The following is a 57671-nucleotide window of genomic DNA, read 5'->3' on the forward strand; positions in this document are numbered from 1 at the left end:
ACTTAAAGAAGAAGTACAGATGTATGATGAATTTATAGACATCCCTTTTGTTCCCATTGGTCACGAAAAAGAGATTGTAATTAGAATGTACCCTCTTTTCAAGCCTGAAAAGGTGCGTGATTGTGTTGCTGACTATTTTAGCTTTATTGCACAATGCAAAAAGGAGCAGATTGTTATTCAGGAAGTCGAAGTAGACGATATACTAGGGTATTTTATCATCAAGCATTTTACTAATGCTAAGCTTACGAAGGGTAAGAAAGCAAAAACAGTATATGATGAGTTTAAAATTCTCATTAATTCACATTTTTACAAAGAATTGATTAGTTATTTCCCAGAAGAATCAATCAAATCTGTACATAATCGCCGTTTTGAATTGATTGAGACTGTAGGAAAAATGGAAAAGCAATTCAATCAAATAAATGAGGAACTGGCAAAACTTCCCCTAGAGAACAGAGAAGCTATTGAAAAGGCATTTGGAAAAATTGGGATAGATCAAAGTGCAGATGAGGTTGTAAATAATAAACCTATTCAATAAGGTCAATAATTGGATATTGCTGCAGTATGTAAAGTTTCACATTTTTCTTATGTTCCTACTCCCTATTCAAAAGAAAAATAAAAACTAATTAAAAGAACGCTTTTATCGGATGTGTGAAGATGGCAAAGAAAAATGTTACAAATTTAAATGAGTTATTCGCTTATTTAAATAATCAGTTAAAGAACACTGTTCAAAATCGTGATGGTGAAGTTATTAAAGAAACAATTGATACAGCTAAAAACAGAGTTGATGAAGATGTATATGCCGTTTATGATCCTCGAATTTATCAACGTACTGGTCAATTGCGTGAAGAATGGGAAGTCATTAACACTGCAAATGGCGTAGCTATTTTTAATAGTCGTCGAGATGGAAATACTTATGTTGCTGAAGTTGTTGAGACTGGTCAAGGCTATTCATACAGTTTCCCCTATGATGGTGTCCCTCGCCCATTTACGGCTAATACAAGAGAAGAGCTAATAAAGTCAGGAAAATTAAATGAAGCTCTAAAAAAAGATTTAAGAAAGCTTAGGTTTAAAGTTATCTAATACGATAATTGAAATTATTAAAATTATGCATAGTTTTGATTGATGTTGAGTGGGAATTGCGTTTATAACGTGGTTCCTACTTTTTTGTTAAGGTAGGTGAATTTATTGGGAAAGATCAAACGAATAAAATATTTTACTCCTGAAAAGAAATCCCTCATTTCAGAAGAAAATAGGAAGTTATATGAGAAATATTTAAAAAGCTCGATTATCAAAAATAAAGATGTGAAAGAAACTACCTATAAGGTTTATCAAAATTACATGGATCACTTTCTAGTTTATTTAGCTGAAGAATGGGATAATATCGGCTTATATAGCGAAGAATTCATGGAAGAAGCAGTAGATATTATGGAAGGATTTATTGGTTTTTGCCAAGAAACTCTATTTAATAATAAGAAAGTAATAAACACTAAACTTAGTACTGTTTCAAGTTTTTATTTATGGAGTCTTAAAAGAGGATTGATTGATAGACACCCATTTGATAAGAAGCTTGAAAGAATGAAGGGTGCAAACGACGAAAAAATCAGAGATTCATATTATCTAACAGAAGAGCAAGTTCTACAAATCCAAGATGGCTTATTGAATGATAAACGATATGATTTTCAGGATAGGCTTATTTGGAATATAGCTCTAGACTCCGCTAATCGGGTTGGCGCTCTATCTCGCTTAACTATCTCTTCCTTAGATCTAGAGAATATGGTATTTGAAAATATAAGAGAAAAACGAGGCAAAATCGTAGAAGTTGCATTTGAAGAGGAAACTAAGCTATTAATTGAAGAATGGCTTGAAATGAGAAAAGAGATGGATAATTTAGAAATTGATTCATTCTTTTTAACTAAATATAAGGGCAATTATAAACCAATGGATTATGGAACTATTCAAAATCGAGTTAAAAAGATAGGTACTATTATTGGAATTGAAGATTTTTATGTTCATACTATTCGCAAAACAAAGTTGAACTTGCTATATGAACAGACTGGGAATATCGACATGGTTGCTGAATGGGCAAACCATGAATCTATTGAAACTAGTAAGAAACATTACATAAAACCAAAATCTAAGGCTCAGCTTAGACGTGAGATGAGAGAATTAATTAAGAAAAATAGAGATGAAAAGAAGAAATAAATTTTATTTAGATCTACTCCCCCTCTTCTGAGAGGGGTTTACATGTGAGTAAAAATAGTTCTTGACAAATGACATTATTACAATTGTGTAATTTAAATAAAAATGGTATAATTTCCTTAAAAATAAGAGTTTAGTAATAGTTAAGAGGAGGAGATAGTGACTTCAAGCATCTGTAAAATACCAGTTTATTTTTAAACCCAAGAAAAATGAAGAATTTATGAGGATTAGAAAAATAATAATTAAAAAGGCATCTGAATGTTAACAATCAATATTAAGAAACCTTTTAAGTTGATTAATAAAAATTAAATCCTGATGATATTTGTTATTTAATTTATCCACATAATAAAAACTAGTAACAATTGCTAGTTAAAACATTTTTATTTTTTCATCTAAATTGAGGAGCGATGAAAATGACAAAAAAACTTGAAAAACTTAAAGAGGTAAAACCACTTCGTTCTCTTGAATTTAAACCTGAATTCGAACACTTGAAAGAATTCCCAATTATTACAGGTAAGCAAAACAGAGAAAAAAGACTCAAGCGAGCAAAAAAGAATGCATTATTAATTCAGAGAGGTTAAATAGTTCCAAGATGAGTAAAGTCAATGTTGAAGATATAACAGTTAAAAGATATAGGTACGGAGACAGTCTACCTGCTCTAAATACCGGAAGAGAGCAGGTAGACCATATTTATAAACATTACATATCAATATTAGAACAGCAACAAAGAGCAATTTCTAATATGTTTTATTTAAATTCTGAATGTGTGGGATTTTGTATTTTATTAACAGATAGAATATCCAAATCAGCAACCAAAGTTTTTCTTGGAGGCTCTTATCCAACTTTCTTCCCTGCTATACAATTATATTGTATAGGTGTAAAAAAAGAATATCAATCTTCGGGAATTGGCTCGTCTATCATGGATTGGATTTTGTATACTGTGAATGAAATGAGAAATAATGTAGGGATTAGTTTTTTAGTTCTTGAATCCTACAATGATGAAAAATTATTGGAATTTTATCGTTCGAATGAGTTTGTTAAGTGGAAATATGTCATTGATCCACCTGAAGATTTGATACCACTTGTGTATGACTTTCGCGGTTTAGAAGGTGACATATAGAGGGAATGATATTCATAGGTATCAATAAGGAGATGATGCTTATGAAAATTAGAAAGTCTCTTCACCTCATAGAAACGGAAAAGAAAAACAAGAAAATTAGACAGAATAGATTAGACAAGGCTTTAAAAAATGCCAAAAAAATTACCAAAGAAAAAAATTAATGTGTTGAATGTTTTTACTCCCCTCCCCCACTCCATTTCCATAATAAAAAGACATGAACAGTAAAAATTAATTCATGTCTTTTTATTATGGGAAAAATGCGTTATTCGGTAATTAATTTCTCATTCGCTTCATCTACTTCAAAAATATAGAATAAATCTTCTATCTTTACATCTAATGCACTAGCAATAGTCACAAGATGCACATCTTTATGTTGTTTATTTTTATCAAATCGAGAAATTGTTCCTTGTCCTATTCCTGTAATTTTTGATAAATCTACTTGTGTCATTCCTCTTTCCTTAAGTAGTTCATTAAGTTTTGGAGTCACTATATATCGCATATTCAACCTCCTATACTCCTTTATTATGACTAATTTGTTTTAAAAAATCAACAAGGAAAAAACTTAAATTCATATTGACTATTCGTTATCGAATATTATATAATAATGGCAAGAAAGTCATATTGAAGGAGCTGTTCAAAATGAAAAGCTGTGTATTTGGGACGATTAGTTATGATGTGTCATTGGAGCTTGAATGCGATAAGGATAAGGCTTTGATGGAGGCTTATAGGAGGATAAGTGACTTGAATTTTGGAGACAAACTAGTATTATATGACATAAGTGGCAGGAAAATTGGTGCAATGGATATACATAGTGGAGATGTCGAGTGGAAATTGGCGATTGCGGATAATGAGGTTTTGTAGATAAAATGAAGATGAGGAGTTGTGAAGAGGTGAAAAAGAATCAAACAAAGATTAAATTTTACCGTAACGGTACTTCTACTGAGATTGAGTTAGATAAGGATGAGAAAGTAGAAGGATTCGTAATTACAGAAGCTCACTTAGACCTGAATAACAGGATTAGCAATACTGAATTTGATATTCTGGGAGTGGAAGCTACAGAAGCAAATAGTTTTCAAGACGCTGTTGATATTTATAATGATAAATTTAATGAGTATGAAAAGAAATCTTTTGATTGGAAAGGTTATTCTGCTGGATGTTTGAAGTTTTATTGGAGTAATGAAGAAACAGATGTTCTCACCTATCTAAAATTAAACTATAATGGAGAAGAAGTCATGGATTTTGATTTTGAAGAGCTTGGTTTTTTATAATTTCATTAATTGTTTGCCCCATTCCACCCTTTTACATATAATGTAGGTAATACATACCAATAATAAGGTATTAGCTTACTAACTATAGAAAGGGTGGTTTTATTTTGATTAAAAGGCTGATTTTATTTAGTGGAATTATTTTATTAATATTAGGTGGGTGTGGTACGAAGGCGTCTACAAGTCATGAGATCAGAGATGTATTTATTCACCATGCCAATTTGACTATGAAAGAAATAGAGGAATGTTACTCTTCATTTGACAAATGTGAATATGAAAATGTACTTTCGGAAATGAAGTCATATGTAGATTTTTCATCCACAGTTCTTGAAATGAGTCCCGACGAAGAAAAATTATTTAATGATGTTTGGAATGCACAGCAAACCCTTTCAGATATTTACTTAAAGAGGCAGATAGATAAACTTGATGATCTAGACGAACAGATAGGAATAGTAAGAGATATTATAGGTATTATTGAATAAGGTTGTATAGAATGTTAGCTATATTAATTCAGAGATGAGTAGACTAGAAAAATTTGTTTAACGACTAGAAAATTTTCTAGTCGTTTTTATTTTGTTTTATATTTTTCATCGCTTCCACTATCTCAGAATATTCATCATTTAAATATCTCTCAACAGCACGATCTAAAAGTCTCGTTTTTGGCATCCCTGTCTCTCGATGTACTTGATCTAGATATTCAAACAAATCATTTCGCAATGTGCTACTTAAAGGTCTCCTATGCTTAAGGTCTCTAATTCCCAATATATGACTCCCTTTCAACAACTTAATTCTATAACGTTCTATAACTTTCTTTATATTACTTTAACATCAAAAAGCCATACTTTCAATAAAATAACCAATAAAAACAAAATAATCTTGAACGTTAATTAACGTTGTGGTATATTGTACTCAAGCAAGAAAAACATTCCAATATACTAGGAGTTGATCAAATGTCGTACACATTGTATGTGAGTGCAGAACAAGTAATTTCTCTTGATATTGATTGTGAAAGCGAAGAATCGGCACTGGAGAAAGCTAACGAAATTCTCTCCGCTATCAAAAATCATATTGAGAAGAAATTAACAGACGAAGGTGCATATGTACATAGCAGCGAGATGGTTGTTGAGTTGGTAACAGTGAAGGATGAAGTTCTGTAAGCTAGGTTCTAAAATAATGAGATTAAAAGGAGATGTTAGAAATGGGTGCTAAAGTGAATGAGTTGCAATTAATTGAGGGTGGAAAAGATGTCAGAGATAAGTTCATTGGCAAAGTTGAGATTTTAGAGCGTATGAAAGAATTAAGCTTATTACCAGATGGAGAAAATGCAAACACTGAAATGGTTGCAGAGTTTTACGGGGTTTCAAAATCAACAATAGAAAGTGTCGTAGAAGACAATCGAAACGAAGTAATTGAAGATGGATACAATGTCTTAAAAGGCGCTGAGCTAAAGATTTTTAAAGGTAACACCCTACAAGGGTGCAACCTTAACAATAAGCTAAAATATGCCAGACAGATCGCCCTCTTCCCCCGTAGAGCAATCCTTCGTGTCGGTATGTTGCTTCGTGATTCAGAAGTAGCTAAGCAAGTGAGAACATACTTGCTAAATGTAGAAGAGATTGCCTCCCCTACTCAAAAAGAAACGGCTAGAAAGCCAGCATGGACAACCGAAGAAGACCTAATTGTTTTGAACTCTGTCTTAATGAGCGTTAATAACGATGGGACGTTAACCGAGGGTTTAAAAGAAGCAAGTCAAAAATTGAACAGAAAATTCTCTACTGTAAATAGTCGTTGGCAATATAGTATAAGACATGTTGCTGACAAAGAAGTATTAGATAAGATCAAGAGCAACGTGGATAGACACATGAAGAAAGATAGATCTGATGAAAATGAAGCAAATGAACTTCGCTTAGAAATTGGCTATCAGATAGACTCAGTATATCGTGAGAATTGTGAACTAAAGAAAGAAAATGAAATACTAAAGTCTGATAATGAGAAATTAAAAAGAATGTACAAGAAGCTAAAATCAGAACACACAACCGTTATAGCTTATCCGAACGGAAAAACCCATCGCCTTTAGGCATGGGATGATAGTGAGGTCGGTCAGGGATGGCTTTTGCCATCTTAATTGACCGAAAAATCACTACACAAATTGTTTTTCATGCAAAAAATTGTTATATAATAGACATATAGCAAAAAAGGAAGTGACGAACAATGGTCATGTATTTAACTCAAAGCAATCAAATCAGAGGTCTTTCTAAGGAGCAATTTAAACAACTGAAAGAAATGTGTCACTATGCAAAAAACCTTTACAATGTAGGCTTGTATAATGTGCGACAACATTACTTTACAGAAAAAAGCTTTTTAAGCTATGAATCCAACTATCACGTTTCAAAAACCAATGAAAATTATGGCATGCTTCAAGCGGGTGTTTCACAGCAAATTTTAAAAGTAGTAGATCGCTCTTTTAAAAGCTTTTTTAATCTAATTAAGAAAGCGAAAAAAGATGAATACCGCTTTCAAGATGTGAAATTACCGAGATATTTAAAGAAAGATGGTCTGTTTCCACTCATTTTTTCTACAAATGCAATTAGTATTAAAGATGGTTTTTTCCGTGTAGCTGTTTCAAATGCGTACAAAAAGTTGAATCCAAATTTCCAACAAATCCTGATACCTTTCCCTTCAAGACTAGAGGGTAAAAAGATAAAAGAAGTACGAATCGTCCCAAGAAACAACGGACAATTCTTTTCTATTCAATACGTCTATGAGCAACCGTATGAAGTGACAGAGCTAGATCGTAGCAAAGCACTAGCTATTGACATCGGATTAGACAATCTGGCTTCTTGCGTTGATACAGATGGGGCATCCTTTTTAATGGATGGAAAGAAAATCAAATCAATTAACCGTCTATACAACAAAGAGAAAGCACGTTTACAATCCATTGCCATGAAACAGGGTATGAAATACACGAAGCAGATTGACGCTATAACATTGAAGCGCAATCGTCAAATCAGTGATTCCATAAAAAAAAGCGCCAGACACATCATTAACTATTGCATAGAAAACAAAATCGGCAATCTAGTTGTGGGCTACAATAAAGATTTTAAGAGAAATATCAATATTGGCAAAAAGAATAATCAGCAGTTTGTACAAATTCCATTTGGAAATTTGAGAGAGCAACTTTTTAATCTTTGTGAGCGATATGGCATTGAATACAAAGAGCAAGAAGAAGCCTATACAAGCAAAGCGTCTTTTTTTGACAATGACCTCATTCCGAATTGGAATCCAGAAGAAAAAGAAAAGCACATTTTTAGCGGAAAACGTATAAAACGTGGTCTTTACCGCACGAAAACCGGATATGAGCTAAATGCTGATATTAATGGAGCTTTAAATATTTTACGCAAAAGTAACTTGGTGGATTGTGAAATCCTACAAGCTAGAGGGCGTTTGGCTCGCCCATTAAGAATAAGAGTCATTTGACCAAACTTCTTTTAAAGAATCCCACTCGTTTCACCGCAAGGTGTAGAGCTTGCCCCTTTAGGGGTGGGAGAAGTCAAGAATGTTGTTGGTGCTGCTATGAAGGCTCATACTCGTGAAGTATTGAGGATGAAATAGAGCGTATAATATACTAGTAAAAACCTCCCATTTTGTCGTATAATGGTAGAATGACGGATGGGAGGTGAAGAAATGAATATATTAAGTATCTTACATACTTTTGAGAACTTAACTAATAAAGAAAAAGAGCGACTTTTAAAAGAATTTAAGGTGAAGTCGTTTGTTGAACTCCACTTGAAAATTAATGAATCATTGAAAAAAACTCTAAATGTAATTGAAAATCAAGATTTAATTAATGCATCAAAATTCGTTAGGTGGAATGATGATTGGAATGAATATGGAATTTACGGAAGTAAAAGAGAAGTCTTGAAAGAAGTAGCTTCCAAAACCTATAGTAGAGGTAGAATTTTATTCATTGACTTCGGTCATCACAACATAGGTAGAGAGTTTTCGCATAATCATGCAGGAGTCGTACTAAAAGACTTTGGTTCAGTTATAGAAGTATTGCCTATAACATCGGACAAAGGTAAGAAATTTTCCAGCGATATTGAAAAAGCGATTATTCGAGTAAAGAAAGCCGATTATAATCAGTTTGATAATAATTCAATTTTGTTAACACATCAAATTCAATCAATCTCTAAGAATAGAATTATCAAAGACTTACACAAAACAATAGCTAAGACAGAATTAATGGTTCAGATTGAAGAAAGACTATCCTTCACTTATGCTCCTTACTATTCCAAAAAACAAAATGATGAAATAAACTCATTATCAGAAAAAGTTTTGCAATTAGAAGAAGAAATTCGTATTATGAGTGAATTAACTAAGGGAATAACTGAAGTAACTACTAGTGAAAAGTTAATCGCTTCTCATAAAGAAATAGTTGACTAAACACAACAAAACGTGTATGATGTAAGTATCAAAAGTTATATTAACCCTTTCCGTAAGGAATGAGGCTGTGCAATTAACCTATTAACCCTTGCAATATTGCAAGAGGCTTAAGACCTCCCTCCATTGTGAGCGAGGTCTTTTTCGTGGTTTCGATATTTGTTTATACATATGCCCCATGTCTCCCCTACTCTACTGGAGTCAGGGGATTTTTGTGTTTTAATTGCTTTGAAAGGAGTTGATGAAATGAATGAAGATTTGAAGTTGCTGATTACAGCAGGGATTAATACTGGTACATCTGTAAGGGAAATCAATAATTCAATTAAACAACTGCAGAAAGTTGTTAATCAAAAGAAATTAAATTTAAATATTAAAGTTAATCAAGATACTTTAAAGCAAATTGAAATGTTTAATACACGGATGAAGGCGCTGGGAGATCAAGCTTTAAATACACGGAAAGTTATAGAAGAAGTCACCTCCCCCACTGGCGCAAAAGTAACAAGAACTCACTGGGAAGGTGTAGGTGGGGCATTTTCTGAGATCGAATCAAAAGCCAAGCAGACTCAGAAATCAATGGCTCAAACATCGGAAGTAGCAAAAGAGACTAAAAAAGAATTTGATTCAATAGCAACATCTACTCAAAAAAATGAGAAATCAGCTCAAAAATTTAACTCTGAAATTCAAAAAACAGAGAATTTAGTAAAGCGTACATCACGTTTGAATTCTGAAGGTAAAAAGGTTTGGGATGAGACATATCAAAGCGCTTCAAAGGCACGGCAGGAAGTTGTTAAATATAATGAACATGGTGAACAAACCAATAAAGTTTACACTGAAAATTATAATAATTTAAGAAAACTTTCTCAGGAACGAGCTAAGTTGAGACGTGAATTGGTTGCAATGCAATCAGATGGTCGTATTTCTCAATCTCAGTTTAATGATTTATCTAGTAGATTAAATACAAGCACTAGCCAAGTTGCTTTGAATAAATATAAAGAACAGATGAAGTCATTAACTACAGTTACAAGCCAAGCAACAGCTAATCAAGCTAAATTAAATCAAGAGCAAGGTAAATTTAGAATTAATTTAAATCAATTACATAATCAAGGAAAAATTACTGAAGATCAATTAAGACAATTCAGTAATGCGGTTAATACTACAAAGTCAGTCGGACAAGTTAAAAGGCTATCGCAAGAAATAGATAAGCTAAGAGTGAAGGCTTCCAGTGTGTCTTCTACTCCACTAACTCAATTTGATCTAGATTTAGCAAGAAGGCAATTTGATAATAAAGCAAGTGAGGCAATTAGACAATACCCATCTATTGATAAACGGGCAATAGCTGACCTGCAAAATCAGTTTAAATCACTAGAAGTAGGAACAGATAACGTAAGAAATAAAATAAGAGATTATAACATGTCTCTAACGGAAACTGTCAGTCAGACTAAACGTGTGACTGCTAATACTAATACAATGGCTGGGGCATTCCAGAATGCAATGGTGGAATATCGCCGTCTAGCTTAGTAATAGGCTAGATTATGACAGGGGAAAATCGGTGAAGGCTAAGTCGTAAGATATGCTAATACCGAGGTAAATATTAAATGTAAAAGTTTAATATCACCGTAACGCATAGGTCTTGAACCTGTGTTTTTATCCACAGAATATAATAGACCCACGAGTCTCCTGTACCCTATCGATTATTCGAGGGTAAAAATGTATGCTATCTCATCATGAATCAACATGATTCAAAGGAGGAAACTCCGAGGGAGTAAAGATAAAAAGCTTTACTGTGAAAAATGGAAGTTCCCTATCTGGATGGCAGCCAGTACCGCTTTCTTTGGTACGATCAGAAGTTTCCAAAATATGTTAACACAAATTATCGAGATCGACAGTCAAATGACCTCATTAATGAGGGTATCCAATGGAGAAATCGATAGAAATCATATTCTTCAGCAAAGTGTTGATTTGGCAACGCGATTGGGTAATACAATAAGCCAAATTAACGCTGGGCTTGAAACGTTCGCCAGACAAGGCTTTAGAGATGATGGGCTAATTGCCATGACGGAAGCATCTACCTTATTTTCCAATATTTCGGAAATGGATGTTGACCAAGCGGCAAGTGGTCTAACTGCTATAGCTATGGGCATGAAGGAAATTAGCGATACAGATATCATGGTTGCGGTTGATGCCATAAATGAAGTCGATAATAATTTTGCGATTTGAAGAAGTCGCCTATATTGGTAACAATATAGTGATAACTCAGTGAACCCTATTGCTCAGGGGTGTACATTATTGTGCTAACGGTGGAAGTCTAAGTTATTTTAATACTTAATAAAATAATATGATAATACCGTGCCAAGCTTGAAAGGTAACTTTCTTGAAGGTGTAACGACTAATTCTTAGGAGGGAAAGATGAGCTGCCCTTCGAAGCGCTGAGAATCCTTTTTAAAGGATTATGATATAGTCTAACCCCTATTAAATATGTCGAAAGACAGGGTATTATATGTTCTTCTCAAAATATTGTTCAATCTATCCAAAAGTCAGTAGGTGCTGCAGAGACATTTGGTGTTTCACTGCATGAGCTAATTGGTTATACCACTGCTATTGGAGAAACTACGAGGGAATCTGGAAATATCATCGGTGAAAAGTTGCTGATGTAAAATTCTCACTTATTGACTTGGACGCCCTAACGTTTAGACGAGGGTAACAGGGGCGAAGTTTAAATACACGCTGAACGACTGAGTGTGAGAACGCTATTAAGCATAGCGAAGCGACAGTCTGAACTTCTATGGAGACATAGAGAGTAAGGTTGAAGCGCCTTACCGCCAAATATAGTATTTGGTCAGTAACCTTTAAACTAGGTGAAAGTAACAGCTTGAACAGTCTTAAAACAATATTTTCCAGAATCACCACAATGGATGGTTCAATTGATGCATTAAACTCAGTTGGTATAGCTGTACATAATATGGAGGGCGATGTTCGTCCAGTAGCAAATATATTAGATGAATTAGGCAGTAAATGGAGTTCCTTGAACTCTCAACAACAGCAATCTATTGCGCTTCAAATTGCCGGCAGATATCAGCTCTCGCGCTTCTTGGTTTTGATGAATAACCATTCTAGAGCCATCGAAGCTACTAACACAGCCATGAATTCCGCAGGATCTGGAATGAGGGAGAATGAACAATACTTACAATCATTAGAAGCCCGCATAAACAGATTTAAAAATTCGTGGACTGAAATGGCTATTACTGTCGGAGACGCTTTTCTGTCTGATGGTATTGTAGCATTTTCAGAAACTATGGCTACAATTTTATCTTCTAGTTCAGATATCATTAGTGTAATTGGTTTTCTGCCTCCAGCTCTTGGTGCGGCAACAGTGGCAACTGTAGCACTTAATTCTTCAATGAGAACCAATATAACGACCGCCGCAGCTCAAGCGGGAACGCTAACTACACTTAGAGGTATAATTTCAGGTGTAGGTGCAAGTGCAACAGCAACTGGTGCAGCTTTAGCAACTATGGGACGTTTCATGATTGGAGCCTTACCGCCTGTTGCTCTGATAATGCTTGGTAGCTTTGCATTAGAAAAGCTCTTCTCAGCTTACATGAAGAATAGAGAAGAAGTAAGGCAGCTAGAGCAAGAAATGAATAAGTCCACCGAGGCAATTAGAAGTCAAGGTGACACAGTTGATGAACTTGCAAATAGGTTCCAAGAACTTGAAAAATTAAAGCAAACAACTGGTTTAACAAATGAACAGGAAGAGGAATTTGTAAGTCTACAGAATCAATTAGCAGAAATACTACCTACTGTAGCTAGTGGATTAGATGAAAAAGGGAACAAGCTGATTGAAAGCTCTGATTTACTACAACAGGAAATTGACCTATTAAAAGAAAAAATTGAACTGGAGAAAGAGCAGAATAGACTGAATTTAGATTCAAACATTAATAGTCTGCAATTAGATATCGATAAAGAAATTAATAATATTGATAAATTGAAAAAGCATGTAATTTTTTACGAAGAAGAAATTTCTAGATTGCAAAATGACAATACTGCCTCTGCTTTCGACATTGAATGGAATCAACTGCAATTATTTGCTACAAAACAAAAAATCATTGAAGCAGAGCAGAAAATTCTAAATCTTAATAAGCAAATAGGTCAAACAGTTGCCGATACTGTTGAAGATGCTTCTAACTTAAGTAATCTGGATTTTGACTGGATATCTGAGATCAAAAAGAATGGATTCGATGGCATTGATTTAAATAATGATGAATTAATTAAATTCACTAAAACCCTCTCCTCTATTCGCAAATCTTTCGGTGAAGCATTTTCAACCGATCAACTAAAAACTTTTTCTCAAGAGCAGTTGCAAATCCTCTCCCACATGTCAGTTAATCTTCAAAATGGGACAAAAGATTTTAGTGATTGGACAGATGCTTTAAAAAATGCAGGGTTCTCATCTGATGATGCAGAATCAGCTATTAGTGCGTTAAATAGAGCTGTTGAGGAAACTGCTCATGTACAAGAAATGGTTGATCTTGGTGTATTTCGTGATTTAGAAGGAACAATTCCTGTAAAAACTACGAAAGAATACAATGAAGTTATAGAAGAAGGTATTCCTCTTTATATTGAAGTCGATGGGGTTATGCAGGAATTAACTGACACTTTAGACTCCCAATCCGAATCCATCGATCTCACTGAAAAATCCTTCGAAGAACTCACTCAATACATAGCCGAAAAAACTAACCCTACCCTATCCGATTACATGGCACTGGCATCAGCCACATCAGATGAACTCGACATCCTCTCCTCTGCTCACAAGGAATTAATCACCGACGGTAAGCTTTCTCAATCAAGTCTAGATAAGCTAATCGAAGCTTACCCAGACTTCATCAAAGTAACTGGCTTATCGACAGATAAGATGCTTGAATTTATAACAGCTTCTAAGCAGCAACGTATGCAAGCAATTCGTGATCAAAAAGAAATGACTAGAGCAACCATCGAAGAAACTGAGAAGCGAATTGCAGAGATGCAAAAAGAAATCGACGCAATGGGAGCGCGGACTCTAGCTCAAATCAGAAGTTATAACGCTCAAATTACTAGTCTAAGAAATGCATTGTCTAACACGACTGACCGAAGCGAACAAGAAAGACTCTCTAATGAAATCACTCGCATTAGTGGAGTCATTTACGATTTAAATACTGCCTTCCAAGAGCAGCACACTATTCTAAGTGACTTAAAAAAAGAAAATGAGGAAGCAACTAATTCATACACTTACCTCGACTATGCAGTAAATGATTTAGCTGAATCTTATCATAAGAATACTGAAGCAAACGACAAAAATAATAAATCTCAAAAAGACTCAATTTATTTAGCTAATAAGCGAGAAGAAGCAATCAAGGCTCTTAATCGTGAACTAACCAGACAGCAAAACGCTCAAAATAACTTACTAAAGGGATCTCAAAGATGGTTAAAAGCTAAGCAGGAAGAAATCAACCTCACTCAAAAACTAAGAGAAGAATTAGCTAATCAGAGGGCGGAATTAGAAAAACTACAAAATGCAGGAATCGTTCAACAATCAGGAGTAGTAAATTCTTCTTCGATGAATGGTGGATCGTCTTCATCGTCTTATAGCGGTCAATACGCTACTTATATTAATAAAGCCGCTGCACAATACGGAATTGATCCAAATCTAATTGCGGCTGTCATTCAAACAGAATCTAATTTCAATTCAAATGCCCGTTCCTCTGCCGGAGCACAGGGATTAATGCAATTAATGCCTGCTACCGCTAGAGAACTTGGAGTTACCAACATAAATGATCCTGAACAAAACATTATGGCAGGAACTAAATACCTCGCACAGCAACTTGAAAGATTTAGCGGAGATATCGAAAAAGCATTAGCTGCTTACAATGCGGGTCCCGGCAATGTTCAGAAATGGGTTAATAATGGTCAATGGGGTAATATACCGTTTAAGGAAACTCGAAATTACATTCCAAAAGTCTTAAATGAATACGGTAAATTTAATAATAATTCATCCTCTACAAGCGGAGTCTCTAATGATGTAGCCTCATATTATCTTAATAATTTCCGTCAAACTTCTCAGTTTGGTATGCGTAATGGACGTATGCACAATGGAATTGATCTCGCCCCAATGGAAAGAGGTAAACAAGGCGATCCAATTAAGGCTCTTATGGGTGGAGTTGTCAAATCAGTTGGTTATCAAAAAGATGGAGCTGGCTATTATATTACGTTAGAGCATATGGATGGTTCAGTAACTAAATATTTCCACCTTATGGAAATGCCTAGTTTAAAAGTTGGTCAACAAGTACAAGGTGGTCAGCAAATAGGTAAATTAGGAAACACTGGACGCTCTTCAGGTGCTCATCTTCATCTTGAATATTTGCAAAATGGTAAAGCCGTCAACCCTTTACCCGTTCTTCAGCAAATAGCACAAGGCGGAGGCGATTTTGCCCAATATCAACAAGGTCTTGCTAATCAAGCCCAAACAATTGAAGATTTAAAAGTTCAAGAACATCAGCTATATTTGCAGCAGCAAAAAATTCAAGAAGATTATTTAAATGGTTTAATTGAAAATCACAATCGTTCAATAGAAAGATTAGAGCGTTCAATTCAAGAACAGCAGAACATTATCGACCAAAATCCAGAAGGCTCAGCAGCCCGCAACCAAGCATTAAATCAAATTAACTACCTTCAAAGCTTAATTGATAAGGAATTAAATGAAATCCAGTATAAGGCTGGACAATACTCAAACAGAACAGATATTTCTGAACAAGGTAGATATGATTTTGCCGTACTTCGTGATGAAACTCGACTACGCAGACAAGGTATAACCATAGAGCAAGCTGAACGTAATGCCACACGCACTGAAGAAAAAGTTACTCAGCTACAAGGATTAATTGAACAGCAAAACCGATCCCTTCAACACGTTGAAAATGAATTAAACAAATTAGATCCCTACTCTCCTGAATATCGTGAAATGTTAGATGATCGACTTAAACACGAAAATGAAGCTCTTCGTCTTATGAATCGAATTAAAGAAGAATATACTAAAGCGATTGAATCAGGAAAATTAACTGAAGCTTCAATTAATCAATTTAAACAAGCGTTGTCGGATACGAACTTAGAAATCGAAGAACAATCTCGTTTAATCAAAGAAATAGATGAACTTTTTGCAGAGAGTGTCATTGGTGAATATAATCGAGAATTAGATAAACTCTCTTACCAATATGACTTATCAACAAAGACAATGGCTTTATACAAAGAAGGCTCAAAAGATTACATGCTTGAACTGAGCAAGCAAGCGAGTATAACAACGGAGCAAATCAATAAAGAAAAAGAATTACAACAAACCCTTCTTGAACTTTTAAGAACTAAAGATTTATCTATACAGAAGCAAGAAGAATATAATGAAATGATAAGAACTTCAGTTATTAGACAAAAAGAATTTCAACTCACTCTTCTAAACACAAGAGAATATATTCAAAATCAAATTGCAGATCAATTAACTAAACAGCAAACTCAATATTTAGATACTTTGAAAAATAAGTATGATGAACTAAATAAAACTCTAGAATCATTAATTAAACCAGAGGATATATTTAATGCTAATGAATTTAAGCACAGCATCAATGAGATTATTTACGAACTAGAGCGAATTGATGGTCAATTTAAGAAAAACGCCATGTTTGTAGAATCTGCATCTGGAGTATATAAAAATCTCGATCAAACGAGAAAATCAATTCTTGATATGGCAAACGCCATTGAAAAAATGGCTAATTCCACATCTAATAATCAGTCTGAATTAGAGAAAATGATTCGCTCGCAATCTCAATATGCCAATCAAATTAAAGATGAAATTGAACTTATCGATCAGAGAATTCGTCAAAGAGAGCTTGAACAGAAGAAAATTGAAGATTCTCTTCAAAATCAAATAGATCTCAGACAAAAAGAAATAGAGCAATTAGATGAACAATATCAAAAAGAAGATAGACTCAAACGATTACGTGATCTAGAAGAAGAAATGGATAAAGTGTATAACGATAGACGTTTTGAGTATATTGACGCAGAAGGAAATGTCATCCTTACCTATGACAGAGGTCGCTACAATGAATTAGTCAAACAACGTGACGAGATGCTTGAGCAATACGAGCGTGAAGATATTAAAAAAGCCCGTCAAGATGAAATTAATGAACTCCAAGAAAAGCTAAACAAAACGAGAGAAATTCACAGGGCAGAAATAAATGACATCAATCTTCAACGCAATGCTTTAAACACTTTATACAATGCTTTAGTTGCAAACACTAGAGATAAAATGGCTCAGCTTAAATCATTACAAGACCAACATCTCGAAGACACAAGAAAGAATTGGGATGACATTATTGAATCCGTCAGAGAAGGAACAATGACCTATTCTGAATTAATGAATAGCTGGTATGGATCTGCATTAGAAGAGATGAAGGACTTTGGGTTGGAAGTGGCTGAAGAAGTCAATAAAATAAAGGATTTATACAATCAATTATTTGAAGTTCAAGTTCCGGAGCCTCCAAAACAAAAGAGTGGTAGTAGCGGAAGTAGCAGTTCTAAAACTGGAAGTACCATCGGAAGAGTTATAGGTGGTTTTGTAGGAGGAGGAGCAGGTGGCGCTGTTGGTGGAGCAATCGGCGGCGCTATTGGCTCAATCAGAGATAAAATCACTAAAAAACATGATGGCGGCATTGTCGAGGGTGGAAAGCCAAATAAAGTCACACAATTGATGAATACCCTCATGAATGCTAATGCAGATGAGCAAGCAATTTTAGCATTGAAAAATGAATTATTCTCTCCTGAAGAAAATCTTACCAAATACGCTCTTCCTAACATGAGAAATCTAATGAGTAAGGTTACACCTAATTTAAGTTTACAACCACAAACAACTGAAACTCATTACCATATTCATAAAGACATCTTAGTAAAAGCGGATAATCCATACGATATGCTTCAAGGTATTCGTACTTTTGTAAATACAAATAAAGGTTAAGTTCAGGGGTGGTTAACACCCCTTTTCTCTTTTTGAAAGAGGTGAAAGAATGAATATTAATAAACCTTTTAATATTAACTTAAAAGGTGGAAATTTTGATTTTAACGAATCTCGACGGATTACTTGGCAAGTGTCAGGAGCAATTCAAACAAGTTTTGCCATTAACATCTATAGAAATGATACAGACAATTTAGTATGGTCACTCCCCCAAACAAATAGTTACAATCAGAACTATACTTTAGCTGCCGGATCAATAGCGAACGGTTATGAATATAAAATCCAAATTCAAGTGTGGGCTGAAAATGGTTCTACTGCTTCATCATATGCGGAAGTATTCAGAGCATCCACAAAGCCAACGGTTAATATTACTACAACTGGTATTATCAATAATGCATCTGCTCTTTTCGAAGCTGAATATTCTCAAATTGAAGGAGTGTCAATGCGCTCCTATCAGGCTTTTCTCTATAATTCAGCAGAGGTATTGATTAACTCCTCCCCTATCTTAACCGGACTACCTTTGCAACACTTGTTCACTGGTTTACAAAGTGATAGTACATATTATATTGAATTTCAGGCAACCAGCAATTACGGATTAATTGGCGCAAGTGGGAAAATACAGTTTAATGTTTTATATGGTCAACCGACCATTAACATATTACCTGTAGCAGAGAATATACCCGAATTAGCTGCTGTTCGCTTAAGTTGGAATGTTCTACAGATTATAGCTAAGCCCATATGCGAAGATGAAGAAATGATATTTCTGGATGATCCTAATGATATAAATAATAAAATGTTAGATTTGCGTGATAGCTGTGGAATTTATTTTGATGAGGGATTTCGATTAGACAAAAATGGAACAGTTAGCTTATGGCTAGAGAAGCCTACACATAAGCAAAATTTATTAATTTTACGTGGGCAAACTGGAGAATTCAGATTGCAATATAATGATATTTATGAGTGCTTTTTCCTATATAAAATCAAGTTTTTATCTGGACTTCGCACCTTCTGGGCAAGTAATAAAGTAGAAAGAAATAAGCGATATTACGTTGAGTTTAGACAAATAAATAATGATGTTGATTTTAAGGCATTAGCCTTAGATTGAAAGGAGATGAAAAATGGTTCCTTATAATTTTAGAGGTAACTATAATTCCTCTTATGACTATGAAAGATATGATGTAGTTTTATATAGACCAGACGAAGATTCTTCACGGAGAATCTTTTTTTGTTTGAATCAGAACAGCTCAAGTGATCCTCAAACTCCAAATATCAATGCAGATACAGACTATTGGGCAATACTCAACGATGGCTCTCAATTCCCTAATAGTGTAGATACATTTAATTTACAGTCAACAATAACGAATAGTGATAAACCAAAAGTTCAGAGGTATTTTGAATTATCTGCTATGACAAGTAGGACTCCTGAACTAGATGATGAACTAGATCAGTTAACAGGAGAAATTAGAAATAAGCTACTTTTACCACAGGATATCAATAAAATTCAAGAAGCTGTTCAAAACTTGCAGATGTTTTTATTGAGTGAAATTGTGGGTTATTTGAAGGAAAAACAAGATGAATGGAATGCAACACTTAATGAATTTAGGGATCGTGGAGCTTATGTAAATTCTACTCAATATTACAAATGGAATACTGTTCAATATATGGATCAAACATATATGGCTAAACAAGATACACTTGGAAATTTACCAACAAACTCTACTTATTGGCAATTGATTGCTAAAAAGGGGTTACAAGGTGATTCGGGTGAAAAAGGCGATGATGGTATTGATTTGGTATTTAAAGGGGCTTATGACCCTTCCTATATTTATGAAACTAATCATGCCGTTGAGTATTTGGGTTCTGTTTATAAATGTACCTCACAATCAATTGGCAATGTTCCTACAGATGAGAACTTTTGGGAATTATTCGTATCTAAAGGAGCAAGTCATCGTCTAATTGTGCGTACTAATTCGGTCACTCTTGATCAGACGGAATCAGTCGTCTACATACAAATTCCTGAATTTAACGCTTCAACAGATACTTTACTTGTTTCTCAAAATACAACCGTATTAACCAGAGGCGTACATTACACTCTAAATGGCAACGTATATATTCAAAAAACAAATGGTACATGGGATGAAGGTACAAGATTTACATTTTGGGTATTTAAAAATGCTTATGAAACAGTTATCTACTCCGATGGAACTTTAATTGAACATGGCTCGATTGGTAATGAACAGTTGAATAGCGATATAAAAATTGGTTCATTACAAGAATTAGAAACCGAATATAAAGATGACATAGTCGGCGCAATTAATGAAGTAAAAGTAAATCTAGATGAAACTAATGATAATGTCTCTAGTTTGAACCAAGATTTAGAAGATCATATTAATACATTTGCTTCAACTACTCAGCGAGGTCATGTTTTACTAAGTGACTCGACTACTAGTGATTCATCTGAAACAGGTGCAACATCTAAAGCAGTAAAATCCGCTATGGATCGTGCCGATGCAGCTTTTACGTCAGCCAGTAATGGGAAAAATCAAATTGCTACCGCCATTACTGGAAAAGGTGTACCAGCGAGTGGTAGCGATACATTTACTCAACTAGCAAATAAAATTGAACAAATAGCCACAGAATATGCCAAGAGTAGAGTCCTATTAGATAATGTAAATCAACTTCCTATAGTTAATGAATACTGGGAAATGGGACTATATCACAGAGTAGGCTCGATATCAATGAGTGATACAAGTTTTTCCATAGCTATTCACAATGATTACGTTCCAGTTAGTACTGTTGTTAGTAAAGAAAGAATAGATTTAAATGGAATAAATTCAATCTTTATCTACATGAATACAGATAGCACTATAATGGGTAGAGCTGGAATGATTTCTATTTCGGATAACAAGTCTACTGGAGTAAATGACTTTATCAGGCAATGGAGCGTTGAAGAATATACTGGAAGTATGCAACTTATGATATTGGATGTTTCAGATATAAATGGTAGTCATTATATTAAATTCGGCTATGAAGATCCACCTAGCAGTAGTGGATCTTATTGGAGAATGCGTATTAATGGAGTTTATCTAGTTTGAATTAAAAAAATTCAATAAATCTAAAGATGTTAATAAGGAGGTGATTCATATTCCAGTATTAGGTTTTTCTGCATACGGATATAACACAGAATATGAATCCCCTACTTCACCAGTAAGGGATTTTTATTATGGAGAAATGAACCATGCTATTTTTGATGAGATTCACATTAGAGAGCGTGTAGATGTACCATTCACTTCTCAAAAAAACACATGGCAATTAGACACACGGCTACTTGGAACTTTTAAAGATACTCTAGAAATGGGTAATATTTTTGCAAGCGGCTTAGAAATAGTTGACATCATCATTAAGCGTAGGGAAATAACAGAAACAGTTGATACTGTATTAGATGTAATTCCATTTAAAAATGATGAGCGCATGGTGTGGACAGATCATACACAAGGCAATAGAACTTATATTTATTCTATCGTACCTAGAGCTGAGAATGGTTTGGAAGCTAAACCTAATTCAGTTGAAATTACTAGCGATTTTGTTGGTTATTATCTTATTGATCATGATGGAATAGGAAATCCAAATGAAAATCATGTAGTAGCCTTTAATCAATCATTAGAAAGTTCTTTACAATTTGCATTACAGCTAAATCAAGGTCGGACTGAACTGGAAACAATGACTAAATATAGACGTGTTTTCTATACCTCTGAAAGCTACCACACTTTTCAGCTACAGGGAGCCTTCATTCCTGAAGAATGGGAAAGAAGCGGTCAAATGTATGAAAGGTTTTTAAATAATATGATTTATAAACATAAACCATTAATCATAAAGGGATCTGATGGTTTATTGTTCGTTGCTGATATTCATTCCCCGCAAAGAGAAGTTCCACAAAACGCTTATACTGGTTATGATTACTACACTTTAACCGTTTCTGGAATGGAGAGTTATGATTACAAGCAATTTTTAGAAGATAATAGTGGACTTGAAAGGAGTGAATCTTAGTGATTTCTGCTCCTTCTGATTTTCTTTCTTCGATGAGCGCTTCTAAGGTGTTTATGCATATTAAATTAGAATTCTATGATTCACAAATGAATTATATTGACGAATTCACAAAATACCTTACTACTGATGACTTAGGGTTCTTATCAATAGATAAGAACCGCCCTATTCGCAGATCTTTTTCATTAACATTTGATAACAGTGATAACATTTTTGATTTTGGTGATGATAAGTTAGTTTGGCTGGATAAAAGAATGAAATTATATATTGGTCTTGAGAATCGCAATAAAGAAGTCATTTACATTCCGCAAGGTGTCTATTTAATTTCTGAGCCAATGCAGCAACATACACCTCAAGGTAAAATAGTCACTATTAATGCAATCGATAAAATGGCTTTGTTCACTGATAAACGTGGTAAATTTGTAAATAATTACACCATAGAAGAAGGTGTTTTAATTACAGATGCCATTAAAGCAATTGCCTCACAAGGTCAATTTGGAGTAGCTGAAACGCTATTTAACTTTGATGAATTAGAAGATAAGGATGAAGATTTTACTTACACTGATGCCGATGGATTAATTCATAAGCGAAATTATGCAAGAGTCCCATATGAGCTGACTTTTGAGGGAACTGATAATCGTTACAATGCATTAGAAGAATTAGCTAAACTCGCTAATTGCACTATTTTTTATGATGAATACGGATATTTAAGACTAAGAAAAATTGATATTAATGATATGATGAACTCTTCTTCAGTTTGGACATTTTATTATGGAGATGATAATGAAAGGTATTATGCAGGTACGGTTAGAACCCTGTCAGAAGAGAGTATCGCAAATCATATACGTGTTCTAGCCGGAAGCTCAGAAACAGCTAGTTATTTTTATGATTTAGAAGTAAATGAAACTGAGCCATTATGGGAAGGAAACCCCTACTCTGTTCAGAGAATAGGCAGATATAGTTATTTTCATAATAATGGGAGTCCCGATCCAGTATTGTTAACACTAGAAGATTGTATTAATCGTGCAAAATATGAATTAATGAATCGACTTGGTTATACAGAGAGAGTACAGTTAACGCTCTCCCCTCATTTTTTATTGGATACTGGAGATATTATTGAAATTGAAGATGTTAATTCTGGGGTGACGGGAAGATATTTAATTGAATCTATTAGTATGCCTCTGACTCCACAGATGATGACTATTGAGGCAAAAAAGGAAAATTTAGTTATATCTGACTGGGACTTCATTTAGGTGATGGATTATGGATAACAATCAAACAAATAAATTAATGTTCCAATCAGAAATAGTGGATTTAATTCAAGAGCTAGTAAAAGATGAAATTAAAAAACAGAAACTTCATTCTACTGAGCACTTTGGTAGAGTAGAACGAGTACTAGGAACGAATAAGCTTAGAGTTTATATTGATGGGCAACGTCAAAGCCAAGTAATCAGAGCTAATCCTGATGTTAACTGGAAAATTGGCGATGAGTGCCACATTATGTTTAAGAACGGAAATCCTCTTGATAAAGTAGCTTACATGAGAAAAAAAGATAATCGAAGTTTTCTATTAGATGAAAATATATACACCGTAAATATGCAAGTTGTAACAGATAGAAATGGTAATGAGCTAAAAATATAGAAAGGAGGTAACTAAATGGCTTTTCACAAAGATTTAAGGGGTGAAGATCTTCATTTTTCACGAATCTTGGTAGGTACGGTGTCCCCTGTTGGGTTTGTTAAACCTGATATTGATGGTGAGATTTATTATGACTTGAGTACAAGGTCATTATATATTAGCACAGGAACTAACACAGATGATTGGTCTGTAGATAAGGTTGGTCTACTTAATCAATTAACTACTTCTCAAAAAGCTTCAATTGTATTAGCAATCAACGAATTAAAGACCACAACTGATAACAAGCTAGATTCAGTTCAATTCATAGAACATGCTAATAACAATGAGATTCATGTAACGCAAGAAAAACAGGATTACTGGGATAGTAAAGCTGAAGGTGTTCACACCCACACTGAATCCGACATTGTTGATTTAGATAAATACACTCGTTTAGAAACTGATAGCCTACTTAATGAAAAGGCAAATTTAATTCATGTACATAAAGAAGAGGACATTACTGATCTAGATAAGTATAGTCGTCAGGAAGTTGATGATTTCCTTCATGATAAGGCAAATCTTGTTCACACACATGTTGAAGCAGATATTTTAGATCTTGATAAATACACAGTAAAAGAAGTGGACGACTTACTTCAGCAAGTCTATGACTTAATTGGTGACTTCAATGACATTACTCAAATGGAGTATGATGACTTTCATAATTTAGTTGATGCAATTAACCACGCATTAGAATTATCTAGAAACGCTGCTCCCCTATTACATACTCATTTGGAATCGGACATTACTGACCTCGATAAATATAGCCGTGAAGAGACAGATGAGTTATTAAATGAATTAAGAACTGAAGTAAGCAATAGAACATCATGGGAGGAATTTCATTTATAAGGAAAGGAGGGAAATGAATGGATATAAAGTTTAAAGCCTTATTGCAGTCTAACCTATCTGCTTCAGAAGAGTCAGGTACTATTTCATTTACAGATGAAGGTAGATTATATATAGCTACATCCTCTGAAGAAGATAATCAACTAGAAATAACAAATTTAATTTTTACTGAGTCGTTACCTGAAACGGGATTAAAAGATAAATTGTATTTAAATGTATCAGATAACACAATTAGCTATTATGATCATGTAATTAATAAATGGACTCAAGTTATCAATCAAATAGATTTAAGTGATTATTATACAAAAGAAGAAATAGATAATATGCTTATTTCAACTGGAACCCAATATAAAGACATGGTGTTTATGTTAGGTGATGAACTTGAGACTGGAGTTCAACCTTATACAGAGCACCTATTTTTTTATGCGGGAACAATCGAAAAAATTTATGTAACGACGGGTTTGGAGTCAGCAAATACTTCAAATCTAATCTTTTCTCTACAAAAGCGAGTGGGAACTTCTTGGGTAAATGTTGATGTAATGGAACTTCAATTAGATGAGTTTTCAAAGGTATTTGATGTTAATGAACCCATCAATAATCAAAGACTTCGTATTAATCTAATCAGTGGTGATTACGCAAACGTTACAAATATGACTTTAATCGCTCATATAAAAATAAATTAAATAAGGAGTATGATGTAAATGGCTATCGAACCAGTAGTTGGATTTTACAACAGGGAAACGAATATCGATCTAAGTGTCGAGGGTTGGACAGTTGGAACAGTTAAGGCAGATACAGAGTCAGAAGTTTTACCTTTAAGAGTTTGGAACAATAAAGGCGGAGAAGAATTAGCTTCTACAATGCAAGATTGTGAATTGTATATTTTAGATGAAAATGAAGTTAAACTTCAACCAATTGTAACCGAAGGATGGCTCAAAGGTTTATGTGCAAGTTTAGGGGATACGGAATTTATTACTATTGACGATCAAACAGTGTTGAATATTGGATCTAGCGAATCTGATACTTCTAATTATGATATTTTTGGAGACATTAATGACGGTGAAGATACAAACATTCGAAATTTTGCTGATGTCGATTTAAAATTTGCTGTTCCTTTTGGAGCAACTCATGGTCAGAAAGGCTTTAGCGTAGCCGTAAAATATTTTTATACATAATTGATGAGGGTTGTATATTTTGCAACCCTTTTATAATTGAGAGGGGATTTATTTTGAGATTGATGAATTGGTTTGCAGAATATGACAATGAACGCCTAACTGAAGAAAAAAATAATTTTAATGATATAAATAAAAATAAATTAATTAAATTTGGAATGACTGGAAACGGAACTACCTTTACACACTACATAAAGGACGGATATTTCAAGATAAATCAAAATTACGTCCATTTTTTATTAGATGACAGTTTAATTGGGAAAACAAATGACATAATTAACTACAAAGAAAAGATTCAAATTACTGATATCTTAAGCAATAACGGAAAAACCAAATCAAATATTATAGGTTATTATACTGGCTTTAAAACTGAAAATAATGACTTTAAAGATATAGAAGTGTTGTTTTGGGCTGACTTTGCTAATAAACAATTAAAGGTAAGATTGAGATTAACGCCCGTAAATAAACTAGAGTGTGATTTTAATGTAGTTATTAATGGGAAAATGAATGAGAAAAAACTGCTATTTGAAAATCTACATGAAAGAAAAGAGTTTAGTTTTAATATTTAATTCATCGGGAGGTGAATAAGAATGGCGCTTCGTGTTGAGAATATTAGATTCTCTAAAACAAATTTGAACCTGCAAAATGATGACCACTTGACTATTCTTGCAGACATTATAGTAACGGGAGTAAATGAAAGTGACGAGGGATGGAATAATGTTAATTATTCTGTAATTGTAAATAATTATGATGACTCTGGCTCAATTATAGCCTCCTCCCCTACTTCATTCTACATTCCTATTTCCGAGTTTGATTTTGGTGATAATCAAGTCACTACTAGAATCGAAAAAGAGAATGATGTTTTTGAATTTACTTATAATATTATCGGAGAAAATAGAGATACGTTTACATATCTTAGACGCTTTCAGTATGATGAATCATTATCTATTTCTGGAGATGTAGAATGGCGTATTGGTGAAGGAATTGTTTTAGATGGGTCAGGCGAAGTTCAACTGGAAATACCAACAGAAGGAAAAGCAAAATTAAAGAGCGTAATGTTTAATGCAATTGACGATCAAGATAATCGTATTTCTATCCATAAAGATTTTACTATAAAAGAAGAAGTAGACAATGGTGATATCTATAAATTTGACATTGATTTAAATAAATTTAAACATATCAGCTCTTTAGATATCATAGAAAGTCAGGAAGAAGTAGGATTAAACCTAAATGTTTTAGCTGAGAGCAAAATAAGCTACCTTTTTTCTAAAGATGAATTGGAATGGAAAGGTTATTTAAATGGAGAATGGGTTACTGATTATCAGATGACTAAAGATGAAGTTGAATCATTAACTTCTGTTGAGTTCAGAGAGTTGTTTGGTAATAAAATACATACTGAGACAGTATTCGTCAAAGCATTATTATATAGTGAAAATCCTTATATTATTATGATGAGATCTGCTGAATTTGATTATAATAGCAATCAAGCTCCGTGCATCTTCAATGCTTCCATAACTCCAGATCCTATTCATGATGAATTTGCCACTCTTACAGCGGATATTGTGGATTATGAAGGAGACGCAATCGAGTACAGAGTGCTTATAAAGAAAAGTGGAGAAGAAGATTATTATGTCGCTAATGATTGGGAAAGTAGATCTAGTGAAACATCAATTTCACGATCATATAACTACCCTTATTTTAATGTTGGTGAGAATTTAATAAAAATTGAAGTAAAAGACCAAAGAGGAGCTATCTCTGAGTGGATTGGGAATATTACCTTCATTAACTCTTCACCTAATATTGTCTATACATACAATGATTTTTCTGTTTCAGGGACAATTTATGATGATGATGGTGATGATGTTACTTATCGTGTATATATTAATGAAGAAATGAAGTTTGATTATTTGCCATTCCATCCTTCTCCACGAACTTTCTTCTATGAATGGGAATCATCTGATGTAAAAATTGATGATTGGAACACTATTAAAGTGGAAGCAAAAGATTCTTTAGACGATGAAGTATCTATAGAATTTATGATTATGGGAAGATATAAAGGATTATTATTTATGGATGAAAATGGAGAATATTACACTACAGACAAAGGTGATTTATTGAAGATGCTAAATATAGACACCTTGATTGCTGGTCAAACTTCGGATGTCAAAAGAATAACACTTAAAAATTTCTCCAATTATGCAATTGAGGATACAGTGATTACTACTGACAGATACGAAATGCCAGACAATGCATTTATTAAATTAGATTTTAATAATGATCCTTTTATACCCAAAGATTCTTTATTGATTAGTGAGATATTAAATAATGGAGACACAAAAGACTTTTATGTTGTTATCCAAACTGAAATCGGTAGAGGGAAAATGGGGTCAAGATTTAAAATTAATGCACAAGCCAGTCAGGTTAATTAGGTTGATTGGAGGTTAAAAGTGGATGGAAATGAATTAAATCTAAACAATGAGATGTTTGGCGAAGTTGATATAATTGGCACTCGGACTAATCTGATTCAAGGATCGCTGACTGTAAGAATAGATAGCAGCAATAAAATTGATGGATTGTTGGACATCCCATTATTTTCAAAAGATAACCTATTACATGGAGAAATTACAGTCAAAAGAGAATCAATTGCTTCATTTAATGGTTCTATAATGATTGATGTTACCAACTTTATGTTTGGCGAAGTTGATATATATGATACTCCTGAGAACAGACAATATGGGATTTTAGTAAAAGATAGTTATACACTCTCAACTCATCCTAATATTAACTATGGTCAAGATAGCATTCTGTATTTTTCAAATGACAGTACCGTATTCCTTGAGTATTCTTTTAGTGCTAATCAGTTTGAGCTTTTTTATCCTGAAAATGAGTTAGATGCTCATTTATCAATTTATTTAAATAGAGCATTACAACAACCGGCACAAGGCGAAGTCTACTTGACCTCTACTCATTGGTTTGAAGATGCTATTACAGATTCCAATAAGCCTGACGTAGAGCATGTGTTATCATTTGATGTCCCTTTGAACTATATCGGATGGATTGACATTCCAATTGGGAATTTGTTAAAAGATTACAACAAGTTATCCTCATTTAACTTTGCTCTAGCCGTTAAAATAAATACTAGTAGCTTCACCCGCTCTCCAAGCAGGGAAGGAAGTTATGAACTCTCACCAAAATTATATTATAAGTATAATTACATCCCCCCTACTCTACGTGTAAGAAAAATATATGGTGAAATTGTTGTACGAAAAGATAGTACAGATAAATTTAATGGCTATTTAGAAGTCGATAGCTCTTACAATGAAGAAAAATTAGATGGGATAATTAGTGTTCCTAAATATAATGGATTGAGAAGCTTTTCAGGTAGCATGTTCGTTATTCAAAGACCAATCGAATCAAAGCTCGAAGGTGTACTAAATATTCCACTGCTTGAGCAAACAAGTCTTTTTAATGGAACAATTAGAGTTTCAAAAACTAACGAGGATTATTTGTACGGTAGTTTAAGCATTCCTTTGTTTAGTAATGAAAGATTATTTAATGGAACATTAACTGTACAAAAAGAAGAAATATCACTTTTAAATGGTGATTTATCTATTCCATTATTTGAAGATGTAAGCACTCTACAAGGCTCAATTACAATAGAAAAAGAAGAAATAAATTATCTACAAGGTCAAGTAATAATACCCATATTTGATGAGTTGCAATCCTTTAGTGGCTATATAACTGTTGAGCAAGTATCTACAATAAAAATAAGTGGATTATTAGATGTTCCATTATTTGAAAATGTAAGCATATTACAAGGGACAATTATAGTTGAAAAGCAAAGCGTAAATTATCTACAAGGTCAAGTGATAATACCTTTATTCGATGAGTTAGATTCTTTTAATGGCAACTTAACAGTTGGGCAAGTTTCTACTATAAAAATAAATGGGTTGTTAGATGTTCCATTATTTGAAAATCAAAGTCAATTTGATGGAACTTTGGATGTTCAAGAAATGTGGAATTCGTTATTTGACGGTATGATTGATATACCTTTATTCCAACAAAGTGCAAGTTTTGATGGAAGCCTCTCTGTGATGCCTGTAAACATAAGCATGTTGAAAGGAATCATTAGAGTTTCATCCGGTAGGAGAAGTCGAGCATATGTGTATATTATGTGAACATGAATAGTTGCATAAAAAATTTTTAAATTCCTATTAAACATCTACTACCTTCGTCCGATATAATTACTGTAAGTTAAAATATAAACATCATGGAGGATGTCTAATGGGATTAGTCATTGGTCGCAAGGAAGGCGAAGCTATAATTATTGGAGATTTAATTAGAATTGAGGTTTTTGAAGAAAATGGATTATTGCGCTTAGATATTGATGCTCCAAAGGAGATTAATATTGTTAGGGAGGAAATTTATAATCCAAAGAATAAAAATTCTTCAAAGGCTCTTTATGAGTTTGCAAAAACTCATGAGAAACTGTTCAAACCCTCTTCTATTGAGGAGGTTTGAAAATAAATCAATTGGGGACTCACGGATGAGGTAAACCCCTAACACACGGAGGTAGAAAAGTATGATTATCAACAACAACATTCCAGCATTAAACACGTACCGTCAAATGGGTATTAATCAAGGCGGCGCACAAAAGGCAATGGAGAAACTTTCTTCTGGTCTTCGTATTAACCGTGCTGGAGACGATGCGGCAGGTCTAGCGATCTCTGAGAAAATGAGAGCGCAAATCAGAGGTTTAGATCAAGCATCTCGTAACTCGCAAGATGGTATTTCAATGATTCAAACGGCTGAGGGTGCGCTTCAAGAAACACAAAATATTCTTCAGCGTATGCGTGAGCTTGCTACACAAGCATCGAACGACACAAATGTTGAAGTAGACCGTAACGAAATTCAGAAGGAAATTAACCAATTAACTTCTGAAATCAACCGTGTCGGTAACACAACAGAGTTCAATACACGCAGACTTTTGAATGGCGACTTATCTTCTTCATATGAGGTAAGCCCATCGATTACGACTCCCGGAGAAGTGGCTAATGTAGTTAAGGCTATTGATCAAACAATTGCAGTAGGTGATGAACCTGTTTCTTGGTCAGGTACATCTTCCGCAGACTTTGAAATTGGTATTACTGGTCAAGCTGACAACGGGTTTGATTTTGGGGCGCTTAATACAGGAGAAACAAATGAACTAGTAATTACAAGAGACGGAGATGCATTTAAAGTAGACTTCGAAGGTACTGATGGTTCAGGGAGTACATTAGCAATCACAGCCGACAGTGTAGCTTTTGATCCTGCGACAAAGACATATTCATACGATAATCAAGGCATTAGTTTCTCCTTTACCCAAGAAGATATTGAAAATTGGGAAGACGGTGATGCTGTAACTATCGACTTGAATGTTATCGCTGATGCTAATGCTAATGATGCAACAGGTACACATAGTTCAGTTGCAGAAAAGACACCTTTGACTATTGGTGGAACAACAGGGGATGCTTCAGCTACAATGTCAGATATTGATGTTGATGGCGACAGTTCTTTATTGCTTGAGGGTGTTGATAGCTTTGAAATTGAATGGGATGAAGCTACAGCCACTTTTACAGCCACTCTTTTAGCAGGAGGAACTCAAGTATCGGAAACAACTTTTTCACTAGCTGCTGGTGATACACTTAATTATGATGCAGATGGAATTTCCTTTACTTTTACAGCTACAGGTGATACTGATGGAGATGGTAACATTACTGGATCATTCTCACTTGAAACAGATACTTTTGAAGTAGAAACAAAAGAAGAAGAAGTTGAAGCGGCAGTTGTTGAAGATCGTTCTTTGTCATTCCAAATTGGAGCAAATCAAAACCAAGCACTTAAACTGGCGATTAATGACATGCGTTCTGAATCGCTTGGTGTAAGTTCGACTGGTGATACAACTCAATGGGTTGAGATCTCTAGAGGACATGAGTCATTAATTGAAGCTGGTACAATGATTACTGGTGATGATGCAGTTGCAGAAGGCTTAGATGCAGATAAATTTTATGTTCAAGCAACTTTCACATCTGGTAATGATGTGACAGACGGTACTAATGCCGCAGGAGTAGAGCGTGGTTTGTCAATGGAAAGCCATGAGTCAGCGGCGGCGGCAGTTACAATTATTAACGATGCAATTGAGCGAGTATCAGCAGAACGTTCAATGCTAGGTGCTACTCAAAACCGATTAGAGCATACAATCTCTAACTTGAACAACTCTTCTGAGAATCTTCAAGCCGCTGAATCCCGTGTGCGTGACGTTGATATGGCGAGAGAAGTAATGGAAATGACTAAGAACAACATTCTTTCTCAAGCTTCTCAGGCTATGCTTGCACAAGCGAACCAAGCACCACAAGCGGTTCTTCAATTACTTGGATAAAATGTTTTTCAAAAGACACTCATTACGAGTGTCTTTTTGTTTTTCTTTAAACACAGTGACAATGAATTGTTTGAATAATATTATAAGTGCTAATTAAAATAGAAAGGTTGTGATTTAATGAGTCCAATACCAGCAACAACTGGTCAACTAAGAACAAAAATACAAGACATGGAAATCGGAGATTATATTGTATGTAAATATCAAGCATCAAGCGGTAATGTGGGTACATTTAGTGAGTTAGGGTATTCAACAGCAAGTGAAATTCCAGTAGAAGGATCTGCTTCACCTGATGGGACGTTTTATTTGGTGAAAGCTGAGAAAGGGTTGTTGATAGCTGATAGAGTTGTGCAACATAGTATTTCATGGGATACGCTTAATGCAGGGGGGATGATTCAGCCTTCAAGTTTGCCTATTATGAAGTTGCCTGATCCTGATGAATTGCCAACAGGAAACGGTCAATCAACTTCATTTTCACCTGATGGGAATTATTTAGCTGTAGCTCATAGCAGTTCACCATTTGTCAGTATATACAAGCGAAATGACGATACTTTTATCAAACTACCTGATCCAGATATTTTACCAGCAGGTAATAGTAGAGGAGTATCATTCTCGTCTGATGGAAATTATTTAGCTGTGGCTCACGATGTTTCACCATACATTACAATTTATAAGAGGAGTGGTGATAATCTTACGAAATTACCTGACCCAAGTGAATTGCCAACAGGTACAGGATACGGAGTATCCTTCTCACCAGATGGTAATTATTTATCTGTGGTGCATGTCGGTTCACCATATATTACCATTTATAAGAAGAATGGCGACACTTTTACAAAACTACCTAACCCAAGTGAATTACCAACGGATACAGGAGTTCAAACCTCGTTTTCACCCGACGGAAATCATTTAGTAGTGGGGCATAACACTTCACCATTTGTCACTATTTATAAGCGTAATGGCGATAGTTTTGAGAAATTACCTGATCCAAGTGGATTGCCAACGGGTACAGGACGCGGATTTTCCTTCTCACCTGATGGGAATTATTTAGCTGTGGTACATTCTGGTTCACCATTTGTCAGTATATACAAGCGAAATGACGATACATTTACTAAGCTACCTAATCCAGATATTTTACCGACAAACATAGGACGAGGAACCTCATTTTCATCAGATGGGAATTATTTAGCTGTCGCTCATTCTATTTTACCCTCTATCACCATTTATAAAAGAAATGGTGATAATTTTACAAAGTTGCCTGATCCTGATGTGTTGCCAATAAATATAGGATGGGGAACATCATTCTCACCAGATGGCAATTATTTAGCAGTAGGTCACGATGAGTCACCATATATTACCATATACGACTTCCATCAAAGAAAAATCCGATCAATCACTGGCGGAGTTTCATATGCTGACGAAAACGGAAATAAAAGTTTATCAGATCAAGGATTTGGAGCATTCCCTACAACCAATGAGTGGGATAAATATATTGTTAATTTTCCAGAGAATTTAATTGCAGATGGAGCTACGTTAGATGATGTGTTTCATTGGAGTAAATGCTACACATGGACACAAGACACACCAGATGTCAATATCCAAGGCAGAGCATCCGATCAAAGAGTTAGAAGAGGAAGCTTGAATGCAGGTCATACGGGATTTCCATCTTCTTCATTAGACCCTTCTAATACTGGATTCAGACCCGTTTTTCAATACAAAGAAACACAATAAATCAATTACTTTATTTACAAGAGAGGTGATATAAATGGCACAGGTAGGCGATCAATTAACTCAGCCAGAGGAAGGCTGGAAGCGTGTAGAAGATACAGACACCTCAATTAAATATATCGGCACTTGGCACAGTGCTTCTAATAGCACTTTGTATAGTGGAGGAACAATGAAGTACACAGACGAATCTGATTCTTCTGTGTACTTCATGTTTAGTGGGAATAAAATCAGATTGATTGCTTATTCTAATAGTAGGGGTAACGATAGTGTTATTGTGAAAATTGACGGTGTAGAATATACATTTAGCATGAAAGTGGGTTCAGTTAGCCCTGCGTTAGTTTTTGAAGCATTAAACTTAACAGGTTCGGAGCATGTATTTGAATTAATAGCGCCATCTTCAACAGATACAAATAATCAAGTGAGAATAGATGCAGTAGATATTGATATAAATGCGTATATATATCAACCTCCAGCTCAAGTTGGAGATCAATTAACTGCACCTGAAGAAGGTTGGAAAAGATATGATGACACTCATCCAGCTATTAGATACGAGGGAGATTGGATCAGATGGGATTTAACAGGGGTTTATAATAATATATTTCACTATACTAGCGATGAAGTTGGAGAGGTTCATTTCTCATTCTATGGTGATAAAATTAGATATATTGGTAGAATTTGGAGTTCTCATTATTCAGATGGATTAGAAGCTTATATTGATGGAGTGTTAGTTTCTTCGTTTTCTCAATTGGGGGAAGCCAATACTGAACAGGTATTGAACTTTGAAAAAACTGGATTAGATTTAGGAAAACACAATGTTGTTGTCAAAAGAGCTTCAACATCAGATACAGCCAATTTTATGATAGACGCAATCGACATTGGAGATAACGGTAGACTTCTTCACCCTGACGAAGTTACAGACGTCAGAGACTTAGATATTGGCAAACGTATCAGATGTCACTACACAGCTAAACCTGATGAAGTTGGGTATTTTTATGGATTAGGAAAAGAACATTATGTTGATGGAATAAACGACTTTATCCCTCCTGAAAGTACGAATGAACCTGACGGTGACTTTTATTTTATTATGGTTGATGATGAGTTTGATGGAAGACGGAAGTTAATAGCCGACAGACCGATTCAGAATGAGATTAGTTGGGATACGTTGAATAGTGCAGGTATAGCGAGTGGTAGTGGTATTGAGTCGAATGTTCTTTTTTTTGAGTTGCCTGTCATTTATTCAAATGATTCGGATACAATAAGCGTTAGAGCATCATCAGAAAATGATTCAAATTTATATATGGCATGGAGAGCATTAAATCCACAGACTGATACTGCATATGGATGGGGGTCAGATTCCTCTTTGGAAATGCCTCAATGGTTAGAAATTGATTTAAAGTCTTCTAAGAAATTTAATTCTTATTCCTTCACAACTCGTGACGCAAACGTAGAATCACAGCCATTGTCTTGGAATATAGAAGCAAGTAATGATCAGTTAAATTGGGATATACTAGATAGTAGAACTTCTGGTATTGTGCCGAATTATACAAGGAGGAGTTTCTTTTTTGACAATAATAAAGAATATAGATATTATCGTATTAATATTCTTGAGTGTAGCAGATCTTTTGTGGTAATTCGCGATCTATCGTTTTCAGAAAGCGAAAAGTATTCTTCTTCAACAATTAGACTTATCACAGGTGGGGTTAATTCTTCTGATACCGACAATGAGTGGGATGAGCATATCGTAAACAGTGATTTGAATGGTACAATTACTCCCGGTGATGATGATGTATGGAACTGGAGTGGTAAAGGAGCAGGAAACAGGCAAGCATGGACTACGACAACTGTAAGTGGTAGCCCTTCCAATCGAATTGCAAGAGGAGCTTCAACAAATATAAGTTTGTCTCAAAGCATTGCTACTAATAATTTGTCGATAAACAGAGTATTCCGCCCCGTACTCCTGATTGACATACCATCATTATATAAAAGCCTAATTTTATACAACAATCATTACTATAAATATGATAATATTTCACAAGTTTGGATTGACTTAGGTGTAGTTCCAACTGAGATATCCGCCAAAGAAACACTTTTCCTTGAAGAAGGAATGGATGATTTAACAGGAATTGATTCTAATGTATTAAAACAATTAGAAGATGATGTTTTATATCTCCATACATATAAACCAAAATAATTCAGTTTTAATTATTAGAAGGAAAGGATGATTTAGTGAGTAATGAGCAATTATTAATTAAGTCGAACGCCATAACTTATCATGAATCTGGATTTACAGGTAAACGTGCTCACATCGTAGTCTTAGATGGCAATACAGACGGACATATACATGGTTCATCTTCTGTACCACAAGTATTTGCACCTGATGCTAAAATAGTTCACTTTCGTTTCACAACTACTCAGGGGAAGCAAGATGCTTATGAATACATAGAAGAAAATAAAGATGACATTGATATTATAAATGCAAGCTTAGGTGGCACTTCTATAGCCTCCCAATCTTTTTTGCCATTAGAAAAATATAATATACCTATTATAGCTGCATCAGGTAATAACGGTAATGAAGATAGAATTTCATATCCTGCAAGATATGAGTGGACTATTGCTATAGGTGCTTATAATAATAATTTAAATACTGTAGCGTCTTATAGTAATGGCGGAGCCGAACTTGATGCTGTAGCTTTTACGAATGTTCGTATTATAAATTTACTTGGCTATGAAATTTCATTTTCAGGAACCTCATGTGCAGCTCCCACTACTTCTGGGTTGCTTGCTCTTGTAGCTGATTACAGAAAGTCGAAAGGACTGCCTCGTTTAAATACCGAACAGACTCGTCAATTTATCTATCAGAATTGTATAGATAAGTACGAGAAAGGATTCGATTATCGAAGTGGATGGGGTTTATTTATACTTCCACCTTTTAATGAATTAGAAAAAGAATTATCTCATAGTGAAATTCCTCTTCCCAATCCCCTTACTCCACCAATTGAAGAAGATGGACTAAAACAACCTGCTCAATTTACAGATATTCAGAATCATTGGGCTAAGTCTTCTATTGGATGGGTGTCGGCTACTGGATTCATGAATGACTATCCAGATCAAACCTTTAAACCATCTCAGCCAGTAAGTAGACTTGAATTTGCTTTAATCTTAAGCCGACTAGATGAGGTTAAAAACTCACCTTTCAAAGTAAATAATATTAATTTTATTGATTATCAGCAGGGTGATAAATATTATTCTGTAGTTGAAGAAGTATGTCGTAAAGGATACTTAGGTGGATATACAGATGGGATATTCTCTCCTAATGAAATTCTGCCAAGAGAACAGTTAGCAATAATTTTAATGAGATTATCTTCTGTAGTTAATATGTCACCCGTTAATCAAGCAATTTCATTTAAAGACGTAGTTAGTCATCACTGGGCAAAAAATTCAATTACAAACGTTCAAATTAGAAATGTTATGAATGGAGTATCTCATGATGAGTTTGGAGTTGGTAAGCCAGTTACAAGAGCAGAAATTGCAGTTATTTTATATCGTTTATTTAAATAGTCAGAGGAGAGAACGTTGATGTCTGAGTTCGAAAAATGTAGAGAAAGTGAGAGTCTACAAATGCAAATTAACCATGTTAAAGAAGATGTGGAGGACTTGAAGGAATATAAGAAACTTTACATGGAAAATAATATGGCTTTGGTAAGAAATGTTGAAAGACTGACTACTCTTGCAGAGAAACAAGATGAAAGAATGGAACGACAAGATAAACGCATGGAAAATCAAGAAAGAAAAATTGAAGCCATTCAAAAGAAAAATAGTGATGAAATTACTGGCTTAAGGCAAGAAATTCAAAAATCTAACGAGTTGAATATCACTTGGTATCAGAAGTTTATCGGTTCGACTTTCGGTAAGATCTTTAAATATATGTTAATTATTATTTTGATTTTATTAGGAGTAAAAATTGCAGGAGCCGATATACTTAAATTTTTATAACAAAGGAGCATGATCATTTATGATTGAACTTATTCAGCCGTACTTTGTAGAAATTACAGTAGGAATTATTTTAGGTTTATTTAGTATTGTAACCACAATTGCTCTAAAGCTTTATGAGACTTTTAAGCAATCCACCCTTTCCAATAAAAATGTAAAAGATCATGAATATTTATGGTATTTAGCAAATACTGCATTTGGATTTATCGAGCAAACTATGAAAGGTAAAAAATCTCAAGATAAATTATCTGAGGCTATTCTTTATGTATCAGAGCGATTAAAACAAAAGAATGTTGAGGTTGAAGAAATTGAAATTAGAGCTGCGATTGAGCGTGCAGTTACAGAATTCAATAAAGACAAAAAAGGTGATAAATAATGAAAGTGACTGCTGATTTTCAGCCCTACCCTAATGGATTACAAGAAATGAGAATTCCATTGGAGGATGAGAAGTATTTAATTTTTAAAATCAATAAGGCTAATCCCCCAGAAAACGAAGAAGATGAAGTTGAAACTCAATCAACTTCACTGCGTCTGCATGATACTTTTGAGATTTTGTATTTTGATAGTATCGAAGAAGTCTCTTTACTTGAATTAGAAAAAACTGAAGCGACAACGCTACATACGATTATTAGAGATTTTGTAAGACTAATGGATAAGTAATTTTATAATCCCTCTTGATAGTTAGTCAAGAGGGATTTAATTTTGGAGGAATGAAATGAACCTACAAACATTAATTGATAGAAGTCAACTTAAGCTAGATAATGTTCATCCTTATATAGCTGAAAGGGCACTGGAAGTTGTTAGAAAGTCATATGCCGAAGGTATATATGTACAAATAACTCACGGATATCGTTCAATTCAGGAGCAGGATGCTTTATATGCTCAAGGAAGAACAACGAGCGGGAACATTGTAACAAATGCCAGAGGTGGATATTCATATCACAACTTTGGGTTGGCTGTTGATTTTGTTGTGTTGGATAGTAATGGTGCTGCTAATTGGACAGTTGATAGTCGATGGAAGCGTGTAGGTGCTATTGGTGAATCATTAAGTTTAGAGTGGGGAGGCAATTGGTCGAATTTTAGAGACTATCCACATCTACAGTATACTTTTGGGTTAACAACAGCACAACTTAGAGCTGGTCACAGACCACCAAATACATCAGGAATAATCAATATATCTCCTAACACAAGTGGACAGATTAAATTAGGATCTCGTGGAGATAAGGTAAAAGATGTACAGCAATCTTTATCTAACTTAGGATACAGTGTAGGAGTTTTTGATGGTGTATTTGGCGATAAAACAAATGAAGGCGTAAAACAATTTCAACGTGATTACGGTTTAGTTGTAGATGGAATAGTTGGCAAGCAGACATTAGATGCCATAACTAAGGAGGAAGATAAAATGAAAGAAAAAATTGAAAAACTAGAAAAAGAGCTTTCAAATTTAACCACGATGATTAAACAAGGAGCTTCACCAGAACCTAGTAAATGGGCAAGTGAAATGTGGGAAGAATTACGAATCAATGGATATTTTGACGGAAAGCGACCTAAAGGGTTAATCACAAGAGAGGAATCTGGACAGGTTATTAACCGTTTGAGAAAGAATTTACTTAATCTTATTGTAAATAATCAAAAAGAATTGGCGAATCAGTCTGAGACACTTGAGTCTCTAGAAGCTAAATTAAAAGAAATTGAGAAAGAAAACTCTTAATTCTTTTGCAGGAAATACCTTTTCATGATTTCTTCCACATAAGTCCTCATTGCATAACCCATATATCCCACTTCTCTCTGGTATCCCTTATAATGGACGGAGTATCTTAATTCATTAACTTTGTGTATTTTAATCCCCTTCTTATTCATTTCTACCTTAACATCCCTTAGATCTTTAGATAACTGAATAATTTTTTCATCGATTAATTCTATATAAGGGGTCTTAATTTTAACTTCTGATTGTTTAATCTTATCCTTGTCTCTTTCTAAGACTTTACGAGCGAGGGATAAGAAAATATACTCGTGAACTATAGCTGCTATCTCTTTATCCATTAGTTCTTTCATCGTATCACCTCATTTTAATCCTTTCCGCTTCAATTATATAAGAATATACGTTCTATTTTCAAGTAAAAAGAAGAGTCATTAATTAATGACTCTTCTCTACTAAAGCATTAGCAACTCCCCATGCTTTTTCCCGTTCCTGCTCAGATAAAATGATTGGATTAGAAGCCTTATTAACAATCATTTTCTGTAAACTTCGTGTAATTCGCTTCCCATTTAAAATAGTAACGGTCAATCTTGTCAGCTCATCTTTAATGATCTTATCGTCTGCACTCTTTCCATATGCGACCTCGACAATATCATTAATTGAGGGAGCGCCTTCATACTTTACATATTTCCCCTCATTATTACTCCATGTGCTATATTCTCCCTTGTAATAGGTGTGATAGCTTATTAAGGCATCTAAATAATCATTTAAACTCATGTGCTTATAATTTAAGATGCTCATCCTTCCAATAGTTGCAGAATCCATAATAAGCACATTTACAATGATATTTTCTTCTTTGAGCGATTGAAGATGACTTTTAATATCCTCAATAGTACATTCCTTATTTAATAAGTCAAATCCATTATCAAAAAGTGTGGGCAATCCTCTACCATCCACAGACCAAAACAGAAATACCCTTCCGTCAATAACATATCCTTGTTGTTGAATTAACCATTTCAGTGCATTATGACACTTTTGCGATGCTTCATAGCTTACATTGTAGGCTTGATCTGCAATGCCAAATAGTCTTATGGACTTTGTATTAGAGGAAGAGATGATTTTTGCGCGATCACCTGAACCTCGAATACCTCTTGGATGCATTCGTGTCTTAGGTAAAGTTTCGCCAGTTATATAGCAAATGTCATCTTTACCTAATTGAGTATTGTAGAATTCAATAAAAGAGCTAAAAAGCGATTTATCTCTCCAAGGAAATTCTAGTCCTAATACATTGAAGCGCACAAATACTTTATTTATATTTGGAATTTCCACTTGTGAATATAGAGGGGATTTTTCAGAGATTAATGATGAGTGTTTCCTTTCCCATTTGTTAATTAATTGTCCGTTTTCGTCTAAATGAAGTAACTTGCTTTTCACTAAGTCATTAATCAGAGATGATTCTTTAACATAGGCGTAAGTGGCTTCAACATGTTTGGTGGCAAATCCTGATTTTATCCATTGTCTTAGTTGCTTCAAATAAGTTGAGTATTGTTCTTTATTGTTAAATTCTTCAGTGTATTGTGCTAAGTCTCCAGCTATATACATTAAATTATCATGTAATCCGTGAGGAGCAGATCCGCTTGAACGAGAGGCGGATTCTTGAGTGCATGGTATGATAGTAAGCCGATCTTGACTAGGGATAATGGTTGCGGAATGGAAATTGCCTTCTTGGTCAATTGTGACCTCTACATGTGCAGTTTGAGTTATATGCGATATAGGTAATAATGTATATTCTGAGTTGTATTTATTCTTCTTAAATACTCCCACTTGATCAATGTTTTCATCATAAGTCTTATAAAGCTCCATCAAAAAAGTCATCTAACTCCTCCTTTTTTATAGGTAAAATTGTACAGACTTCATAGGACTAATTTTCTTTAAATTTGAAAAATATTGGTTATTTAAAGCATAACAAAAGCTTCTTAATATGTAAATATGTAGCCCCATAAAAATAAGGAGGAATGGCTATACAATAATGGATTACCCTCCTCCCTATCGATGTTTTAAATTTTCAGATGTGACCCCAAAGTAAAATCAGTTCAATGGAGATTAGAATTGTAGAAGTTTATCACGAGCTATGAGGTCTTCTCCGTCAATTACCTTAATTCTAATCTCCATTGAGTTAATTTCCACTTCAACCACTTTACCTATTATTTCCTCTGTTGATAAGTTTTTATACCTCATATTTAACATTTCTAATAAGAATTCTTCGTCTACCTTATTTCTATTACAAGCATCTTTCCCTTCTCTGTCATAAGTCGAACAAACATATATTTGTTTTTTACGTGCCTTCTTACTTTTATGATATTTACCGCAGTCTGTACATTTGATTTTCCGTGAAAAAAGTGACATAAGTAGAAGCCTCCCTGAATAATTATATCAGAGGAGGCTTAAATAGCATATTTGTTATCGTAGAAATTATTCTTCCCAAACTTTTACTTCCTTCATAATATCTCCTTGTTTAATTCTTAACACAGTATCCATGCCCTCTATAACCTGTCCAAAAACAGTATGAACTCCGTCTAAATGAGGTTGTGGTTCGTGCACGATAAAGAACTGTGAAGAACCAGTGTCCTTCCCTGCATGAGCCATAGATAGTGCGCCTGCAACATGTTTGTGTGGGTTCCCCTCAGTCTCACACTTGATATATCCATGTGGCGAAGACCCCGTCCCATTTCCAATTGGACAACCGCCCTGGGCGACAAACCCTGGGATCACACGGTGGAATGTTAAACCATTATAGTAGCCTTCATTTGCTAACTTCTCAAAGTTTTCCACAGTTCCCGGTGCTGCCTCCGGGTAAAATTCAATCACAATCTTTTCTCCGTTTTCAAATTCAATGGAACCTTTTTTCATATGTATTGCCTCCAATTTCTTTTAGATTCACCTTATTGTACATGATTCCCGCCGACATGTGAAATCGAATGGATGACGGGCCGGGACGAAAGCGTGCTGGCTGCATGAACAGCCGGACAAATGACAGAGGGTGGACTGCACCGCTCCTGAAGCTGCTGAAAAAGGGAGATGTTGATTTTTTAGCAGCTTACACGCTTTTACTATTTATGTCCCAGCCGGCATCTCTTTTCCTTCTCAAATCTGCAACATCAGACGCCCGCTATTTTGCGACGTTATTGGCAAGGGGGACATCGAGCCGCAGTAAATCCTGATAGCTTTCCCGTTTAATCACTTCCTGCGCTTCACCGTTCTCAACAAAAATGACCGGCGGGCGCGGAATACGATTATAATTATTCGCCATCGCATAGCCATAAGCTCCCGTACAGAACACAGCCAAAACATCTTCATGGTTGGCATTCGGCAGCGGCAAATCCCAAATCAGCATATCTCCGCTTTCGCAGCACTTGCCGGCAATTGAAAACGTATCTGTCGGCGCTTCATTGGCCCGGTTGGCAAGTATCCCTTCGTATTCCGCCTGATAGAGCGCCGGTCTGAGGTTATCGCTCATTCCGCCGTCAACCGCCAAATAGTCGCGTACATTAGGAATATGCTTCTTTGAACCGACTGAATAAAGCGTCGTACCGGCATCCCCGACAAGCGATCGGCCCGGTTCGATCCAGATTTCGGGCATATCCATCTCAATTTCCGCCGCCTGACGCTTGACTACCTCGATCATCTTCTGGACGTATTCTTCAGCAGGAAGCGGCGTATCTCCTTCAATATAGCGAATGCCGAAGCCTCCACCCAAATTTAACACCTGTGGTGTGAAATCAAACACTTCCCGCCAATGCTTAATCAGTTCAAACATTTTTTCAACCGCCATCACAAACCCGGTAGTTTCAAAGATTTGTGAGCCGATATGACTGTGAACACCGAGCAGGCGCAGATTCCCGTCAGCCTGAGCGACTTCAACAGCCTGATGCACCTGGCCGCTAATCAGATCAAAGCCAAATTTGGAATCCTCCTGTCCGGTGGAAATATAATCATGAGTATGCGCCTCAACGCCCGGGGTGATCCGCAGCAAAATACTCATCTGCACATTCCGTTCAGCGCAAATCCGGCTTAACTCGCCCAATTCATAAAAATTATCGACAACGATGCAGCCAATTTGGGCTTCGACCGCCATTTCCAGTTCCATGAGACTTTTGTTATTGCCATGAAAATGGACTCTTTCCATCGGAAAACCGGACTGGATTGCCGTATACAGCTCCCCGCCCGAAACGACATCAAGGCTCAGCCCAAGCTCATCGGCAAGCTGGAACATCGCAATACAGCTGAACGCTTTGCTCGCATAGGCGACCTGATAAGGCACCTGTTCCTCGATAAACGCCTGTTGAAAGCTGGCGGCCCGTTTCCGGATAAGAGCAACATCATAAATAAAGAGCGGCGTGCCATAATCGCGCGCTAAGGCAGTCGTGTCAACTCCGCCAATTTCAAGATGTCCCTGATCGTTAATCGTGCTCGTCCCATGTAAATACATACTCGTCCTCTCCTTCATCATCCTATAAAGAAAACAGCTAATGCGACTACACTAGCTGTTAAAAGGGTCAATTCCTAACACCAGAATAGTTCTCCACTGCACCATGCAGTGACAGTCCGCTGCTTCTTCAACAGCGACCCAGCTATGGATGAGTTGGCGCTCATTCCACGCTTCGGCAATAGACCTTTCCACTTTGCTCATCGCTGCCACCGCTCCAAAAGTGTACTGATTCCGCTTGCGCCTCTACCCCAATTGTTTTGAGGTTTATGAAATTTAGTCGCTATTACTTTACCATATCAAACAAAATAGTTCAATCTTTATTCAGACCGTTGTTTAATCGGATCCTGAGGATTGACAATACTTGGCCGGAAGCGGACCGACGGCACTGTCGCCCTGATTAAAATTTGCCAGATGGCCGGTGGATCAAATGGAAGAAACGGCCATAAATACGGCTTATTAAACGCTTTAATCATCGCCAGCAACAGAATAAACAGCGTGCCGCCGATAATAAAGCCCGGCGCTTTAAAGATCGCCACAACGATAATGAGCATAATCCTTGTCGCCCGCAGCGCAACGCCAAGCTCATAGCTCGGTGTTGCGAAAATCCCGATCGCGCCAAGGGACACATACAGAATAACTTCCGAGGTGAAATAGCCGACCTCGATTGCAATTTCCCCAATCAATAAAGCGGCGACGAGACCGAGAGCGGTGGCCAAAGGGGACGGTGTGTGAATCGCCGCCATACGCAGCAGTTCGATTCCTAGCTCAGCAATCAGAATTTGGACGACGATCGGCACGTTATTCGTCTCCTCCGGCCCGATGAAATCAAGTCCCGCCGGCAACAAACTCGGCTGAATCACGAGCAATAGCCAAAACGGCAAAATAAAAAGGGAAAAAAAGATTCCTAAAAAACGCGTCCAGCGGAGAAATGTTCCAATAAACGCTGCCTGCCGGTATTCCTCAGCGTGCTGAACATGATGAAAAAGCGTCGTTGGTGTAATAATCACACTCGGCGAGGCATCGACAATGATTAAAATATGCCCTTCCAGCAAATGTGTTGCCGCGACATCTGGACGCTCAGTGTAGCGGACAAGAGGAAAGGGGTTCATCCCCTGTTTGACAATATATTCCTCGACAATTTTGTCGGCCATCGTCAAGCCATCTAAATTAATTGCCTCAAGCTCCTTCCTGACTATCTCCACTAAATCAGGATCAGCAATTCCATCGATATACGACAAACAGATGTCGGTTTTTGAGCGAACCCCGACCTGCATAATTTCATTGCGCAGCCGCTCATCACGAATGCGCCTCCTCGTCAAAGCGGTATTAAGAATAATGTTCTCCGTGTAGCCGTCACGCGCCCCGCGCACGACCCGCTCTGTGTCAGGCTCTTCCGGGCTGCGTCCCGGGTAGCTTCTGACATCAACAACAAATGCCTCATCTTCGCCTTCTACAAGAATAAAGATTAAGCCTGAGAGCATCCGCGTGATCGCTTCATCAAGCGATGACGTATACTCGACCTGGACATGCGTCAAATGATTTTGAATCGCCTGTTTCACTTTCACTGACGGGGTTTTCCGCCCGCGGGCGTCAAGCAGCATCAGCTCTCTCATGATTTCAATAATATACTCAATATCACATAAGCCTGTTACGAAATAAATTTGAATTTCTTTATCAAGAACAGGAAGCTTCCGTACCCCGACATCAAACGATTTATCAAAGCCGAGCCGCTTTTTCAGAATCTCCTCGTTCACCTTAATATCCCGTGATATCGCTGTCTCTTGTTTGTCAAACTTCTGACTCATGATATCCGCTCCGTTCCAATATAATTTCGATTGCCAGCTTCGTGATCGGCGCGCCCTTTTCAACAGTATCGAGACCGGCCATTTTTCCGATATCACCGACGCCGACGACTACCGGAAGGGATAGCTCGTCCAGTACATAAACGGTGTCTCCATTAATCCGGCCAAGCTCCAAGTCGGCCAGACCGTCTTTATCAATCCCATATTCAGTAAGGTTGCCATAGCGGTCAATACCGACATCAATATGCGCCCATTCACTGGCATGGGTCGAGGAAGCGACAGCAACAGCGCCAATTACCTCAATCGCCGGATGGTTGGCCAAATAATGCATCGCCGTTTCCCCCATCCCGGATTCACGGTAGCCGCCATCATCAAACATCACAAGCACTGGATCATTAGGAGTTTGTAAAATGAGAGAAGCAAGCTCCTCGCCTGTTAAGTGCGAAGGGTTTCCTGACGAATGACTGATACAGCGCCCGCCAATCTCCCGGCTTGCCTGTTCGACTGCTTTTCTGGCAGCTTCATCTCCATCCGTCACAAAAATAACTTTAGGCTTTCTCTCCATTTTTCGTCACCCCTTTGGCTTAAAAAAGATTGCAATTAAAAAACTGAATAAAATCGTTGAGGAAATACCGACAGACGTCACTTCAAACACGCCCATCCCGACTCCCCAAAAACCGTAGCGATCCCCTTCTGCCATCGCTCCATGCACGAGTGAATGGCCAAAGCTGGTAATCGGCACTGTCGCTCCCGCTCCGGCAAAATCAATCAGACGGTCATAAAGCTGAAAGCCATCCAACAACGCCCCCGCCACAACAAGCGTGCTGAGAGTATGCGTGGGAGACAGCTTGCCGACATCCATTAACAATTGCCCCAAAAAGCATATCAACCCGCCCACAACGAAAGCGATCACATACTCAAGCATGTCGGTTACTCCTTTCGTTCAAATGAAATGGCATGAGCGATGCAAGGAATTGTTTCCTTCTGCTGGATCATCAGCGGGCTCAGCAGGGCCCCTGTCGCCACAACAAGCAGTCGCCGGAACTTTCCTCTTTTCATTTCCTGCAGGAGATGGCCGTATGTCACAACAGCCGGGCAACCAGCCCCGCTTCCTCCCGCGAAAACGGGCTGCTCCTGTTGGTAGATCATAATCCCACAATCCTGGTAGTTATTTACGAGGCGGATCCCTTTTTCTTGTAGTAGTTTACGCAAAATTCCACTTCCTACCCGTGATAAATCCCCGGTTACGATCAAATCATAATCATCGACTGTCCGCTTCGTTTCCTCAAGATGCGTTAAAATCGTATCCGCCGCGGCCGGCGCCATCGCCGATCCCATATCAAACGGATTCGCCAGCCCGAAATCAATCACCTTGCCGACGGTCGCCTCCGTAATTTGAATCGCTGACGGCTTCGTGCCAATTACAATCGCTCCCGCTCCGGTCACCGTATAGGTGGATGTTTCAGGACGCTGGCTGCCAAATTCAGTCGGATAGCGAAATTGCCGCTCTGCCGTCGCATTATGACTGCTTGCTGCGGACAGCACCAGTTTAGCCGCTCCCGTATCAATAAGCAGACTGCCAAGTGCCAGCCCTTCCATCGCCGTCGCACAGGCGGCAAAAAGGCCAAAATATGGCCGCTCCAGCTCGCGCGCGTGGTAATTGGACGTCACAATCTGGTTCAGCAAATCGCCGGCTAAAAAAAAGTCGATCTCTCCCGCCTTTTTCTCAGCTTTTTTTAAAGCCGCCTCCACCGCGTCCTTCATCAGTTTCCGTTCAGCGAGCTCCCAATTTTCTTCCCCGGCGTACAAATGATCATAGGCTTTATCAAAACTGCCACCTAATGGACCTTTCGCTTCCTCAGGGCCGACCGCGGTTCCCGTTCCCTGCACATATACCGGATTGTTAAAATGCCATGTTTGCCTTCCTCTTCGTTCCACCTGCTCCACACTCCTACGATTGAATCAGCATTTTTACGAGCAGCCTCGTCAATCCGACGATATAGGCTGATAATACGCCGAAAGCGATCACGGCTCCGGTTAGCTTGAACATATTGGCGCCAATGCCGAACACAAGCCCTTCACTTTTATGCTCCAATGCCGCACTCGTCATCGCATTGGAAAAGCCTGTGACAGGCACTAATGAACCGGCGCCGGCGAATTGACCAAGCTTGTCATACAAGCCTAGTCCGGTCGCCAGCGCAGCCAGTAGAATAAGCGTCGCCAAAGTCGGCCCCATCGCTTCCTTTTCTGTAAACGGAAGATACGTCAAATACAAGTTGTTCAGCCACTGTCCGAGCGTACAAATAAAGCCTCCGATCAAAAATGCTTTAGCGCCATTACGCCATACCGCCCGCTTCGGCTGATACAATTGAATGTTTTTTTGGTATTGTTCTTTCTCCGTCGTCGTTGCCATCCTTCATCCTCCTACTTAATAAAAAAAAGCCAGTGAAACAGCGAGCCGCATACCTTACCTAGGGCGATCGCCATTAAAAAGCGGACAATATGACCGTCGAGGCCGATTCTCTTCGCTAAAATCGGCAAAACATTAAGCACTTCCGTCAGCGCTGCGGCAAGCATCCCGACAAAGGTGCCCGCCGCCAGCCCGATTGGAATGAGCCAAAGCGGAGAGGCGTGCAAGGAAAACGGATAAAAGCTGGCCCACGTTCCAGCCTGCACTCCAATAATCAACGCCCATTCGTAGAAGCGGATAAACGAGCCGGTTTTTGTTAATTGCGTCATGCGCGGCGCTACCCCGAGCACGGTCAGGAAGGCGACAAATCCAGCGCCGACTGCCAACCCGCCCCCAAGGCCGATCAGCATGATCAACACCGATTCAATGGCCATTATCTTTCCCTTGCTTGTTTTCGTGATGAAGCAAATAGGCATCGAGCGATTGCTGGTACTGAAACATTTCAACCTCTAGTGGACTAGGCTCTTCATTTAACCGCTTGCGGAAAAAGTGATTGAAAAACAGCACCATGCCAAGCCCTAAGCCGATCGAATAAGGAATTTGTAAAAGCAAGGGCTTTGCCGCTTCATTGCCGGTTACAAGCTGAAAGATCCGGAGGTGGACAGCCCGCATGCTTACATCCTCATGAAAGTTCATAATCGCCAACCCGGCGCCGATAAATAATAAAAACCAAACGACCACCACATAGACGGGTGCTAGCGCCGACTTTGCCTGTTTTATCTCGACAATCGTCTGTGGCGCGCCGACGGTTTGGATCGAAAGGTGAGGAAATACCTCATGGATTTTTTTTGTGACATCAATGATGTCAATAATCAGATGAGTCTGATCTTCAGGTGAAATCGAATAAAGAGGAAGCCCGGCCAGTGCAGCCTGCCTCGTTTCAGCCGCATTCATATGAGCAATATCACGAAGAACAAGCACCTGATTGCAAGTAGCAGAAATCCGCGGTTTTAGCCGCAAATACAGCTCCTCTCGCTCCACTCGAATCACCTCCATTTTGCTTTTAGTATGACAGAAAACCCTCAACTTCATTCTCCTCCACAAGCAAAAACTGCCTCTCCTTCTTCAAAACATGGACAAAAGGTTGTTTTTTTACCTTTTGTCCAGAGCAATGAGCGGAACCGCCACGATTTTTTTAAAAGCCCGTTGTGAGTGGATTTCTCACAACGGGCTTGTGGCGTGTGAAGTCATTGCCAGTAGGTCCAAAGCTAGTTTTGTCTCAAGCTCTTTTGCATTTTCATCGCCTGCATGGATTTTTCCGAGCCCCTTCAGGTTCGTCCAACGCAGTCGATGCTTTTGTTTAAGATCGCAAAGACTCGTTCAATCGTTGCTTTCCATCTTACATAGATCTCTCTATATTAGGCTCAAGCAACCTTTTCCAATTAGAAAAAATCCCGGAAGCGAGGTCGACTAAACAAAAAAGTCATTTTCTTTTATCTGAAAATTCGCTACACTGACAGTAAACCTATTTTTTGTAAAGGAGTGTTTCTTGATGGCCTTAGTTCCGTTTTCTTATGCGAGAAAAGCAATCTTGCAAGTCGTCACATCGATTGACGAAGACAAGCTTGACTTTGTTCCTGCGGGGTTCGCCAATTCTATCCGCTGGAATGTCGGTCACCTGCTCGTAATCGCCGATCGCAACCTGCGGCATGCTGCCAATTATCAGCCGGTTGTTCCTGACCATTACACCAGCTTCTTTGACATGGGCACCGCTCCAGCGCAATGGACAGACGAGCCTCCGTCAACGGCGGACTTGATCAAATATGCCGAAGCCCAGCTTGAAGCTGTGGAGCGGATTTCTGCCAACGGCTGTGATCTGCCGCTCGCAAAAACTTTCAACTTACGCGGGACAACATTCACGACGCTTTCCGACCTGCTCGGTTTCTTAAGCTATCATGAAGGTCTTCATTTAGGCGCCTGTAAACTGATTAAGAAAAACGCGGGTGCGTAAGTGGCTCTCGTTCCCTGTTTGAAGTAGGACATAACGAAAGCGCTTACCTGAACAGAATCCCGGCCGTCATATAGCGAAGAAAAAAAAGACTGATTCTCGCAACCACAAAAAGCTGTTGTGGTTTTTGAGAATCAGTCTTTTAGCTGTCATATTCCCCGATTTCCTGCTTCATGTACTCAAGGATCTTCTTTTCAAGCCGAGATACTTGCACCTGGGAGATTCCAAGTCGTTCCGCAACCTCGGACTGGGTCTGATCCTTATAGTAACGGAGATAGACAATTAAGCGCTCCCGCTCATCGAGCTCGCGGATCGCTTCCTTCAACGCGATCTTATCAAACCATTTCGTCTCCGATTGATCGGCTATTTGATCAAGAAGGGTAATCGGATCACCGTCATTCTCATATACCGTTTCGTGTATCGAGGACAGGGAGCGGCTCGCCTCACCAGCAAAGACGACTTCTTCCGGCGAGATGTGAAGCTGCTCGGCGATTTCTGTCACCGTCGGGGTCCGCCCAAGTGTTTTCGTCATTTCATCTTTCATTTTGCGAATTTTGTTGCCGAGCTCTTTCACTGAACGACTAACCTTAACCGTCCCGTCATCGCGGAGAAAGCGTTGGATCTCCCCAATGATCATTGGAACGGCATAGGTCGAAAACTTCACTTCATAGGAAAGATCGAATTTATCGACTGATTTAATTAAGCCGATGCAGCCGATTTGAAATAAGTCATCCGCTTCATAACCCCTGTTCATAAAGCGCTGAACGACCGACCAGACAAGACGGGTGTTGCGGTTAACAATTAAATCGCGCGCTTCCTGATCACCGGCCTGGCTCTTTTCAATCAGCTTTCTGACTTGTGCATCCGTAAACGGAGCTTCCTTTTTCTTCTGCTGTTTCACCTCGACATCCATAGGCAAAACTCCTTAATTACATATAGCTTTGCTATTTGTAAGTGTTTTTTTCAAATAGACCGTAGTTCCAATCATCGGTTCCGAGACGACTTCAATTTCATCCATAAAATTCTCCATGATGGTAAATCCCATGCCGGAGCGCTCAAGTTCAGGCTTCGTCGTATAAAGAGGCTGCCGGGCCTCATCGATATCCTGTATGCCGACCCCTTCATCGCGAATCGTCAGCTCAATCACATCATCCTCAATCGTTACGTGAATGTAGACCATTCCGTCAGGCTGATTTTGATAGCCGTGAATAATCGCATTCGTGACAGCTTCCGACACAACGGTTTTAATTTCCGTCATTTCGTCCATCGTCGGGTCGAGCTGAGCAATAAAGGCACCAACTGTTACGCGGGCAAAGGATTCATTTTGACTTTGTGAAGAGAATTGCAAATCCATTTTGTTTTTCATTGGTTACGCCACCCCCAATGTCAAAAGTGCATACTGTTCACTTTCTTCAAGCCGAATGATTTTAAACAAACCAGACATCTCAAACAAACGCTTAACAGCTGGAGAAATCGCGCAAACGACCATTTCGCCGCCGACCGCTCTTACTTGCTTGTATCGCCCTAAAATCACGCCAAGTCCCGAGCTATCCATAAAGGTCAGCTGCTCCAAATTCAGCACGATATGCTTAATCTGTTGTTTCGCCAGGTTGTCTTCGACCTGGTTGCGCAGCTTTTCTGCTGTATGATGGTCGAGCTCTCCAACCAAACGTACCAATAGTACGCTGCCTTTCTGCTGTAGATCAATTTGCAAGCTCATTCGATCACTCCCTCTCATAAATAAGGTTGAATCCTTTTTACAACGCTTGAGAGAGTTTCGGTATTGCACCTGCTCGTTCCTGCCCGATGACAAAACTAGTCCTCATTCGTAAAAAGCTGTCAAAACCAGTGCTATGCTGCTCCAAATTTCGAGAATACTCGTTTAAATAATGTCCACCATGTCGCTTCGAGAATATCATCACCTGCTACGACCGGCGATGTGCTCACCACTTCCACGTTCTTTTCAAGGATAAGCTCGCCGATCTCATCTCCTTTTGAAATCGGGGCGCGTAAATCAGTATTCATTTCAAGGCGCTCGACCACATCATCGATCGTATCTCCTTTTTTCGTAAGCAAGGAAACGGACTCAGACGTTACGACAGGGACCATATCTTTATCGCCGCGGCTGACTTCTACCTCCGCAAGGGTATGCTCCCGCTCATACAGCTTATGAGTTTGAAATTGATTAAAAGCATAGTCAAGCATAGACGTTACCTGGGCATTGCGATCCTTTGGCGTCGGTGCCCCCATAATGACGGAAATAACACGCATGTCATTTTTCTCTGCGGTAGCGGTTAAGCAGTACATTGCTTCCCGGGTAAAACCTGTTTTCAATCCGTCGACCCCTGGATAGAAGCGAACAAGTTTGTTCGTATTCACCAGCCAAAATTTGTCATCTGTATCTGCCCGTAAATAATCTTCATAAATGCTTGTGAATTTTGTAATATCTTCATACTTCAACAGTTCTTTCGAGATCATCGCCAAATCATAAGAGGTCGTATAATGATCCTCGGCAGGCAGCCCGTTTGAATTCATGAAATGAGTGTTCTCCAGCCCAAGCTCCCGCGCTTTTTCATTCATCATATTGACAAATTCTTCTTCTGACCCGCCAATGTGCTCAGCCATCGCGACAGAAGCGTCATTTCCCGAAGCAACGGCAATCGCTTTCAGCATATCGGAAACTGTCATTTCCTCTCCCGGCTCTAAAAAGACTTGTGAACCTCCCATGGAAGCCGCATATTCACTCGTCCGCACTGTATCATCATAAGAAAGAGAGCCTTCATCAATCGCTTCCATAATGAGAAGCATCGTCATGATTTTTGTCATACTTGCCGGCGGTAATTTTTCATGGCTGTTCTTTTCAAAAAGGACTTTGCCTGTATCACGCTCAATCACGATCGCAGACGTAGCATTCTCCGCGAGCTGTACCTGTTTTTCAGCCGCGTAGGCAGCTGGTGCCATCATTCCTGCTAACAAGCAAATACTTACCAAACTGGATAGAATTTTTTTCATCCCCATCCGACCTCCATCTCAAATTATCATATTTCGATCCCAGGTAATGCTGCCTCCAGGAGCAGAGACATCCCAAGTTTGCTACCTCCCATTTTTTCCAATTACGTTTCTTTTATACATAAAAAAACAGCTTCTCTATCATTTAGCTTTTGGCTAATAGAGAAGCTGTTTTAAGATATATAAGAACCCGGCGAACAAGTTAAAGCGAGACGGTAGCCGCCTTGCTCAAATTACATTCTGCCATAGTACGCATTTTCAATAATGGTCTGAATGTCCTGATCGCGGGTCAAGCGCGGATTAATCAATACATTTCCACTTCGCATGGAATCCTTTACGAGCTGATCAAGACGATCTAACGTCACGCCAAGATCTTTAATATTATCCGGAATGCCTAACGACTGATTCAGTTCAATTACGGCCTCCAACGCCAGCTGTCCGGCATCGATTTCCGATAAGCCCGTGACATCCTTTCCTAAAGCAATCGCGATATCCTTCATTTCAGCCGGACAGGCCGGTAAATTGAATTTCATCACGAATGGTAAAAGCGTCGCATTGGCAATGCCATGAGGAATGTTAAACACGCCACCGAAGGAATGAGAGATAGCGTGCACATTTCCTAAGCGTGACTGCGAGAAGGCATAGCCTGCGATCATCGAGGCAACAAGCATCTTCTCGCGGCTCTCCATATCCGTCCCGACAAAGTAAGCCTTTTGAATATACTGTCCAATCAATTTAACCGCATGAATCGCCAACGCCTGGCTGATTGGATTGGCGGTTTTCGACGTATAGGACTCAATCGCATGCGTCAGCGCATCCATCCCTGTTGCCGCGGTGATACTTTGCGGACAATGCTTTGTCAGCTCAGCATCAAGGATCGCGATTTTCGGGAACAGATACGGACTGATAATCGCCGTTTTAAACAAGGTTTCCTTATTCGTCACAATTGTCGATGCCGTCACCTCGCTGCCCGTTCCCGCCGTTGTCGGTACAGCGATCAATGGCAATGTCGGCTTCGGCAGCACACCGACTCCCTCATAATCAAGGATGTCCCCTTCATTCGTCGCCATCGCCGCGATCGCTTTCGCCGTATCGATGCTGCTTCCTCCGCCAATCGCCAGCACGACATCACAATCCTGCTCATTCAAAAAGGCGACCCCTTTTTGAACGACTTCCGCACTCGGATTTGGCTCGACTTCATCAAAAATCTCATAAGCGAGCTGACTGTCTTTCAGCGACTTTTCAATATTCTCCAGCAGACCGGCTGCCCTCACCCCGTGATCTGTAACAAGCAGGACTTTTTTCGAGACAAGCGGCTTCAGAAATTCCCCCGTCTTTCTCGCATATCCAATCCCACATTCAACTTTCGTTGGCATATATAGCTGATACGATGCTAAGCTCATTATTCTTCGCTCCTATTCCTAAACTGACTCTCCCCGGCGATATAAGGCTGCTAAAAAGGAAGTTTTTCAGCAGCCTTGCTATTATTTAATATAAGTCGTTAACGTGCCAAGGTTTTCAATTTCAACCTGAAGTTCATCACCCGGCTTTAGCCAGTCGCGTTGACCTTCCGGATCCCCCATAATCACTCCTTCAGGCGTTCCCGTTAAAATAATATCTCCAGGAACAAGTGTCATATGTTCAGAGATATAGCTGATGATCTCTGAACAGCTGAAGATTAAATCTGATGTATTTGAATTTTGCCGAAGCTCGCCGTTCCGTTTGAGCGTAATCGATAAATGATCCGGATTGTCAATATGCTCATCGCTGACAAGGTATGGTCCGATCGGACAGAAATCATCCGTTGTCTTTCCTAGCAGCCATTGTGAGCTGACAAACTGCAAGTCGCGTACAGAAAGATCATTCCCGTTCGTGTAGCCATAGACATACGAAAGCGCATCCTCTTTCGCGACATTTTTCGCTTCCTTCCCGATCACGATGACAAGCTCAGCTTCATAATCAAACTCTTTTCCTTTTGTCGGCAGCTTGACGTCAGCATTATGGGCAGTCAACGTGTTTGCAAATTTGCTGAAAATAATCGGTTCTTTCGGATAAGGCATATTGCACTCATCAGCGTGACGCTTGTAGTTAAGACCGACACAAATAATCTTTTGCGGCGCAGGCACCGACGGACCGAAAGTCAGACCATCCTCTTCTAAAAATAAGGCATCAGTTCCTTGATTTGTTTCGACCAAATCCTGAAGCGCGCGCTTGCCTGCTTCCCCTTGAGCAATTAATTCAGCAACCGTAGTCGGCGCCTGCCCATTTGCAGCTGCTTCAACATCAAAAATTCCTTTATCTGTTTTTACCCCTAATGCTAGCTTCTCATCCTTATAAAACGTTACTGTAATCATATTCTTCCTCCTATGGTGTTTGTAGCTCTTTCACAATATGCTTAGGTTGTTCCCCGGTTAAAGCCCGGACGAGGTCCTGAGCGGCAAGCATCGCCATATCATAGCGGGTCTTGGCCGTTGCCGACCCAATATGCGGCAAGAGAACAGCATTTTTCAATTGCAGCAATGGATTATCTTCATTAATCGGCTCTTCGGCAAAAACGTCTAAGCCCGCCGCTCTGATTTCGCCTGTTTGCAAGGCTTTAATTAACGCCCGCTCATCGACCGTGCCGCCTCTGGAGGCGTTAATGAAAATCGCCGAGCTTTTCATTAACTTAAATTGCTCTTCTCCGATTAAATGCTCGGTTTCTTTTGTCAAAGGGGTCATTAAGACGACATAGTCCGACTCCTGGAGCAATGTGTCCAGATCGAGATAGTCAATGCCCAGTGATTGTTCAACATCAGGCTTAGGGGTACGGCTATAGTATTTCACGTTCATGTCAAAGCCCCGTTTTGCCCGTTTTGCAATCGCCGCACCAATCCGTCCCATGCCGATAATGCCAAGGGTGGTATGATGAACATCAACGCCGAAAATCGCCCGCTCCGGTACTTTGCCCCATTTCCCTTCACGTACGAACGTGTCCAGCTCCGGCACTCTCCGCGCCGTTGATAAAATCAGGGCAAAGACGAGATCGGCAACTGTGTCATCAAGCACAAAGGGAGTATGTGTTCCAATAATGTTCCGTGCTTTCATTTCAGCAATATTGAAATTGTTATACCCTACCGACATATTGCTAATCACTTTCAAATTAGCAGCATGATCAAGCAATTCCGGATCAATTTCCCGTCCTGCTGTCGTTAATAATCCATCTGCTTTCTCAAGCTTGGCCAACAGCTCCTGCCTGCCTTGTTTATGGGCATCCTCCCACTTCTCCACCTCACAATGCTCCCGAATAAAGTTTTCAATATCAGCGGCAATCGGCTTGTCTACAAATACACGCGGTTTCATAGATTTACACCCTCATTTCTCTATCATTTTGTTTCGCTGCCACTCGCACTCTTTTCTATGTAAGTATGTAAGTCTCTCCACTAAAGATAGAAAAGAACCGCAGCGTGATAGGTTTTTATTATGCGCTTACAGTTTTTACTATTCAGATTTTTCTGGATTAACAAGAGCTTTACTGTGCTTCATTCTTTTACTTGAATTAAAGAAGGGGATGTCTAAAAAAAGCCTGTTAACACGAGGCGGCGGGTTCTGTTCTGCCTAAAAGTAAGCAGGAAAGGACCCCACTTTCCTGCTCATTTACGACTCTATTTTCGTGGAGAAAGCAGCAGGGATCTGCTGCCTCAATTGAACGACTGCAAAACTTAACCTTTTACGAATACTGTTTTAATAGAAGTAAAGAATTCAATCGCGGCCTGTCCTTGCTCACGTGAATGTGAACTTGACTGCTTCATTCCCCCGAATGGAGCCTGAAGTTCCACACCGGCGCTTTCCGCGTTGATCCGGACAAGACCAGCATCCATGTCTTCAATGAAAGAAAGCATGTTGCTGATATTTGTCGTAAAGATCGAAGCACTTAAACCAAACTTGACATCATTTGCCACTTGTAACGCTTCTTCGATCGTTTCAACCTTCATAAGCGCTAAAACTGGTCCGAAGATTTCCTCCTGGGCAATCGCCATTTCACTTGTCACACCATCAAATACAGCCGGTTGTACATAGAAGCCGTTTTCCAATCCTGCTTCTTGAACCTTTTCTCCGCCGTAAAGAAGCTTTGCGCCTTCTTCTTTTCCTTTTTCCACATAAGAGAGAACGGTGTTTAGCTGGCTTTCGCTTGAGCAAGGTCCCATCCATGTGTCACCTTCAAGCCCATCACCAATTTTCAGTTCTTTCACTTTTGCGACAAGCTTTTCTCTAAATTCTTCATAAACGCCGCTTTGAACAATTACGCGGCTTGTAGCTGTACATTTTTGACCTGTTGAACGGAGACCGCCGCTAATTG

The 57671-nt window shown here is 37.9% G+C and carries 58 protein-coding genes, 1 pseudogene and 1 riboswitch (2 of these 60 cut by a window edge); of the genes and pseudogenes, 37 read left to right on the plus strand and 22 right to left on the minus strand.

Annotation, left to right across the window (positions count from 1 at the left end; translation table 11 throughout):
• From ABMB67_RS08345 to ABMB67_RS08365, 5 genes are all read left to right on the plus strand, one after another.
• Window positions 1-535 carry the 3' portion of a YomO family phage-derived protein gene (locus tag ABMB67_RS08345; RefSeq protein WP_354571758.1) on the plus strand. Its footprint begins 65 nt before the window's first position, so the window shows 535 of its 600 coding nt (coding positions 66-600); the start codon falls outside the window, past its left edge; the stop codon is at window positions 533-535.
• Between the two features lie 119 nt (window positions 536-654).
• Window positions 655-1080 carry a YomN family phage-derived protein gene (locus tag ABMB67_RS08350; protein ID WP_354571759.1) on the plus strand — a complete coding sequence of 142 codons (426 nt, stop codon included), beginning with the start codon at window positions 655-657 and terminating at the stop codon, window positions 1078-1080.
• A gap of 96 nt (window positions 1081-1176) precedes the next feature.
• Window positions 1177-2202, plus strand: a complete 1026-nt coding sequence (locus tag ABMB67_RS08355; RefSeq protein ID WP_354571760.1) for a tyrosine-type recombinase/integrase — start codon at window positions 1177-1179, stop codon at window positions 2200-2202.
• Between the two features lie 410 nt (window positions 2203-2612).
• On the plus strand, window positions 2613-2780 hold the full coding sequence (locus ABMB67_RS08360) for a hypothetical protein (protein WP_354571761.1): 168 nt from the start codon (window positions 2613-2615) through the stop codon (window positions 2778-2780).
• Between the two features lie 11 nt (window positions 2781-2791).
• Window positions 2792-3319, plus strand: coding sequence for an N-acetyltransferase (locus ABMB67_RS08365; protein WP_354571762.1), 528 nt, complete (start codon window positions 2792-2794; stop codon window positions 3317-3319).
• Window positions 3320-3581: 262 nt separating this feature from the next.
• Here ABMB67_RS08365 and ABMB67_RS08370 read toward each other — a convergent pair whose 3' ends face one another.
• Window positions 3582-3818: a helix-turn-helix domain-containing protein gene (locus ABMB67_RS08370; RefSeq protein ID WP_354571763.1), complete on the minus strand. Its 237-nt coding sequence runs from the start codon at window positions 3816-3818 to the stop codon at window positions 3582-3584.
• 140 nt (window positions 3819-3958) lie between these two features.
• On the opposite strand from ABMB67_RS08370, the gene ABMB67_RS08375 reads away from it, so the two are divergent.
• From ABMB67_RS08375 to ABMB67_RS08385, 3 genes are all read left to right on the plus strand, one after another.
• On the plus strand, window positions 3959-4180 hold the full coding sequence (locus tag ABMB67_RS08375) for a hypothetical protein (protein WP_354571764.1): 222 nt from the start codon (window positions 3959-3961) through the stop codon (window positions 4178-4180).
• 29 nt (window positions 4181-4209) lie between these two features.
• Complete coding sequence (locus tag ABMB67_RS08380) at window positions 4210-4587, plus strand: hypothetical protein (protein ID WP_354571765.1); 378 nt, start codon at window positions 4210-4212, stop codon at window positions 4585-4587.
• 104 nt (window positions 4588-4691) lie between these two features.
• Complete coding sequence (locus ABMB67_RS08385; RefSeq protein WP_354571766.1) at window positions 4692-5066, plus strand: hypothetical protein; 375 nt, start codon at window positions 4692-4694, stop codon at window positions 5064-5066.
• A gap of 76 nt (window positions 5067-5142) precedes the next feature.
• Here ABMB67_RS08385 and ABMB67_RS08390 read toward each other — a convergent pair whose 3' ends face one another.
• The gene (locus tag ABMB67_RS08390; RefSeq protein WP_354571767.1) at window positions 5143-5346 is read right to left on the minus strand and encodes a ribbon-helix-helix domain-containing protein; all 204 of its coding nucleotides are present in this window, start codon (window positions 5344-5346) and stop codon (window positions 5143-5145) included.
• Between the two features lie 188 nt (window positions 5347-5534).
• Here ABMB67_RS08390 and ABMB67_RS08395 point away from each other — a divergent pair, with 188 nt between their 5' ends.
• The 28 genes and pseudogenes from ABMB67_RS08395 to ABMB67_RS08525 all read left to right on the plus strand — a co-directional run bounded on the left by ABMB67_RS08395 (window position 5535) and on the right by ABMB67_RS08525 (window position 39626).
• Window positions 5535-5741: a hypothetical protein gene (locus tag ABMB67_RS08395; protein WP_354571768.1), complete on the plus strand. Its 207-nt coding sequence runs from the start codon at window positions 5535-5537 to the stop codon at window positions 5739-5741.
• 41 nt (window positions 5742-5782) lie between these two features.
• Window positions 5783-6661 (plus strand): hypothetical protein, encoded by an 879-nt coding sequence (locus tag ABMB67_RS08400; protein ID WP_354571769.1) that lies wholly within the window; start codon window positions 5783-5785, stop codon window positions 6659-6661.
• Window positions 6662-6795: 134 nt separating this feature from the next.
• Window positions 6796-8061, plus strand: coding sequence for an RNA-guided endonuclease InsQ/TnpB family protein (locus ABMB67_RS08405; protein ID WP_354571770.1), 1266 nt, complete (start codon window positions 6796-6798; stop codon window positions 8059-8061).
• A gap of 207 nt (window positions 8062-8268) precedes the next feature.
• Window positions 8269-9027, plus strand: a complete 759-nt coding sequence (locus tag ABMB67_RS08410) for a type II toxin-antitoxin system PemK/MazF family toxin (protein ID WP_354571771.1) — start codon at window positions 8269-8271, stop codon at window positions 9025-9027.
• 243 nt (window positions 9028-9270) lie between these two features.
• Entirely contained in the window at window positions 9271-10542 is a 1272-nt protein-coding gene (locus ABMB67_RS08415; protein ID WP_354571772.1) for a hypothetical protein, read from the plus strand.
• 291 nt (window positions 10543-10833) lie between these two features.
• Window positions 10834-11241, plus strand: coding sequence for a phage tail tape measure protein (locus ABMB67_RS08420; RefSeq protein WP_354571773.1), 408 nt, complete (start codon window positions 10834-10836; stop codon window positions 11239-11241).
• Window positions 11242-11570: 329 nt separating this feature from the next.
• Window positions 11571-11669, plus strand: a pseudogene (locus ABMB67_RS23435) (hypothetical protein); the annotation flags it as partial.
• Window positions 11670-11893: 224 nt separating this feature from the next.
• The gene (locus ABMB67_RS08425) at window positions 11894-18055 is read left to right on the plus strand and encodes a phage tail tape measure protein (protein ID WP_354571774.1); all 6162 of its coding nucleotides are present in this window, start codon (window positions 11894-11896) and stop codon (window positions 18053-18055) included.
• 49 nt (window positions 18056-18104) lie between these two features.
• On the plus strand, window positions 18105-19157 hold the full coding sequence (locus ABMB67_RS08430; protein WP_354571775.1) for a hypothetical protein: 1053 nt from the start codon (window positions 18105-18107) through the stop codon (window positions 19155-19157).
• A 13-nt stretch (window positions 19158-19170) separates the two neighbouring features.
• Window positions 19171-21147 (plus strand): tail fiber protein, encoded by a 1977-nt coding sequence (locus ABMB67_RS08435; protein ID WP_354571776.1) that lies wholly within the window; start codon window positions 19171-19173, stop codon window positions 21145-21147.
• 40 nt (window positions 21148-21187) lie between these two features.
• A complete protein-coding gene (locus ABMB67_RS08440; protein WP_354571777.1) occupies window positions 21188-22099 on the plus strand; it encodes a hypothetical protein in 912 nt (303 codons plus the stop codon).
• Window positions 22099-23349: a hypothetical protein gene (locus ABMB67_RS08445; protein WP_354571778.1), complete on the plus strand. Its 1251-nt coding sequence runs from the start codon at window positions 22099-22101 to the stop codon at window positions 23347-23349. The genes ABMB67_RS08440 and ABMB67_RS08445 overlap by 1 nt, the downstream gene beginning before the upstream one ends.
• A 10-nt stretch (window positions 23350-23359) precedes the next feature.
• Window positions 23360-23737 carry a hypothetical protein gene (locus ABMB67_RS08450; protein WP_354571779.1) on the plus strand — a complete coding sequence of 126 codons (378 nt, stop codon included), beginning with the start codon at window positions 23360-23362 and terminating at the stop codon, window positions 23735-23737.
• A 15-nt stretch (window positions 23738-23752) separates the two neighbouring features.
• The gene (locus ABMB67_RS08455; RefSeq protein ID WP_354571780.1) at window positions 23753-24616 is read left to right on the plus strand and encodes a hypothetical protein; all 864 of its coding nucleotides are present in this window, start codon (window positions 23753-23755) and stop codon (window positions 24614-24616) included.
• 17 nt (window positions 24617-24633) lie between these two features.
• Window positions 24634-25296 (plus strand): hypothetical protein, encoded by a 663-nt coding sequence (locus ABMB67_RS08460; RefSeq protein ID WP_354571781.1) that lies wholly within the window; start codon window positions 24634-24636, stop codon window positions 25294-25296.
• Window positions 25297-25314: 18 nt separating this feature from the next.
• Window positions 25315-25788, plus strand: a complete 474-nt coding sequence (locus tag ABMB67_RS08465) for a hypothetical protein (RefSeq protein WP_354571782.1) — start codon at window positions 25315-25317, stop codon at window positions 25786-25788.
• A gap of 53 nt (window positions 25789-25841) precedes the next feature.
• Window positions 25842-26354, plus strand: coding sequence for a hypothetical protein (locus ABMB67_RS08470; protein ID WP_354571783.1), 513 nt, complete (start codon window positions 25842-25844; stop codon window positions 26352-26354).
• Window positions 26355-26375: 21 nt separating this feature from the next.
• Window positions 26376-28214: a hypothetical protein gene (locus ABMB67_RS08475; protein ID WP_354571784.1), complete on the plus strand. Its 1839-nt coding sequence runs from the start codon at window positions 26376-26378 to the stop codon at window positions 28212-28214.
• Between the two features lie 18 nt (window positions 28215-28232).
• The gene (locus ABMB67_RS08480) at window positions 28233-29963 is read left to right on the plus strand and encodes a CBM96 family carbohydrate-binding protein (RefSeq protein ID WP_354571785.1); all 1731 of its coding nucleotides are present in this window, start codon (window positions 28233-28235) and stop codon (window positions 29961-29963) included.
• A 106-nt stretch (window positions 29964-30069) separates the two neighbouring features.
• Window positions 30070-30306: a carbon storage regulator gene (locus tag ABMB67_RS08485; protein ID WP_354571786.1), complete on the plus strand. Its 237-nt coding sequence runs from the start codon at window positions 30070-30072 to the stop codon at window positions 30304-30306.
• Between the two features lie 61 nt (window positions 30307-30367).
• The gene (locus ABMB67_RS08490; protein ID WP_354571787.1) at window positions 30368-32203 is read left to right on the plus strand and encodes a flagellin N-terminal helical domain-containing protein; all 1836 of its coding nucleotides are present in this window, start codon (window positions 30368-30370) and stop codon (window positions 32201-32203) included.
• Between the two features lie 117 nt (window positions 32204-32320).
• Window positions 32321-33928 (plus strand): hypothetical protein, encoded by a 1608-nt coding sequence (locus ABMB67_RS08495; RefSeq protein ID WP_354571788.1) that lies wholly within the window; start codon window positions 32321-32323, stop codon window positions 33926-33928.
• Between the two features lie 34 nt (window positions 33929-33962).
• Window positions 33963-36116 carry a discoidin domain-containing protein gene (locus ABMB67_RS08500; protein WP_354571789.1) on the plus strand — a complete coding sequence of 718 codons (2154 nt, stop codon included), beginning with the start codon at window positions 33963-33965 and terminating at the stop codon, window positions 36114-36116.
• Window positions 36117-36151: 35 nt separating this feature from the next.
• On the plus strand, window positions 36152-37483 hold the full coding sequence (locus ABMB67_RS08505; RefSeq protein WP_354571790.1) for a S8 family peptidase: 1332 nt from the start codon (window positions 36152-36154) through the stop codon (window positions 37481-37483).
• An 18-nt stretch (window positions 37484-37501) separates the two neighbouring features.
• The gene (locus ABMB67_RS08510; protein ID WP_354571791.1) at window positions 37502-37918 is read left to right on the plus strand and encodes a hypothetical protein; all 417 of its coding nucleotides are present in this window, start codon (window positions 37502-37504) and stop codon (window positions 37916-37918) included.
• A 19-nt stretch (window positions 37919-37937) separates the two neighbouring features.
• Window positions 37938-38291: a phage holin gene (locus tag ABMB67_RS08515; RefSeq protein WP_354571792.1), complete on the plus strand. Its 354-nt coding sequence runs from the start codon at window positions 37938-37940 to the stop codon at window positions 38289-38291.
• Window positions 38291-38575, plus strand: a complete 285-nt coding sequence (locus tag ABMB67_RS08520; RefSeq protein ID WP_354571793.1) for a hypothetical protein — start codon at window positions 38291-38293, stop codon at window positions 38573-38575. The genes ABMB67_RS08515 and ABMB67_RS08520 overlap by 1 nt, the downstream gene beginning before the upstream one ends.
• A 55-nt stretch (window positions 38576-38630) precedes the next feature.
• Window positions 38631-39626, plus strand: a complete 996-nt coding sequence (locus tag ABMB67_RS08525; protein ID WP_354571794.1) for a peptidoglycan-binding protein — start codon at window positions 38631-38633, stop codon at window positions 39624-39626.
• Here ABMB67_RS08525 and ABMB67_RS08530 read toward each other — a convergent pair.
• The 12 genes from ABMB67_RS08530 to ABMB67_RS08585 form a co-directional block, all read right to left on the minus strand.
• Window positions 39623-39970 carry a YhjD family protein gene (locus ABMB67_RS08530; protein ID WP_354571795.1) on the minus strand — a complete coding sequence of 116 codons (348 nt, stop codon included), beginning with the start codon at window positions 39968-39970 and terminating at the stop codon, window positions 39623-39625. The genes ABMB67_RS08525 and ABMB67_RS08530 overlap by 4 nt on opposite strands.
• Before the next feature lie 82 nt (window positions 39971-40052).
• Entirely contained in the window at window positions 40053-41489 is a 1437-nt protein-coding gene (locus ABMB67_RS08535) for a type I-C CRISPR-associated protein Cas8c/Csd1 (RefSeq protein WP_354571796.1), read from the minus strand.
• Between the two features lie 228 nt (window positions 41490-41717).
• Window positions 41718-42020: a recombinase zinc ribbon domain-containing protein gene (locus tag ABMB67_RS08540; protein ID WP_354571797.1), complete on the minus strand. Its 303-nt coding sequence runs from the start codon at window positions 42018-42020 to the stop codon at window positions 41718-41720.
• Between the two features lie 66 nt (window positions 42021-42086).
• A complete protein-coding gene (locus ABMB67_RS08545) occupies window positions 42087-42524 on the minus strand; it encodes a peptidylprolyl isomerase (RefSeq protein ID WP_354571798.1) in 438 nt (145 codons plus the stop codon).
• Window positions 42525-42783: 259 nt separating this feature from the next.
• Complete coding sequence (lysA, locus tag ABMB67_RS08550) at window positions 42784-44103, minus strand: diaminopimelate decarboxylase (protein WP_251223566.1); 1320 nt, start codon at window positions 44101-44103, stop codon at window positions 42784-42786.
• Between the two features lie 78 nt (window positions 44104-44181).
• A riboswitch (Lysine riboswitch) is annotated at window positions 44182-44357 on the minus strand.
• A gap of 63 nt (window positions 44358-44420) precedes the next feature.
• Window positions 44421-45908 carry a spore germination protein gene (locus tag ABMB67_RS08555; RefSeq protein WP_251223567.1) on the minus strand — a complete coding sequence of 496 codons (1488 nt, stop codon included), beginning with the start codon at window positions 45906-45908 and terminating at the stop codon, window positions 44421-44423.
• Window positions 45892-46470 carry a stage V sporulation protein SpoVABEA gene (gene spoVAEA / locus ABMB67_RS08560; protein WP_251223568.1) on the minus strand — a complete coding sequence of 193 codons (579 nt, stop codon included), beginning with the start codon at window positions 46468-46470 and terminating at the stop codon, window positions 45892-45894. The genes ABMB67_RS08555 and spoVAEA overlap by 17 nt, the downstream gene beginning before the upstream one ends.
• Window positions 46471-46476: 6 nt before the next feature.
• The gene (gene spoVAE, locus ABMB67_RS08565) at window positions 46477-46830 is read right to left on the minus strand and encodes a stage V sporulation protein AE (RefSeq protein ID WP_251223569.1); all 354 of its coding nucleotides are present in this window, start codon (window positions 46828-46830) and stop codon (window positions 46477-46479) included.
• A 5-nt stretch (window positions 46831-46835) separates the two neighbouring features.
• Window positions 46836-47843 carry a stage V sporulation protein AD gene (spoVAD, locus tag ABMB67_RS08570; RefSeq protein WP_354571799.1) on the minus strand — a complete coding sequence of 336 codons (1008 nt, stop codon included), beginning with the start codon at window positions 47841-47843 and terminating at the stop codon, window positions 46836-46838.
• Between the two features lie 13 nt (window positions 47844-47856).
• The gene (gene spoVAC, locus ABMB67_RS08575; protein ID WP_251223571.1) at window positions 47857-48318 is read right to left on the minus strand and encodes a stage V sporulation protein AC; all 462 of its coding nucleotides are present in this window, start codon (window positions 48316-48318) and stop codon (window positions 47857-47859) included.
• 11 nt (window positions 48319-48329) lie between these two features.
• Window positions 48330-48749: a stage V sporulation protein AB gene (locus ABMB67_RS08580; RefSeq protein WP_354571800.1), complete on the minus strand. Its 420-nt coding sequence runs from the start codon at window positions 48747-48749 to the stop codon at window positions 48330-48332.
• On the minus strand, window positions 48739-49356 hold the full coding sequence (locus ABMB67_RS08585; protein WP_251223573.1) for a stage V sporulation protein AA: 618 nt from the start codon (window positions 49354-49356) through the stop codon (window positions 48739-48741). Before ABMB67_RS08585 ends, ABMB67_RS08580 begins: the two co-directional genes overlap by 11 nt.
• A 511-nt stretch (window positions 49357-49867) precedes the next feature.
• Between ABMB67_RS08585 and ABMB67_RS08590 the strand changes: the two genes are divergently transcribed.
• Window positions 49868-50326 carry a DinB family protein gene (locus ABMB67_RS08590; RefSeq protein ID WP_251223574.1) on the plus strand — a complete coding sequence of 153 codons (459 nt, stop codon included), beginning with the start codon at window positions 49868-49870 and terminating at the stop codon, window positions 50324-50326.
• 139 nt (window positions 50327-50465) lie between these two features.
• Here the strand turns inward: ABMB67_RS08590 and sigF are convergent, their stop codons facing one another.
• The 8 genes from sigF to gucD form a co-directional block, all read right to left on the minus strand.
• The gene (sigF, locus tag ABMB67_RS08595) at window positions 50466-51236 is read right to left on the minus strand and encodes an RNA polymerase sporulation sigma factor SigF (protein ID WP_251223575.1); all 771 of its coding nucleotides are present in this window, start codon (window positions 51234-51236) and stop codon (window positions 50466-50468) included.
• Between the two features lie 12 nt (window positions 51237-51248).
• A complete protein-coding gene (gene spoIIAB, locus ABMB67_RS08600) occupies window positions 51249-51689 on the minus strand; it encodes an anti-sigma F factor (RefSeq protein ID WP_354571801.1) in 441 nt (146 codons plus the stop codon).
• A 3-nt stretch (window positions 51690-51692) separates the two neighbouring features.
• Complete coding sequence (gene spoIIAA / locus ABMB67_RS08605) at window positions 51693-52043, minus strand: anti-sigma F factor antagonist (protein WP_354571802.1); 351 nt, start codon at window positions 52041-52043, stop codon at window positions 51693-51695.
• A 131-nt stretch (window positions 52044-52174) separates the two neighbouring features.
• Complete coding sequence (locus ABMB67_RS08610; RefSeq protein ID WP_354571803.1) at window positions 52175-53335, minus strand: D-alanyl-D-alanine carboxypeptidase family protein; 1161 nt, start codon at window positions 53333-53335, stop codon at window positions 52175-52177.
• A gap of 230 nt (window positions 53336-53565) precedes the next feature.
• Window positions 53566-54735, minus strand: coding sequence for an iron-containing alcohol dehydrogenase (locus ABMB67_RS08615; protein ID WP_251223579.1), 1170 nt, complete (start codon window positions 54733-54735; stop codon window positions 53566-53568).
• A gap of 81 nt (window positions 54736-54816) precedes the next feature.
• Window positions 54817-55686 carry a fumarylacetoacetate hydrolase family protein gene (locus tag ABMB67_RS08620; RefSeq protein ID WP_251223580.1) on the minus strand — a complete coding sequence of 290 codons (870 nt, stop codon included), beginning with the start codon at window positions 55684-55686 and terminating at the stop codon, window positions 54817-54819.
• 10 nt (window positions 55687-55696) lie between these two features.
• Entirely contained in the window at window positions 55697-56674 is a 978-nt protein-coding gene (locus ABMB67_RS08625; protein ID WP_354571804.1) for a 2-hydroxyacid dehydrogenase, read from the minus strand.
• A gap of 359 nt (window positions 56675-57033) precedes the next feature.
• Window positions 57034-57671, minus strand: the 3' portion of a protein-coding gene (gucD, locus tag ABMB67_RS08630) for an alpha-ketoglutaric semialdehyde dehydrogenase GucD (RefSeq protein WP_251223582.1). Its footprint extends 829 nt past the window's final position; 638 of the gene's 1467 nt are visible here — the last part of the coding sequence; the start codon falls outside the window, past its right edge; the stop codon is at window positions 57034-57036.

Source organism: Halalkalibacter oceani, assembly GCF_040544555.1.
In the GTDB taxonomy this organism is placed as follows: domain Bacteria; phylum Bacillota; class Bacilli; order Bacillales; family Bacillaceae_D; genus Halalkalibacter; species Halalkalibacter oceani.

What these genes read in the sequence shown, in the direction of transcription:
- ABMB67_RS08510 (WP_354571791.1), top strand. Translation starts at nt 37,502, where the DNA reads ATGTCTGAGTTCGAAAAATGTAGAGAAAGTGAGAGTCTACAAATGCAA.
- spoVAE (WP_251223569.1), bottom strand. Translation starts at nt 46,830, where the DNA reads ATGCTTGAGTATGTGATCGCTTTCGTTGTGGGCGGGTTGATATGCTTT.
- spoIIAA (WP_354571802.1), bottom strand. Translation starts at nt 52,043, where the DNA reads ATGAGCTTGCAAATTGATCTACAGCAGAAAGGCAGCGTACTATTGGTA.
- ABMB67_RS08610 (WP_354571803.1), bottom strand. Translation starts at nt 53,335, where the DNA reads ATGAAAAAAATTCTATCCAGTTTGGTAAGTATTTGCTTGTTAGCAGGA.
- ABMB67_RS08500 (WP_354571789.1), top strand. Translation starts at nt 33,963, where the DNA reads ATGGCACAGGTAGGCGATCAATTAACTCAGCCAGAGGAAGGCTGGAAG.
- ABMB67_RS08375 (WP_354571764.1), top strand. Translation starts at nt 3,959, where the DNA reads ATGAAAAGCTGTGTATTTGGGACGATTAGTTATGATGTGTCATTGGAG.
- ABMB67_RS08625 (WP_354571804.1), bottom strand. Translation starts at nt 56,674, where the DNA reads ATGAAACCGCGTGTATTTGTAGACAAGCCGATTGCCGCTGATATTGAA.
- ABMB67_RS08460 (WP_354571781.1), top strand. Translation starts at nt 24,634, where the DNA reads ATGGATATAAAGTTTAAAGCCTTATTGCAGTCTAACCTATCTGCTTCA.
- ABMB67_RS08405 (WP_354571770.1), top strand. Translation starts at nt 6,796, where the DNA reads ATGGTCATGTATTTAACTCAAAGCAATCAAATCAGAGGTCTTTCTAAG.
- ABMB67_RS08515 (WP_354571792.1), top strand. Translation starts at nt 37,938, where the DNA reads ATGATTGAACTTATTCAGCCGTACTTTGTAGAAATTACAGTAGGAATT.
- spoVAEA (WP_251223568.1), bottom strand. Translation starts at nt 46,470, where the DNA reads ATGGAGAGAAAGCCTAAAGTTATTTTTGTGACGGATGGAGATGAAGCT.
- ABMB67_RS08435 (WP_354571776.1), top strand. Translation starts at nt 19,171, where the DNA reads ATGGTTCCTTATAATTTTAGAGGTAACTATAATTCCTCTTATGACTAT.
- ABMB67_RS08430 (WP_354571775.1), top strand. Translation starts at nt 18,105, where the DNA reads ATGAATATTAATAAACCTTTTAATATTAACTTAAAAGGTGGAAATTTT.
- ABMB67_RS08410 (WP_354571771.1), top strand. Translation starts at nt 8,269, where the DNA reads ATGAATATATTAAGTATCTTACATACTTTTGAGAACTTAACTAATAAA.
- ABMB67_RS08520 (WP_354571793.1), top strand. Translation starts at nt 38,291, where the DNA reads ATGAAAGTGACTGCTGATTTTCAGCCCTACCCTAATGGATTACAAGAA.
- ABMB67_RS08620 (WP_251223580.1), bottom strand. Translation starts at nt 55,686, where the DNA reads ATGATTACAGTAACGTTTTATAAGGATGAGAAGCTAGCATTAGGGGTA.
- ABMB67_RS08495 (WP_354571788.1), top strand. Translation starts at nt 32,321, where the DNA reads ATGAGTCCAATACCAGCAACAACTGGTCAACTAAGAACAAAAATACAA.
- ABMB67_RS08365 (WP_354571762.1), top strand. Translation starts at nt 2,792, where the DNA reads ATGAGTAAAGTCAATGTTGAAGATATAACAGTTAAAAGATATAGGTAC.
- ABMB67_RS08370 (WP_354571763.1), bottom strand. Translation starts at nt 3,818, where the DNA reads ATGCGATATATAGTGACTCCAAAACTTAATGAACTACTTAAGGAAAGA.
- ABMB67_RS08525 (WP_354571794.1), top strand. Translation starts at nt 38,631, where the DNA reads ATGAACCTACAAACATTAATTGATAGAAGTCAACTTAAGCTAGATAAT.
- ABMB67_RS08415 (WP_354571772.1), top strand. Translation starts at nt 9,271, where the DNA reads ATGAATGAAGATTTGAAGTTGCTGATTACAGCAGGGATTAATACTGGT.
- ABMB67_RS08555 (WP_251223567.1), bottom strand. Translation starts at nt 45,908, where the DNA reads ATGAGTCAGAAGTTTGACAAACAAGAGACAGCGATATCACGGGATATT.
- ABMB67_RS08455 (WP_354571780.1), top strand. Translation starts at nt 23,753, where the DNA reads ATGGCTTTTCACAAAGATTTAAGGGGTGAAGATCTTCATTTTTCACGA.
- ABMB67_RS08465 (WP_354571782.1), top strand. Translation starts at nt 25,315, where the DNA reads ATGGCTATCGAACCAGTAGTTGGATTTTACAACAGGGAAACGAATATC.
- ABMB67_RS08450 (WP_354571779.1), top strand. Translation starts at nt 23,360, where the DNA reads ATGGATAACAATCAAACAAATAAATTAATGTTCCAATCAGAAATAGTG.
- lysA (WP_251223566.1), bottom strand. Translation starts at nt 44,103, where the DNA reads ATGTATTTACATGGGACGAGCACGATTAACGATCAGGGACATCTTGAA.
- ABMB67_RS08490 (WP_354571787.1), top strand. Translation starts at nt 30,368, where the DNA reads ATGATTATCAACAACAACATTCCAGCATTAAACACGTACCGTCAAATG.
- ABMB67_RS08545 (WP_354571798.1), bottom strand. Translation starts at nt 42,524, where the DNA reads ATGAAAAAAGGTTCCATTGAATTTGAAAACGGAGAAAAGATTGTGATT.
- ABMB67_RS08540 (WP_354571797.1), bottom strand. Translation starts at nt 42,020, where the DNA reads ATGTCACTTTTTTCACGGAAAATCAAATGTACAGACTGCGGTAAATAT.
- spoVAC (WP_251223571.1), bottom strand. Translation starts at nt 48,318, where the DNA reads ATGGCAACGACGACGGAGAAAGAACAATACCAAAAAAACATTCAATTG.
- ABMB67_RS08590 (WP_251223574.1), top strand. Translation starts at nt 49,868, where the DNA reads ATGGCCTTAGTTCCGTTTTCTTATGCGAGAAAAGCAATCTTGCAAGTC.
- spoIIAB (WP_354571801.1), bottom strand. Translation starts at nt 51,689, where the DNA reads ATGAAAAACAAAATGGATTTGCAATTCTCTTCACAAAGTCAAAATGAA.
- sigF (WP_251223575.1), bottom strand. Translation starts at nt 51,236, where the DNA reads ATGGATGTCGAGGTGAAACAGCAGAAGAAAAAGGAAGCTCCGTTTACG.
- ABMB67_RS08530 (WP_354571795.1), bottom strand. Translation starts at nt 39,970, where the DNA reads ATGAAAGAACTAATGGATAAAGAGATAGCAGCTATAGTTCACGAGTAT.
- ABMB67_RS08350 (WP_354571759.1), top strand. Translation starts at nt 655, where the DNA reads ATGGCAAAGAAAAATGTTACAAATTTAAATGAGTTATTCGCTTATTTA.
- ABMB67_RS08535 (WP_354571796.1), bottom strand. Translation starts at nt 41,489, where the DNA reads ATGACTTTTTTGATGGAGCTTTATAAGACTTATGATGAAAACATTGAT.
- ABMB67_RS08475 (WP_354571784.1), top strand. Translation starts at nt 26,376, where the DNA reads ATGGCGCTTCGTGTTGAGAATATTAGATTCTCTAAAACAAATTTGAAC.
- ABMB67_RS08485 (WP_354571786.1), top strand. Translation starts at nt 30,070, where the DNA reads ATGGGATTAGTCATTGGTCGCAAGGAAGGCGAAGCTATAATTATTGGA.
- ABMB67_RS08580 (WP_354571800.1), bottom strand. Translation starts at nt 48,749, where the DNA reads ATGGCCATTGAATCGGTGTTGATCATGCTGATCGGCCTTGGGGGCGGG.
- ABMB67_RS08400 (WP_354571769.1), top strand. Translation starts at nt 5,783, where the DNA reads ATGGGTGCTAAAGTGAATGAGTTGCAATTAATTGAGGGTGGAAAAGAT.
- ABMB67_RS08420 (WP_354571773.1), top strand. Translation starts at nt 10,834, where the DNA reads ATGGCAGCCAGTACCGCTTTCTTTGGTACGATCAGAAGTTTCCAAAAT.
- ABMB67_RS08615 (WP_251223579.1), bottom strand. Translation starts at nt 54,735, where the DNA reads ATGAGCTTAGCATCGTATCAGCTATATATGCCAACGAAAGTTGAATGT.
- ABMB67_RS08360 (WP_354571761.1), top strand. Translation starts at nt 2,613, where the DNA reads ATGACAAAAAAACTTGAAAAACTTAAAGAGGTAAAACCACTTCGTTCT.
- ABMB67_RS08395 (WP_354571768.1), top strand. Translation starts at nt 5,535, where the DNA reads ATGTCGTACACATTGTATGTGAGTGCAGAACAAGTAATTTCTCTTGAT.